At 35.6% G+C, this 57671-nt stretch carries 59 protein-coding genes, 2 pseudogenes and 1 riboswitch (1 of these 62 running past the window's edge); of the genes and pseudogenes, 8 read left to right on the top strand and 53 right to left on the bottom strand.

All coding sequences use genetic code 11. The annotated features are described in order from the left end of the window. Window positions 1-321 carry the end of an aldo/keto reductase gene (locus DVJ99_RS04475; RefSeq protein ID WP_114603312.1) on the top strand. It extends 588 nt beyond the left edge of the window, so 321 of the gene's 909 nt are visible here — the last part of the coding sequence; the start codon falls outside the window, past its left edge; its stop codon occupies window positions 319-321. Between the two features lie 106 nt (window positions 322-427). Here DVJ99_RS04475 and DVJ99_RS04470 read toward each other — a convergent pair whose 3' ends face one another. Next, window positions 428-1189, bottom strand: a complete 762-nt coding sequence (locus DVJ99_RS04470; protein ID WP_114603311.1) for an SDR family NAD(P)-dependent oxidoreductase — start codon at window positions 1187-1189, stop codon at window positions 428-430. Between the two features lie 136 nt (window positions 1190-1325). On the opposite strand from DVJ99_RS04470, the gene proC reads away from it, so the two are divergent. Next, on the top strand, window positions 1326-2135 hold the full coding sequence (proC, locus tag DVJ99_RS04465; protein WP_114603310.1) for a pyrroline-5-carboxylate reductase: 810 nt from the start codon (window positions 1326-1328) through the stop codon (window positions 2133-2135). 50 nt (window positions 2136-2185) lie between these two features. Here the strand turns inward: proC and rnz are convergent, their stop codons facing one another. After that, complete coding sequence (gene rnz, locus DVJ99_RS04460) at window positions 2186-3106, bottom strand: ribonuclease Z (protein ID WP_114603309.1); 921 nt, start codon at window positions 3104-3106, stop codon at window positions 2186-2188. A gap of 139 nt (window positions 3107-3245) precedes the next feature. Between rnz and zwf the strand changes: the two genes are divergently transcribed. Together zwf and DVJ99_RS04450 are read left to right on the top strand one after the other, a co-directional pair. Continuing rightward, window positions 3246-4730, top strand: coding sequence for a glucose-6-phosphate dehydrogenase (gene zwf, locus DVJ99_RS04455; RefSeq protein WP_114603308.1), 1485 nt, complete (start codon window positions 3246-3248; stop codon window positions 4728-4730). Between the two features lie 140 nt (window positions 4731-4870). Then, a complete protein-coding gene (locus tag DVJ99_RS04450; protein ID WP_105992728.1) occupies window positions 4871-5728 on the top strand; it encodes an AraC family transcriptional regulator in 858 nt (285 codons plus the stop codon). Between the two features lie 117 nt (window positions 5729-5845). On the opposite strand, the gene gndA is transcribed toward DVJ99_RS04450, so the two are convergent. The 21 genes and pseudogenes from gndA to DVJ99_RS04345 form a co-directional block, all read right to left on the bottom strand. Next, window positions 5846-7255 (bottom strand): NADP-dependent phosphogluconate dehydrogenase, encoded by a 1410-nt coding sequence (gene gndA / locus DVJ99_RS04445; protein ID WP_114603307.1) that lies wholly within the window; start codon window positions 7253-7255, stop codon window positions 5846-5848. Between the two features lie 80 nt (window positions 7256-7335). Next, window positions 7336-8460: pseudogene (locus tag DVJ99_RS04440) on the bottom strand (M20/M25/M40 family metallo-hydrolase). A 350-nt stretch (window positions 8461-8810) separates the two neighbouring features. Then, window positions 8811-9788: an aromatic acid exporter family protein gene (locus DVJ99_RS04435; protein ID WP_114603306.1), complete on the bottom strand. Its 978-nt coding sequence runs from the start codon at window positions 9786-9788 to the stop codon at window positions 8811-8813. A gap of 12 nt (window positions 9789-9800) precedes the next feature. Continuing rightward, window positions 9801-10238, bottom strand: a complete 438-nt coding sequence (brxB, locus tag DVJ99_RS04430) for a bacilliredoxin BrxB (protein WP_114603305.1) — start codon at window positions 10236-10238, stop codon at window positions 9801-9803. A gap of 96 nt (window positions 10239-10334) precedes the next feature. After that, window positions 10335-11627, bottom strand: a complete 1293-nt coding sequence (locus DVJ99_RS04425) for a dihydrolipoamide acetyltransferase family protein (protein ID WP_114603304.1) — start codon at window positions 11625-11627, stop codon at window positions 10335-10337. Window positions 11628-11645: 18 nt separating this feature from the next. Continuing rightward, window positions 11646-12629, bottom strand: coding sequence for an alpha-ketoacid dehydrogenase subunit beta (locus tag DVJ99_RS04420; RefSeq protein WP_114603303.1), 984 nt, complete (start codon window positions 12627-12629; stop codon window positions 11646-11648). Further along, a complete protein-coding gene (locus tag DVJ99_RS04415) occupies window positions 12629-13621 on the bottom strand; it encodes a thiamine pyrophosphate-dependent dehydrogenase E1 component subunit alpha (RefSeq protein ID WP_114603302.1) in 993 nt (330 codons plus the stop codon). Before DVJ99_RS04415 ends, DVJ99_RS04420 begins: the two co-directional genes overlap by 1 nt. 17 nt (window positions 13622-13638) lie before the next feature. Beyond that, window positions 13639-15063 (bottom strand): dihydrolipoyl dehydrogenase, encoded by a 1425-nt coding sequence (gene lpdA / locus DVJ99_RS04410; protein WP_114603301.1) that lies wholly within the window; start codon window positions 15061-15063, stop codon window positions 13639-13641. Between the two features lie 10 nt (window positions 15064-15073). After that, window positions 15074-16132, bottom strand: coding sequence for a butyrate kinase (gene buk / locus DVJ99_RS04405; RefSeq protein ID WP_114603300.1), 1059 nt, complete (start codon window positions 16130-16132; stop codon window positions 15074-15076). Between the two features lie 199 nt (window positions 16133-16331). After that, window positions 16332-17222 (bottom strand): phosphate acyltransferase, encoded by an 891-nt coding sequence (locus DVJ99_RS04400; protein WP_114603299.1) that lies wholly within the window; start codon window positions 17220-17222, stop codon window positions 16332-16334. Window positions 17223-17246: 24 nt separating this feature from the next. Further along, window positions 17247-18926, bottom strand: coding sequence for a DNA repair protein RecN (gene recN, locus DVJ99_RS04395; protein ID WP_114603298.1), 1680 nt, complete (start codon window positions 18924-18926; stop codon window positions 17247-17249). Between the two features lie 14 nt (window positions 18927-18940). Next, window positions 18941-19393, bottom strand: coding sequence for a transcriptional regulator AhrC/ArgR (ahrC, locus tag DVJ99_RS04390; RefSeq protein ID WP_105992716.1), 453 nt, complete (start codon window positions 19391-19393; stop codon window positions 18941-18943). Between the two features lie 181 nt (window positions 19394-19574). Further along, window positions 19575-20450, bottom strand: a complete 876-nt coding sequence (locus DVJ99_RS04385) for a polyprenyl synthetase family protein (RefSeq protein ID WP_114603297.1) — start codon at window positions 20448-20450, stop codon at window positions 19575-19577. Further along, window positions 20443-20676 carry an exodeoxyribonuclease VII small subunit gene (locus tag DVJ99_RS04380; protein ID WP_114603296.1) on the bottom strand — a complete coding sequence of 78 codons (234 nt, stop codon included), beginning with the start codon at window positions 20674-20676 and terminating at the stop codon, window positions 20443-20445. The genes DVJ99_RS04385 and DVJ99_RS04380 overlap by 8 nt, the downstream gene beginning before the upstream one ends. Beyond that, window positions 20666-22009 carry an exodeoxyribonuclease VII large subunit gene (gene xseA / locus DVJ99_RS04375; protein WP_114603295.1) on the bottom strand — a complete coding sequence of 448 codons (1344 nt, stop codon included), beginning with the start codon at window positions 22007-22009 and terminating at the stop codon, window positions 20666-20668. The genes DVJ99_RS04380 and xseA overlap by 11 nt, the downstream gene beginning before the upstream one ends. A 15-nt stretch (window positions 22010-22024) precedes the next feature. Further along, window positions 22025-22414: a transcription antitermination factor NusB gene (nusB, locus tag DVJ99_RS04370; RefSeq protein WP_105992713.1), complete on the bottom strand. Its 390-nt coding sequence runs from the start codon at window positions 22412-22414 to the stop codon at window positions 22025-22027. Between the two features lie 32 nt (window positions 22415-22446). Further along, the gene (locus DVJ99_RS04365) at window positions 22447-22809 is read right to left on the bottom strand and encodes an Asp23/Gls24 family envelope stress response protein (RefSeq protein WP_105992712.1); all 363 of its coding nucleotides are present in this window, start codon (window positions 22807-22809) and stop codon (window positions 22447-22449) included. Between the two features lie 21 nt (window positions 22810-22830). Further along, window positions 22831-24183: an acetyl-CoA carboxylase biotin carboxylase subunit gene (gene accC, locus DVJ99_RS04360; protein ID WP_114603294.1), complete on the bottom strand. Its 1353-nt coding sequence runs from the start codon at window positions 24181-24183 to the stop codon at window positions 22831-22833. 2 nt (window positions 24184-24185) lie between these two features. Beyond that, complete coding sequence (gene accB / locus DVJ99_RS04355) at window positions 24186-24659, bottom strand: acetyl-CoA carboxylase biotin carboxyl carrier protein (RefSeq protein ID WP_114603293.1); 474 nt, start codon at window positions 24657-24659, stop codon at window positions 24186-24188. 230 nt (window positions 24660-24889) lie between these two features. Next, the gene (efp, locus tag DVJ99_RS04350) at window positions 24890-25447 is read right to left on the bottom strand and encodes an elongation factor P (protein ID WP_105992709.1); all 558 of its coding nucleotides are present in this window, start codon (window positions 25445-25447) and stop codon (window positions 24890-24892) included. A gap of 27 nt (window positions 25448-25474) precedes the next feature. Then, the gene (locus DVJ99_RS04345) at window positions 25475-26533 is read right to left on the bottom strand and encodes a M24 family metallopeptidase (protein WP_114603292.1); all 1059 of its coding nucleotides are present in this window, start codon (window positions 26531-26533) and stop codon (window positions 25475-25477) included. A gap of 240 nt (window positions 26534-26773) precedes the next feature. On the opposite strand from DVJ99_RS04345, the gene DVJ99_RS04340 reads away from it, so the two are divergent. Next, window positions 26774-27361, top strand: a complete 588-nt coding sequence (locus DVJ99_RS04340) for a hypothetical protein (RefSeq protein ID WP_114603291.1) — start codon at window positions 26774-26776, stop codon at window positions 27359-27361. A 26-nt stretch (window positions 27362-27387) separates the two neighbouring features. Next, window positions 27388-27600 carry an SA1362 family protein gene (locus DVJ99_RS04335; RefSeq protein WP_114603290.1) on the top strand — a complete coding sequence of 71 codons (213 nt, stop codon included), beginning with the start codon at window positions 27388-27390 and terminating at the stop codon, window positions 27598-27600. A gap of 44 nt (window positions 27601-27644) precedes the next feature. Here the strand turns inward: DVJ99_RS04335 and DVJ99_RS04330 are convergent, their stop codons facing one another. Continuing rightward, window positions 27645-28475 (bottom strand): lipoate--protein ligase family protein, encoded by an 831-nt coding sequence (locus DVJ99_RS04330; RefSeq protein ID WP_114603289.1) that lies wholly within the window; start codon window positions 28473-28475, stop codon window positions 27645-27647. A 233-nt stretch (window positions 28476-28708) separates the two neighbouring features. Between DVJ99_RS04330 and DVJ99_RS04325 the strand changes: the two genes are divergently transcribed. Then, the gene (locus tag DVJ99_RS04325) at window positions 28709-29095 is read left to right on the top strand and encodes a rhodanese-like domain-containing protein (RefSeq protein ID WP_105992705.1); all 387 of its coding nucleotides are present in this window, start codon (window positions 28709-28711) and stop codon (window positions 29093-29095) included. Between the two features lie 98 nt (window positions 29096-29193). Here the strand turns inward: DVJ99_RS04325 and gcvPB are convergent, their stop codons facing one another. The 29 genes and pseudogenes from gcvPB to ccpN form a co-directional block, all read right to left on the bottom strand. After that, on the bottom strand, window positions 29194-30669 hold the full coding sequence (gene gcvPB / locus DVJ99_RS04320; RefSeq protein WP_114603288.1) for an aminomethyl-transferring glycine dehydrogenase subunit GcvPB: 1476 nt from the start codon (window positions 30667-30669) through the stop codon (window positions 29194-29196). Continuing rightward, window positions 30662-32008, bottom strand: coding sequence for an aminomethyl-transferring glycine dehydrogenase subunit GcvPA (gene gcvPA / locus DVJ99_RS04315; protein ID WP_114603287.1), 1347 nt, complete (start codon window positions 32006-32008; stop codon window positions 30662-30664). The genes gcvPB and gcvPA overlap by 8 nt, the downstream gene beginning before the upstream one ends. 21 nt (window positions 32009-32029) lie before the next feature. Then, window positions 32030-33124 (bottom strand): glycine cleavage system aminomethyltransferase GcvT, encoded by a 1095-nt coding sequence (gcvT, locus tag DVJ99_RS04310; RefSeq protein ID WP_114603286.1) that lies wholly within the window; start codon window positions 33122-33124, stop codon window positions 32030-32032. An 81-nt stretch (window positions 33125-33205) separates the two neighbouring features. Next, a riboswitch (glycine riboswitch) is annotated at window positions 33206-33325 on the bottom strand. Further along, the gene (locus DVJ99_RS04305; protein WP_114603285.1) at window positions 33322-33843 is read right to left on the bottom strand and encodes a shikimate kinase; all 522 of its coding nucleotides are present in this window, start codon (window positions 33841-33843) and stop codon (window positions 33322-33324) included. It overlaps the preceding riboswitch by 4 nt. A 164-nt stretch (window positions 33844-34007) precedes the next feature. Then, on the bottom strand, window positions 34008-34397 hold the full coding sequence (locus DVJ99_RS04300; RefSeq protein ID WP_162912143.1) for a ComGF family competence protein: 390 nt from the start codon (window positions 34395-34397) through the stop codon (window positions 34008-34010). 19 nt (window positions 34398-34416) lie between these two features. Next, window positions 34417-34737 carry a hypothetical protein gene (locus DVJ99_RS04295; protein WP_114603283.1) on the bottom strand — a complete coding sequence of 107 codons (321 nt, stop codon included), beginning with the start codon at window positions 34735-34737 and terminating at the stop codon, window positions 34417-34419. Next, on the bottom strand, window positions 34721-35146 hold the full coding sequence (gene comGD, locus DVJ99_RS04290; protein WP_114603282.1) for a competence type IV pilus minor pilin ComGD: 426 nt from the start codon (window positions 35144-35146) through the stop codon (window positions 34721-34723). Before comGD ends, DVJ99_RS04295 begins: the two co-directional genes overlap by 17 nt. Window positions 35147-35148: 2 nt before the next feature. Further along, window positions 35149-35478, bottom strand: coding sequence for a competence type IV pilus major pilin ComGC (gene comGC, locus DVJ99_RS04285; RefSeq protein WP_114603281.1), 330 nt, complete (start codon window positions 35476-35478; stop codon window positions 35149-35151). Window positions 35479-35495: 17 nt separating this feature from the next. Then, window positions 35496-36569: a competence type IV pilus assembly protein ComGB gene (gene comGB, locus DVJ99_RS04280; RefSeq protein ID WP_114603280.1), complete on the bottom strand. Its 1074-nt coding sequence runs from the start codon at window positions 36567-36569 to the stop codon at window positions 35496-35498. Further along, window positions 36541-37515, bottom strand: coding sequence for a competence type IV pilus ATPase ComGA (gene comGA / locus DVJ99_RS04275; protein WP_114603279.1), 975 nt, complete (start codon window positions 37513-37515; stop codon window positions 36541-36543). The genes comGB and comGA overlap by 29 nt, the downstream gene beginning before the upstream one ends. A gap of 58 nt (window positions 37516-37573) precedes the next feature. Beyond that, window positions 37574-38197 (bottom strand): MBL fold metallo-hydrolase, encoded by a 624-nt coding sequence (locus tag DVJ99_RS04270; RefSeq protein ID WP_114603278.1) that lies wholly within the window; start codon window positions 38195-38197, stop codon window positions 37574-37576. Continuing rightward, the gene (locus DVJ99_RS04265; protein WP_105992693.1) at window positions 38197-38526 is read right to left on the bottom strand and encodes an MTH1187 family thiamine-binding protein; all 330 of its coding nucleotides are present in this window, start codon (window positions 38524-38526) and stop codon (window positions 38197-38199) included. The genes DVJ99_RS04270 and DVJ99_RS04265 overlap by 1 nt, the downstream gene beginning before the upstream one ends. Further along, window positions 38526-39512, bottom strand: a complete 987-nt coding sequence (locus DVJ99_RS04260; protein WP_114603277.1) for an ROK family glucokinase — start codon at window positions 39510-39512, stop codon at window positions 38526-38528. The genes DVJ99_RS04265 and DVJ99_RS04260 overlap by 1 nt, the downstream gene beginning before the upstream one ends. After that, window positions 39512-39712, bottom strand: a complete 201-nt coding sequence (locus DVJ99_RS04255) for a YqgQ family protein (protein ID WP_105992691.1) — start codon at window positions 39710-39712, stop codon at window positions 39512-39514. The genes DVJ99_RS04260 and DVJ99_RS04255 overlap by 1 nt, the downstream gene beginning before the upstream one ends. Continuing rightward, window positions 39693-41153, bottom strand: coding sequence for a rhomboid family protein (locus DVJ99_RS04250; protein WP_114603276.1), 1461 nt, complete (start codon window positions 41151-41153; stop codon window positions 39693-39695). Before DVJ99_RS04250 ends, DVJ99_RS04255 begins: the two co-directional genes overlap by 20 nt. A 12-nt stretch (window positions 41154-41165) precedes the next feature. Continuing rightward, the gene (locus DVJ99_RS04245; RefSeq protein ID WP_114603275.1) at window positions 41166-41708 is read right to left on the bottom strand and encodes a 5-formyltetrahydrofolate cyclo-ligase; all 543 of its coding nucleotides are present in this window, start codon (window positions 41706-41708) and stop codon (window positions 41166-41168) included. A gap of 130 nt (window positions 41709-41838) precedes the next feature. Beyond that, window positions 41839-43899 (bottom strand): peptidoglycan D,D-transpeptidase FtsI family protein, encoded by a 2061-nt coding sequence (locus DVJ99_RS04240; protein WP_114603274.1) that lies wholly within the window; start codon window positions 43897-43899, stop codon window positions 41839-41841. Window positions 43900-44106: 207 nt separating this feature from the next. Continuing rightward, entirely contained in the window at window positions 44107-44712 is a 606-nt protein-coding gene (locus DVJ99_RS04235; RefSeq protein WP_105992687.1) for a superoxide dismutase, read from the bottom strand. A 178-nt stretch (window positions 44713-44890) separates the two neighbouring features. Continuing rightward, window positions 44891-45298, bottom strand: a complete 408-nt coding sequence (locus DVJ99_RS04230; protein ID WP_114603273.1) for a Fur family transcriptional regulator — start codon at window positions 45296-45298, stop codon at window positions 44891-44893. Beyond that, window positions 45240-46147, bottom strand: a pseudogene (locus DVJ99_RS04225) (metal ABC transporter permease). Before DVJ99_RS04225 ends, DVJ99_RS04230 begins: the two are co-directional and overlap by 59 nt. Further along, window positions 46147-46953: a metal ABC transporter ATP-binding protein gene (locus DVJ99_RS04220; RefSeq protein WP_199790638.1), complete on the bottom strand. Its 807-nt coding sequence runs from the start codon at window positions 46951-46953 to the stop codon at window positions 46147-46149. The pseudogene DVJ99_RS04225 and the gene DVJ99_RS04220 overlap by 1 nt, the downstream one beginning before the upstream one ends. A gap of 96 nt (window positions 46954-47049) precedes the next feature. Then, the gene (locus tag DVJ99_RS04215) at window positions 47050-47943 is read right to left on the bottom strand and encodes a deoxyribonuclease IV (RefSeq protein ID WP_114603271.1); all 894 of its coding nucleotides are present in this window, start codon (window positions 47941-47943) and stop codon (window positions 47050-47052) included. A gap of 16 nt (window positions 47944-47959) precedes the next feature. Beyond that, complete coding sequence (locus DVJ99_RS04210; protein ID WP_114603270.1) at window positions 47960-49300, bottom strand: DEAD/DEAH box helicase; 1341 nt, start codon at window positions 49298-49300, stop codon at window positions 47960-47962. Between the two features lie 23 nt (window positions 49301-49323). Then, window positions 49324-50418, bottom strand: coding sequence for a Nif3-like dinuclear metal center hexameric protein (locus tag DVJ99_RS04205; protein ID WP_114603269.1), 1095 nt, complete (start codon window positions 50416-50418; stop codon window positions 49324-49326). Beyond that, window positions 50418-51089 carry a tRNA (adenine(22)-N(1))-methyltransferase gene (locus DVJ99_RS04200; protein WP_114603268.1) on the bottom strand — a complete coding sequence of 224 codons (672 nt, stop codon included), beginning with the start codon at window positions 51087-51089 and terminating at the stop codon, window positions 50418-50420. Before DVJ99_RS04200 ends, DVJ99_RS04205 begins: the two co-directional genes overlap by 1 nt. Window positions 51090-51218: 129 nt before the next feature. Next, the gene (gene rpoD, locus DVJ99_RS04195) at window positions 51219-52328 is read right to left on the bottom strand and encodes an RNA polymerase sigma factor RpoD (RefSeq protein ID WP_114603267.1); all 1110 of its coding nucleotides are present in this window, start codon (window positions 52326-52328) and stop codon (window positions 51219-51221) included. A gap of 80 nt (window positions 52329-52408) precedes the next feature. Beyond that, window positions 52409-54181 carry a DNA primase gene (gene dnaG / locus DVJ99_RS04190; RefSeq protein ID WP_114603266.1) on the bottom strand — a complete coding sequence of 591 codons (1773 nt, stop codon included), beginning with the start codon at window positions 54179-54181 and terminating at the stop codon, window positions 52409-52411. Between the two features lie 115 nt (window positions 54182-54296). Further along, entirely contained in the window at window positions 54297-55121 is an 825-nt protein-coding gene (locus tag DVJ99_RS04185) for a pyruvate, water dikinase regulatory protein (RefSeq protein WP_114603265.1), read from the bottom strand. A 12-nt stretch (window positions 55122-55133) separates the two neighbouring features. Beyond that, window positions 55134-55757: a transcriptional regulator CcpN gene (gene ccpN, locus DVJ99_RS04180; protein WP_105992676.1), complete on the bottom strand. Its 624-nt coding sequence runs from the start codon at window positions 55755-55757 to the stop codon at window positions 55134-55136. 318 nt (window positions 55758-56075) lie between these two features. Between ccpN and DVJ99_RS04175 the strand changes: the two genes are divergently transcribed. After that, a complete protein-coding gene (locus DVJ99_RS04175) occupies window positions 56076-57467 on the top strand; it encodes a glycine--tRNA ligase (protein WP_114603264.1) in 1392 nt (463 codons plus the stop codon). The last annotated feature ends 204 nt before the right edge of the window (window positions 57468-57671 follow it).

The raw sequence follows: 57671 nt of genomic DNA, 5'->3' as shown, positions 1-57671 counted from the left end.
GGCCCTCTCTTTAAAGGCCTGTTAACTTCTAAAAGCAATACAGCTTTAGATCAGAAGTTTGAAGATGGTATTTTCGACTATAGTTATCAAGAACTCGGCAGTACTATTGCTTCATTAAAAGAAATTGAAAACAATATATCTGCACTCACATTCAACTATCTGCTTTCACAAGATGTATTGGGGTCTATTATTGCTGGTGCAAGCAGTGTTGAACAGCTTGAAGAAAATGTGAAGAACTATCAGACACAAGTTGATTTAAACAGATTGCATGCAGCAAGAGAGCGTGTTAAAGACCTGCATTATACAAATCATTTAAACTAAATGAACAGATAAACTAATATTTATAAAAACGGCTTATGGCAATGCTTGAAATCAAAGTTAGGGTTGATTTTTGAGCAGTAATACCATAAGCCGTTTTTATTTTTATTTATTTGCCTTTATTGCTGAAGAGCTTGGGTGCTGCTTTTTCGAAGAATCGCGGATTTACTTGATAACACTTTAATAAGTAATAGAGCCATTTAGGACGATACAGCTCTGCTTTTTTATGTGTCATTGCATGAATGACTTCTTGTGCTAGTTGGTTTGGGTCCAACATCCATTTATCAACTTGTGCAGCATATTTCAATGTAGGGTCTGCTTTTGCATGAAAAGGCGTGCGAATGGGACCTGCATTCACGACAAGCACGTGATAATTTGGATTTTCGAGCCGTAATGTATTTAATACTTGATTGAACCCTGCTTTGCTGGCTGCATAATGACCGCTGGAAGTTTGCGTTGAAAATGCGGCTAAACTGCTGATGCCCACGATATAAGGATGAGGATTGAAATAAGGCTTTAGCTGTTGCAACAGCAAGTTGAAATGTATCAAGTTGATACGATAAGTTTCTAACATTTCATTTTCAGTATGCTCTAGTATCGGCTTAAAGTAACCCAGCCCTGCACTATGAATCACACCATCTATCGGTTGCTTGAAAGCGAGCTGTTTTATATCCTCCGGCTGTGCCAAATCGCATATTTGATAATCAAGTAAATGTGTATTGGTCGGGAAATGCGTATTATAATATTTTTGCACATCTCTTATTAATAAGGTGACTTGTGCGCCCTTTTTTAACAATTGTTGTGTAATGGCATAGCCTAAGCCGCTGGTCCCTCCAGTGACGACAAAATGCTTTTTGATGAGATGTTCCATTTCTATCCTCCTAATATCTATAAATGATGTTTAAAATCGGGTAATTAAGTTAAAAGTTACATTGTTGTGCAAAATGATTGATATTGCTATGATTGGTATATCAATTATCAAAAATATAGGGAGTGCTAATCAAAATATGAAAATTGTATTTTATGGTTCAGGCAACATGGCGCATGCCATTTTCTCAGGAATCATTGCATCAAAAGTAATTGATCCAAATAATATCTATATCACAAATCGTTCAAACGAAGAAGTGTTAAAAGGTTATGCTGATGAATTAGGCGTTAACTATAGTTATGATGACGCATCTTTACTTGCGGATGCTGACTTTGTATTTTTAGGAACTAAGCCCTATGATTTTGATGCCTTAGCAGATAGAATCCGTCCATATATTGCAGACGAGAATAAGTTCATTTCAATTATGGCGGGTATCTCGATTCAGTATATCAGAAAACAATTAGAACATGATAATCCGATTGCACGTATTATGCCGAATACGAATGCGCAAGTCGGTCATTCTGTAACAGGTATCAGTTTCTCTGATAATTATGCTTCAGAAGATCGTCAGCAAGTGATTGATATTGTGCATGCATTCGGTTCAGAAATAGAAGTACAAGAAGATGCGCTGCATCAAGTGACAGCAGTGACTGGAAGCGGACCAGCGTTCTTGTATCATGTGTTTGAACAGTATGTTGAAGCGGGTGTCAAGCTAGGATTAGATAAAGAAGAAGTTGAAGAATCTATCCGTAATTTAATTATCGGCACAGGTAAAATGATAGAACGTTCTGATTTAAGTATGGAGCAATTAAGACAAAACGTGACATCTAAAGGCGGAACAACACAAGCTGGTTTAGATGCTTTATCACAACATGACATCGAAGGCATCTTTGAAGATTGCTTCAATGCTGCTGTTAAAAGAAGTAAAGAATTATCAAATGAAGACTAATGATAAAACAAATGCTGAGACATTGGGTGTATCCCCTGCCTCAGCATTTTTTATACTTCAAACGCATCAAAGTCTCGTACAAATTTAAATTTTAAATGCGGATATTGTTCTTGAAGTTCTGCATAAATCACATCTATATCTGATAAGTTATAGCGATTGCTGATATGGTTCAGCAAAGCTTGCTTAGCATTGCTGTTTTCAAGCAAGCGCAGTACTTGTGAAATATGAGTATGATGATGGCTTTCAGCTAATGAAAGGTCCCCATCGATATATGTAGCTTCATGAACGAGTACATCTACATCATTAGCAAGGATATATTCATTATCGCAAGGCATAGTATCTCCGAAGATTGCAATTTTCGGTCCGACTTTGTCCTCGCCTTTAAATTGTTTTGAATCATATACTTGGTCATTAAATGTAAATGTTTCATTATCTTTTACTTCTTGATATTGAGGACCAGGTTCCATACCGATGGCTTTCAAAGCACTGACATCTATTTTCCCTGGTGTTGTAGGTGCTTCGATTCGATAACCGAATGACGGTACGCCATGGTTAAGTGCATAAGCACTGACTGTAAATCCTTCATGATGATAGTGCAGCTGATCATCAATTTCTATGAAGGTTACCGGATAGTTTAATTTGGATAATGACGCACGCAATGTCATTTCTACGTAATTTTTGATACCTCTTGGTCCGATAATTGTTAAAGGTTTATCTTCTCCGCCTTGGAAAGAACGGCTGGTCAATAAACCTGGCAAGCCGAATATATGATCTCCATGCATATGGGAGATAAAAATATGATTGATTTTACCGAGTTTAATGGAATGGTGCAAAATTTGATGCTGTGTACCTTCACCGACATCAAAAAGCCAAATTGAATTTGAATACGGTTCTAAATTGAGCGCTATTGCTTGTGTATTGCGTTCTTTCGTTGGCAACGCCGCTCCAGTTCCCAAAAATGTAATTTCCATCATAACGCTCCTCTCTCTACACGCTAGTGTACCATATATAAAACGGCAATCACGAAGAAATTTAAGCAAATATGTGTTACAACCAGGCACCATAGTCTATAATAATAGCATATCTAATAAAGAATTGAGGTTTTGAATCTTGAGTACTAAAAGAAAGCATATACCATGTTTGATTACAATTTTTGGAGCAACAGGTGATTTAAGCCACCGTAAGCTCTTCCCTTCACTATTTCATTTATACCAACAGGATAACCTTGATGAACATGTTGCAATCATTGGTATTGGCCGTCGTGACTATTCAAATGATGAATTTCGCAATCAGGTGAAATCATCTATTCAAGCTCATGTAAAAGATACAAAACACCTTGATCAATTTATGGACCATGTATTTTACTTTAAGCATGATGTCAGTGATGAACAAAGCTATGATGATTTGCTCAAATTCAGCAACCAGCTTGATTCAGAATTCGGTTTGCAAGGCAATCGTTTATTCTATCTCGCAATGGCGCCTAACTTCTTCGGTTTAGTGACGGATTACTTAAAATCTTCAGGCCTTACTAAAACAAGAGGCTTTAAACGTTTAGTGATTGAAAAACCGTTCGGCAGTGACTTGGCATCTGCTGAGAAGTTGAATAAACAAATAAGAAAATCATTCAAAGAAAACGAAATCTATCGTATCGATCACTATCTTGGTAAAGATATGGTTCAAAATATCGAAGTGTTGCGTTTTGCGAATGCGATGTTTGAGCCATTATGGAACAATAAATACATTTCTAACATTCAAGTGACTTCATCAGAAGTATTAGGTGTTGAAGACCGCGGCGGATATTATGAATCCAGCGGTGCGTTAAAAGATATGTTCCAAAACCATATGCTTCAAATGGTCGCCTTGCTGGCGATGGAACCGCCTATCAGTTTGAATAGTGCTGATATCAGAGCGGAAAAAGTTAAAGTGTTGAAGTCGCTGCATCCGTTAGATTCTGAAGCGGTGCGTACAAACTTTGTCCGCGGCCAATATGATGCAGGAGAAATTAATGGCCAGAAAGTTAAAAGTTATCGTGAAGAAGATCGTGTCAGCGAAGACTCAATCACCCCTACTTTTGTTTCAGGAAAAGTTATGATTGATAACTTCCGCTGGGCTGGCGTACCATTCTATATCCGTACAGGTAAAAGAATGAAACGCAAATCTATTCAAGTGGTCGTTGAATTTAAAGAAGTACCAATGAACTTATACTATGAAAAAGATAAACATTTAGATTCTAACTTGCTTGTGATTAACATCCAACCTAATGAAGGGGTATCTATCCACTTAAATGCGAAGAAAAACGTACAAGGCATTGAAACTGAACCGGTACAACTTTCTTACTCTATGAGTGCACAAGATAAAATGAATACTGTTGATGCATATGAAAACTTATTATTCGACTGCCTCAAAGGCGATGCAACAAACTTTACACATTGGGAAGAGTTAAAATCAACATGGAAATATGTAGATGCCATTCAAGAAGAATGGGATCAAGTAACGCCAGATTTCCCTAACTATAAATCTGGTACGAACGGTCCGCTCAAAAGTGAATTATTACTTAGCCGTGACGGCTTCCATTGGTGGGACGATATTTACTAATAATATGTAATTTAAAGTGTTTAATGACAAGATAGTGTCGCTGTATGACGCTGTCTTGTCTTTTTTAGCCCTTTTTTATAGGAATCTGATAAAAAAATACGGTATAATATTAAACAATAGTTATTTTAGGAGTGAGCACTTTGGACGTTATCAAGCAAATACAACAGGCGATTGTTTATATCGAGGATAGGATTCTTGAGCCTTTTCATTTGCAAGATTTAAGTGATTACGTTGGTCTTTCTCCAATGCATCTAGATCAGTCCTTTAAGATGATTGTCGGCTTATCTCCTAGTGAGTATGCAGAAGCGAGAAAATTAACGAAGGCGGCAGAAGATGTCATTGTGGGTGCCTATCGTTTAGTTGATATAGCAAAGAAATATCATTATCAAGACACCAATGATTTTGCGAATGCATTCAGTGATTATCATGGAATCTCTCCTATTCAAGCTAAATTAAAACAAGATGAATTAAAAATGCAGGAACGTTTGTATTTAAGAATTTCTACAACGGATCGTCCGCCGTATACTTATCGTTTAGAAACATCAGAGGACTATGCATTAGTAGGTTATGCAAGATTTATCAATACAGAGGAATTGAGCAATCCTTTCCTTGTAGCAGACTATTTAGAAGATTTATTGCATGACGGCAGAATTAAAGAGTTGCAACGCTATAATGATGTAAGCCCTCACGAGTTGTTTATCGTGAAATGTCCTTTAGACAATGGTGCTGAAATATTTGCGGGCGTCCCAAGCGAACGTTATCCTGCGCATATGGAAAGCAGATTTTTGCCTTCAAGACAGTATGCAAAATTTAATTTGCAAGGTGAAATCGATTTTGCGGTGAATGAAGCATGGCATTATATTGAAACTAGATTACAGCTGACAATGCCTTATGAGACTGATAGCTTATATGTAGAAATTTATCCGTTTGATATCTCATTTGATGATCCATTTACTAAAATGCAGTTATGGCTGCCGATTGACCCTGATGATCAATAATTATTTATCAGATTTAAACTATTATGTGAAACGTTAATAATTCGAAATTAAACACAAGAAAAGCCGCCAATCACTGGCGGCTTTTTACATGCACGATGTGCTAATTAAAATATTGAATTATTTTTCTTCTGCCCAATGTGTATGGAAAGTACCCTCTTGGTCTTTACGTTGATAAGTGTGGGCACCGAAGTAGTCACGTTGTGCTTGAATCAAGTTAGCTGGTAAGTTCTCTGAACGATAGCTGTCGAAGTAGTTGATACTTGCAGCGAATCCTGGTGTAGGTACACCGTTTGCAACACTTTCAGCAACGACATCGCGAAGTGCTGATTGATAATTTGTAACGATATCTTTAAAGTAAGGATCTAATAATAAGTTTTGCAACTCTGGATTATTGTCGTAAGCTTCTTTGATTTTTTGTAAGAATTGTGCACGGATGATACAACCTGCTCTCCAGATCATAGCTAAATCGCCAAGCTGTAAATTCCAGTTGCGTTCTTCGCTTGCTTTACGCATTTGTGCAAAGCCTTGTGCATAAGAACAAATTTTACTCATGTATAAAGCTTTACGGATTTTTTCTAAGAATTCTTCTTTATCGCCTTCGAATTTTGGAGAAGGTCCAGTTAATTCTTTAGAAGCCGCTACACGTTCTTCTTTCATTGATGAAATGAAACGACCGAATACAGATTCAGTAATAATTGTTAAAGGTACACCTAATTCAAGTGCGTTAATAGATGTCCATTTACCTGTACCTTTTTGACCTGCTTTATCCATCACTTTTTCTACCAATGGTGAACCGTCTTCGTCTAATTTGTTGAAGATTTCACCTGTGATTTCAATTAGATAGCTTTCAAGCTCTCCAGCGTTCCAGTCTTTAAATGTTTGAGCGATTTCTGTATGAGACATGTGTAATGCATCTTTCATTAATGCATAGCTTTCTGCGATTAATTGCATGTCTGCATATTCAATACCATTGTGTACCATTTTTACATAGTGGCCAGCACCGTCTGGACCGATGTAAGTTACACATGGTGCACCATCGTCTGCTTTAGCAGCGATTGCTTCTAAAATATCAGCGACTTTATCATATGCTTCTTTTTGGCCGCCAGGCATAATTGAAGGACCTGTTAATGCGCCTACTTCACCGCCTGATACACCTGTACCGATAAAGTTGATGCCGCTTTCTGCTAATGCTTTGTTTCGGCGGATAGTATCTTCGTAGTTTGTATTACCGCCATCAATTAAAATATCGCCGTCATCTAATAATGGTAATAATCCTTCGATTGTCGCATCTGTTGCTGGACCTGCTTTTACCATTAATAAAATTTTGCGAGGACGTTCTAATGAATTTACGAACTCTTCTAAAGAATAAGTGGGGTGAATGTTCTTACCTTTAGATTCTTCGACCATTGTATCTGTTTTTTCTTTTGAACGGTTATATACAGATACTGTATAGCCACGAGATTCAATATTCCAAGCTAAGTTTTTACCCATTACGGCTAAACCGACTACACCAATTTGTTGCGTCATATTACTTACCTCTCTTTGTTAAAATTTTCTATCTTATTGTATCACAATTAGCATTTCTGCTCACATAATCAAGCTTGTAACTATGCGCTGACTAGTTCAACGATTTTTACAAGCTGTTGTGCTAATAAATTCAATGATTTGATTTCCATACGTTCTTCAGTTGTATGGATATTTTCATAACCGATACCGATAATGACCGTAGGAATACCTAAGGCATTGATGATATTCCCGTCAGAACCGCCGCCGGCAATGACTGTATTACCGCTTAAGCCTAGACTTTCAGCGCTTTCTATGGCATAGCGTGTTACTTTTGCATCTTCAGCAACTTTAAAGCCTTGGTAGCTTTTTGTAGTTTAAATATCTGCTGAACATCCGTAAGCTTTTGCGGTTTCTGTAAACACATTTTTCATATGCTCGATTTGTGCTTCGATTTTTTCATTGGAATGTGATCTTGCTTCAGCGTGTAAAGTCACTTCATCCGCAACGATATTTGTTGCTGAACCGCCAGTAAAACTGCCGATATTAGCAGTAGTTTCCTCATCTACTTGGCCTAATTTCATTTTGCTGACAGCTTTAGCAGCGATATTAATCGCACTAACCCCTTTGTTCGGCGTGCTGGCATGCGCTTTTTTACCATGGATGACCGCACTGATTTTCATTTGAGTCGGTGCACCTAATACAGTCGTACCGATTGGCGCACTTGCATCGACTGCATATCCGAATTCAGCATCCAGAAGTTTTGGATCTAAAGCTTTAGCACCTAATAATCCTGATTCTTCTCCTACTGTGATGACAAATTGAATTTGCCCATGCGGAATATTATTTTCTTGGATAACATGGATAAGCTCGAATATAGCAGCAAGACCTGCTTTGTCATCCGCGCCTAATACAGTCGTACCATCTGAATAAATGTATCCGTCATCTTTAACAATCGGTTTTACATTAATACCCGGCACTACTGTATCCATGTGGCTGGTAAAGTAGATTTTTTGGGTGTTTGATTGGTTTTCTGTCGCATCTAAGGTACAAATTAAATTATTTGCGCCTAAATCAGGTTGATCACCTGCATGGTCTTCTTCTACTTTAAGACCTAAGTCTTCAAATTTTTTCTTTAGAATCGGTTGAATTATCTCTTCGTGTCCAGTCTCTGAATCGATTTGGACTAATTCTAAAAAAGTATTAAGTAAGCGTTGTTCATTAATCATGTCATAACCCCTTTCGCATATATCTATAGTGTATATCAACAATCATATTCAGAAAACTTATATGTTTCAAAACATAGGTTAAATTCATGATATAATAATTTATAAACTGTACATTGAAAAGGCTGCCATTTTGATTTAGAATAATGTACTATATTTATTAATACTTAGAAAGCTTATGTTGGAGGAGAATAACGTGTTTAAAGGAAAAGTTTCAAAAGTAGTTATTATTGTCATGTTAATTGCTGTTATTGTAGCGTTGATTTTATCAAGTTTAGCACCATTAATGCAGTAGCATTAAAAACAGAGTATGACCTTATATTCATGAGCGAATATAAGGTCATACTCTGTTTTTATATTTCATCATATAATTTCAATGAACCAAAGTGAGATTTGATTTGCAAATAGCGTTCTAGTTCATTCACAATTTGTATTTCATTGGCTCTATTGATTAATGCCTCTTTTGATTGCGGCAACGCTTGGTCATATAAGTCTAAGTGAAGCTCATACAGCGAGTATAAACGCATTGCAGTATAATCGTTGCTGTTCACATTTTTAGCTATTTCCGCAAATAGGTTGCCTAAACGGCGCACCATCTTATCTTCAAATTTGATATTTTTAAGAAGTTGTTCGATACGTTCGATAATTTCAAGTTGTTCCTCACGCATATCAAAATAATGATAATATGAGTTTTCATTTCTGACATAATGATTTTTAACATCTCTGAACGCATACGATTTCGCCTTTTGTATCTCTTTCTCTATTTCATTTAACGGCACATTTAAGTTAAAGTCAGTGTCATAGCAAACTTTGCTGAATGAATAGAAAGTTTCAGTGAATTGCTTTTCAATTGTATGCTTATATTTCTTTAATTGTTTCTCAAGACTCGGCATTATCAAGTTCATAATAAATGCGATACCTAAGCCGACGATAAGCAGCAGTATTTCATTAATGAATAAATGCAAGTCGATGACCTTGGCATTGAAGACATGCAGCAAGATAACGCAACTTGTAATAATACCTTCTTGAACTTTCAGCATTACAGTCAGCGGTATGAAAAACAATACAATCAAACCTAAAACAATTGCACTTTGTCCTAACAAACTAAAGGCAAAAGAACCGATGATTAGTATGAGAATACAGGATACAAAACGGGAAACAATTGCTTGAAGGGAATGGACTTTCGTATGTTTTATACATAAAACAACTAAAATGGCACTTGAAGAAAAATTATCTAAACCAATTAATTTGGCAATAATAATTCCAAGTGCCATTCCCACAGCAGTTTTTATCGTTCTAAATCCTATTTTATATGGATTAAAACGCATCATCTGCCTACCCTCTTATCGCTCGTCGCAATATTTTTCGAATAGGTTTTGAAGTTGCGTAATTACATCCATGATGTCATGTCCTTCGATTTGATGACGTTCTACCATCTCAGTAATTTTACCATCTTTAATAAGTGCGAATGATGGACTTGAAGGTGCATATCCTTCAAAGTATTCTCTCGCGCGTTGTGTTGCTTCTTTATCTTGACCAGCAAATACAGAAACTAGACGATCAGGCAATTTGTCGAAATGCAATGCATGTTCTGCAGCTGGACGTGCAATACCGCCTGCACAACCGCATACTGAGTTAATCATTACAAGTGAAGTACCATCTTGTTTAAGTACTGAATCTACATCTTCTGGCGTTGTAAGCTGCTCGTAACCAGCATTTTCTATTTCTTTACGTGCTTGTTCAACTACATCGTTCATATATAAATCAAAATTTAAATCCATAATGAAATCACCTTTCAGTTCATGATAACGTTCTATTTTATTCTACTAATTAATTTAATAGAGTTCAACATGCCTGTTCGTTCATCTGAAACGTTATTAATAGATAGAAGTATGTTCAATTGTAAATTGTTCTACTCTATTTTTAATTGTATTCATAAATCGACCGGCTTGGAGACCATCTAAAATACGATGATCAATAGAAATACATAAGTTGACCATATTGCGGATTGCAATCATATCATCAATAACCACAGGTTTTTTAACAATTGATTCTACTTGCAGAATAGCTGCTTGCGGGTGATTGATAATACCCATTGAAGACACAGAGCCAAACGTACCTGTATTATTTACGGTAAATGTTCCGCCTTGCATATCAGCTTGTGTCAATTTATTATTACGTGCTTTAGTTGCTAATTCATTAATTTCACGTGCAATGCCTTTGATAGATTTTTCATCAGCATTATGAATCACAGGTGTGAATAATTTATCTTCTACTGCAACCGCAATAGAAATATTAATGGCTTTATGCACTTTGATTTCAGAACCTTGCCAGCTGCTGTTAAGCATTGGGAATTCTTTTAAAGCTTCAGCCACTGCTTTCACAAAGAATGCAAAGAATGTTAAGTTGTAACCTTCTTTTGCTTTAAATTGTGCTTTATGATGATTTCTTGTTTTCACCAAGTTTGTAGCATCAGCTTCAACCATCATCCAAGCATGCGGAATTTCAGTCACACTTTCAACCATATGTTTTGCAATGGCTTTTCGTACACCGTTGACTGGAATAGATTCTCCAGCAAGATCATCAGAAACAGTGTTTGAAGGCGCATTTTCAGGTGTTGCTGCAGTTTCTAATGCTGCAGTACTGTTTTGAACATTCGATTGCTCTAACATCAAGTCAGGGTTACTAATAACATGTTCAATATCTTTTTTAGTCACACGACCTTCAAAGCCAGTCCCTTTCACTTGTGTTAAATCTATTTGATGCTCTGATGCCAATTTGAAGACTACAGGAGAATATCTGCCGTTATTTAATGGCTGATTCTCATTTTTTGGAGCTGTCGCTTGTTGTGGTTGTTCTGCCTTTGCAGGTGCTTCTTCTTTAGCAGGTGTTTCTGATGATGTGTCATTATTTAATTCATCAGAAGCATTCGCTTCACCTTCAGCTTCAATTTCGCAAATAGGTGTCCCAACACTGATAGTTTCACCAGCTTCAACTAAGATTTTAGTAATTGTACCAGCTTCTGTAGATGGTACTTCTGCCGTTACTTTATCTGTAATGACTTCGCAAATAGGTTCATATTCTTCTATTTTGTCGCCGACTTCGACTAACCATTGTTCAATGGTACCTTCATGTACACTCTCTCCGAGTTTCGGTATTTTGATTTCCATGTCATAGGCCTCCTATAATTAAAAACGTGCTAATTCAAGCATTTTTTCTTTGATTTTATCCGGATTCATCATGAATTCATCTTCTAATGGCGGTGAAAACGGCATTGCTGGAACATCAGGACCAGCGAGACGCATAATCGGAGCATCTAAATCAAATAAGCAGTTTTCTGCGATAATCGCTGACACTTCTGACATAATGCTGCCTTCTAAATTATCTTCAGTTACTAGTAAAATCTTGCCAGTACGTTTTGCACGTTCAATAATAGTTGATTTATCTAATGGATAAACAGTACGTAAATCTACTACTTCAACATCAATGCCCTCTTCAGCTAAAACATCTGCTGCTTGCAGACTGTAATTTACACATAAGCCGTAAGTAAAGACCGTAATATCGCTGCCTTCACGTTTAACATCAGCTTTGCCGATCGGCACTGTATAATATTCTTCTGGTACTTCTTCTTTTAATAAGCGGTATGCTTTTTTGTGTTCGAAATACAAGACAGGGTCATTAGATTCTACTGATGCTAAAAGCAAACCTTTCGCATCATAAGGTGTAGAAGGAATAACAATCGTCAAACCGGGTGTCGATGCAAAAACACTTTCGATACTTTGCGAATGGTATAAGGCACCATGAATACCGCCGCCAAAAGGAGCACGGATTGTAACTGGCGCTTGCCAATCATTATTAGAACGGTAGCGCATTTTGGCTGCTTCACTCATTATTTGGTTAGTAGCTGGTAATATATATTCTGCAAATTGAATTTCAGCAATCGGACGTTTGCCTAACATAGAGGCGCCAATCGCTGTACCGACAATATTGGATTCAGCTAAAGGTGTATCAATCACACGTTCAATGCCGAATTTTTCCTGCAAGCCTAACGTAACGCCGAAAACGCCGCCTTTTTTACCTACGTCTTCGCCTAAAACAAATACATTCGGATCTTTTTCCATAGCTTGATATATAGCTTGTTGGATTGCTGATAAATAAGTAATTTTTGCCATTATTCAAGCCCTCCTTCTTCGTAAACATGCGTATATGTTTCACTTGGGTCTGGATATGGTGAAGCTTCAGCTTCTTTAGTCGCTTTGTTTACGATCGCTTTATTTTCTTTTTCTACTTCAGCAAACCATTCGTCATTTGCAATGCCTAAATCAAGCAAGTGGGCTTTGAATTTGATATTGCAATCCAATGATTTCAAACCTTCTCTGATTTCTGGACTTCTGTATTGGTCATCGTCATCAGAAGAATGTGCTGTCATACGTGTACACATCGCTTCAAGCAACGTTGAACCTTCACCGTTAAGTGCTCTTTCTCGTGCTTCGTGCATGGCTTTATACATTGCAATCGGATCATTTCCGTCAACACGTTCGCCATGAATGCCATAGCCTAATGCACGATCAGATAACTTCTCAGCCGCATACTGTAAATGAGTAGGCACTGAAATCGCATATTCATTATTTTCAATGACACAAATAAATGGTAATTTTTGAACACCGGCAAAGTTCAGTCCTTCATGAAAATCACCTTGGTTGGAAGTACCTTCGCCTAATGTTGCCATTGCAATATTAGGTTTTTTATCCATTTTAAGCGCTAATGCAGCACCGACACCTTGTAAGACTTGTGTGCCGACAGGTGAACTTTGTGATAGAATATCGACTTCTCTTTTACTGTAGTGAGAAGGCATTTGTTTACCGCCTGAATTAATATCGCCTTGTTTTCCGAAAGCAGACATCATTGTTTCAGCCGGTGTAATACCTAAATAAGTAATTAACGCTAAATCTCTGTAATAAGGGGCTGAAACATCCCCTTTTTCCATAGCGAATGCCATACCGATTTGTGCTGCTTCTTGTCCTTGACAGCTGATAACGAAAGGGATTTTTCCTGCGCGGTTTAATAGCCACATTCTTTCGTCTATTTTGCGACCCAAATCCATCCATTTATACATCTCTTTTAAATCATCTTCGGTAAGACCGGCAGATTTATAATCAATCATCTTTCTTCCTCCTTTAATTAAGCGTGGACAGAGCGTTGTGCTGCTTTTAGTCCTGCTTCCATCAATACTTCAGATAATGAAGGATGTGCATGTGTTGTGAGACCTAATTCTAAAGTAGAACCATTCATAAATTGGAGCAGTGCTGCTTCATTAATTAATTCTGTAACATGCGGTCCAATCATACTTAGGCCTAAAACAGTATCTGTTTCTTGATCTACGACAAGTTCGCAGAATCCGTCTTGTTGTTCAGCATCTTCAATCACAGCTTTGCCGATAGCTTTAAACGGTACTTTAAAACTGCGTGCTTTTTTATAATCAGCTGCTTTTGCCTGATCGATATTCATCCCGATTGAAGCAATCTCTGGATAAGTATAAATACATTTTGGAATCGCATTATAATCAACAGGGATAACTGTATCATCAAACATCGCTTCAACAGCAGTAGTACCTTCTTTAGAACCTGCGTGTGCAAGTTGTAATTTGCCAATACAATCGCCTGCCGCATAGATGTGTTGTTCTTGTGTTTGCTGCTGTTCATTCACTTCAATGAAGCCTTTTTCATCCAACTTGATTTTCGTATTATTCAAACCGATATCATCAGTGTTCGGTTTACGGCCGACAGCAAGCAATATTTTATCAACAGTTAAAGACTCATTTTCCAATTCTATGCTTGCTGAGTCTTCATTGATAGTGATATTCTCTTCTGACAGCTGAACATTTTCATATATACTTACACCTCTATTTTCAAGATGCTTTTTCAGTGTCATAGTAACAGTTTTGTTTTCATTCGGTAAAATACGCTCGCCTGCTTCAATAACTGTTACTTTCGTACCGAAGTCATTCAGTAATGAAGCAAACTCCATACCGATGACACCGCCTCCGATAATTGCAACCGACTCAGGCAGTTCTGTCATTTTCAAGATATCATTGCTTGATAACACAACATTATGGTCGAATGGTAAAAATGGTAACTCTGCAGGTCTCGATCCTGTTGCAATTAATACATAATCATTTGGAATTAATTCTGAATTGCCATCTGCATATTCTACAGAAATAGTACCAGGTTGCGGTGAGAATATTGATGAACCTAATATTCTTCCTGTTCCGTTATAAATATCTATATGATTATGCTGCATCAGATGTTTGACGCCTGTATGCATTTGCGCAACAATTTCATCTTTTCGTTCATATACTTTTTCGTAATTCAATTGGAATTGAGCTGTATCAACACCATACAAGGCCGCATTTTTAACAGTATGTAATACTTCAGCTGACTTAAGCAATGCTTTTGTCGGAATACATCCTTTATGCAGACATGTGCCTCCCAGTAATTGATTTTCAACAATTGCGACTTTCTTTCCAAGCTGTGAAGCACGAATTCCTGCTACATAACCCGCAGTTCCACCGCCAAGAATGACTAAATCATATTGTTCTTCTGCCATAATTGAACTCCTAACTATATTGTTTTACTGATTCTTGTAGATTTACAGTTTCATATACCCTATTTGCAAGCGACTCCATTTCCAATTCACCTGGATAAACTGTGACAGGTGCAATCCAATTGGTATATTCAGCAATTTTATTGGTAATCAAACTGCTGTATGCAATACCGCCTGTCAAAATGATTTGATCTGTTCGACCTTTGAAAATGACAGCTCTTTCACCGATTGCTTTAGCAATTTGGTATATCATTGTATCTAATATTAAACGCACTTCTGAATCCTGCTCATAACGTTTAACAAGGGCTTGGATGTTATTTGTTTCATATAAACTCATAATTCCAGCTTGTTTGCTGATAAAGTGATTTAATTCCTCAGGCGAAAAATGATGTGTATGACCAAATTGATAGAGCAGATCATTTGGTATACTGCCAGCCCTTTCTGGACTCAAGGGTCCTTCACCGTACAAGCCTTCATTGACATCTGCAACTTTCCCTTGCAAGTGTGCACCAATCGTTATGCCGCCTCCCATATGTGCAACAATAACATTGACTTCATCATACTTTTTATTTTGAGATTGCGCAAATTTGCGCGCAACAGCTTTTTGATTCAACGCATGAAATACACTTCTGCGATGAATGCCTTTAATCCCCGTCATTCTAGCAATATCGACGAGTTCATCAACGACAACCGGATCAACAATATAAACAGGCACATCTAAAGTATGACCTAAATTATAACCGATAATACCGCTTAAATTAGAGGCATGGACACCATATTTAAAGTGTCTTAAATCATCATACATTGCTTTGTTTACAGCATAAGTTCCTCCGGCAATCGGTTTCAGCAAACCGCCTCGGCAAGCAATGGCATCGATACTGTTTAAGCCTGGCGTTGAAGCTTCGATAAATGCTTTAATAGCTTCAATTCTATAAGGCTCTTGCTCTAACAACGGCTTTTGTGTAATTGTGATATCGTGTTGTATAGTTTCTATAGCATCACAATGTTTATTTGTAAAGAAAGCAATTTTAGATGATGTGCTCCCTAAGTTGATAACAAGAATATTGGTCATAAGTTCCACCTGCTTTGATTTGAATCTTCGATGTTGAATACTTGTTGTTTTCTAAAAACTACCCTTTATATTTTACCTTATTCAAGTAATATTTTTAAAGTAATCTTAATAGGAAAGTACTAACTTGTTACTAACTTTGAGTTAATTTTCATGAAAAAAAGTTCTCCTCCCAATTTGAAGAAGAACTAAAACGCTTTATTTATTTAAGTGTGTGCAATGCTAAAATAGCTGAATTCACTTTATTTTGTACTGAATCTGCTCTTGAAGTCAGTACAATCGGAAATTTAGACCCTAAAATTAAATTCGCTGTTTGTGCATTTGCAAAATAAGTAAACGCTTTATATAAAGCATTGCCTACATCAATGTGCGGTACAATCAGTGCATCAATATCTCCAGCAATATCAGAATCGATATTTTTCTCGATAGCACTCTCTTTATCAATGGCATTATCAAATGCGAACGGGCCATCTACTTTTAGATAATCATCTTCTTTAAAATGTGCTGCAATTTCAGCAGCATCAATAGAAGATGGGATTTTAGAAGTTGGATGTTCTACTGATGATAACAAACCGACATTAAGTGAAGCATAACCGATTTTTTTAGCGAAAATCTCTATGTTTTCAATCATTTGAATACGCTCATCGATACTTGGGTGAACATTTAAAGCTACGTCGCTCAGTATCAGCATTTTGTGATAAGAAGGAATATCAAAACATGCCACATGATTTAAGAAATGCTGCTTGTCCATGAATGACTTATTCTTCAGCACAAAAGATAAAATCTCAGATGAAGTGATGTCGCCTTTCATCAAAACATGAGTTACTTGCTGATTTAAATCATCTGCACACTTTTGAAATACATCTTCCCGCTCTTGAAACGTTCTTAAATGAATACGGTTTAAAAACGCACCATCAATATTAAAAGAGCGAATTAATTCTGTCGGATCTTTTACACCATATAGTGTGACGTGACAATTAGTTTGTTCTAAAATCTCAATAATTGATGCAATCGTCTTTTCATCATTTGCGAACAAGACACCGATATTACCTTCTAATGCATTAGCGTTTGAAATTAATGCTTCAAATTGCATAGCTTGATTCCTCCCATTTTATGTTCACTGCGCACCATGATTTTGTTCTATCATTTCTTTCGCATTTTCTCTGGTTAATTGTGTAACATTGGCACCTGAAATCATTCTGGCTACTTCATCAATGCGATTTTCACCTGTCAATTCTTCAACACTTGTTGTTGTTCTGTCTTCTTGTGATGCTTTGCTGATTAATAAGTGATGATCGCTCATAGACGCAACTTGCGGCAAGTGAGAAATACAAATAACCTGAATATACTTAGAAATGTCTCGCATTTTTTCAGCCATTTTTTGTGCCGCAATACCAGAAACGCCTGAGTCTACCTCATCAAATAAAATTGCTGTTTGTCCTCTGGATTTCACAAAGATGCTTTTTAACGCCAGCATGATACGAGATAATTCGCCGCCTGAAGCGATTTTAGCTAAACTTTTAAGCGGTTCGCCTTTATTCGGGCTGATAAGAATTTCTATTTTTTCAATACCCTCTGCACTAGGTTCTTCTAACGGTTTGAATGAAATTTCTAAATTTGCATCTTTCATTTGGAGATTTTGAATCTCATCAACTATGTGGTCTCTTAATTCTCTTGCGACCAAGCGTCTTTCTTTAGAAAGTGCTTTACCCTCTTCAAGCAGTTGCGTATGCAATTGAGAAATTTCATCTTTTAGATTTGCAGTGCTTTGTTCATAGTTCTCGATTTTATTAATCTCATCGTTCAGTTTTTCTTGATACTGCATCAATTGGCTGATATCTTTACCATATTTACGTTTTAAATTGTTAAGCAGGTTCATACGTGATTCGAGTTCATTTAAATATTGTTCATCAAATTCCGTATTGGATAGTTCATCATACAATTCGTGTTTGGCATCTTCCAAAGTATAATAAAATTGATCGACTTGTTCTTTTAATGCTGTGAACTTTTTAGGAATAATTTCATCAATACTTTGAAGCTGTTGGCTTAATTCATATAAACGGTCTGGAATGGCTTGTTCATCTGTTAAAGTTACGTGCGCTGCATTAAGCGCTAAGCTTAAATTTTCTGAATTCTGAATACGTTTTATATCTGCTTCTAACTGTTCGATTTCTCCTTCTTGAAGGTTGGCTTCAGCTAACTCTTCAGCTTGGAATTTCATCAAGTCTAATCTTTGAAGCAATGCTTGGTCAGCAGATTCTAATTCATCTAATTCATGTGTCTTAGCTTTATAATTTTGATACGTCGTCTGGTATTGATTAAGCACCGACTCGTATTTGCCATCTGCATATGAATCCACTAATTGCAGATGATATTTTTGTTTTAACAAAGATTGTGTTTCATGTTGTCCGTGAATATCTAGCAATTCTTGCATAATCAGACGCAAATCATGCAAAGTAACAGTTTGGTTATTCACTTTGCATAGACTCTTGCCTGAACTGAATATTTCTCTCTTAACGATCAGGAAATCTTCATCCGCATCAATTTCTAATGTCTTAAGCGTCTCAATGACTGCTGGATTGTTATCAATATCGAAAATTCCTTCAATCGTTGCTTTCTTTTCGCCATGACGAACAAAGTCTGAAGATGCACGCATACCTATTAATTGTCCGATTGCATCTATGATGATAGATTTACCTGCACCAGTCTCCCCGCTTAAAACGGTTAGCCCATCGCCAAAATTAATTTCTAATTCATCAATGATAGCAAACTGTTTAATTGTTAATGTTTGTAACATGGCTCATCGCTTCCTTATAACAGATTAAAAATACGTGTCTTAATTTCATTTGCTGATGCTTCATCATGACAAATGAGTAAGCATGTATCATCACCGCAAATTGTACCGAGTACTTCGTCCCAGTCGATTTGGTCTAAAATAGCACCGATAGATTGTGCGTTGCCGGGTAAAGTTTTAAGTACTAATAAGTTGCCTGTTCCTTCTATATTGACGAAAGAATCCATCAAATAACGTCCTAATTTTTCAAGCGGATGATATTTTCTGTCGTTTGGCAAACTGTAAATATATTGTCCTGTCGGAGCAGGTACTTTGATTAATTGCAACTCTTTAATATCTCTTGATACTGTTGCTTGTGTTACATTTAAATCGAATTGGTTCAAACGTTTTACTAATTCATCTTGAGTTTCAACCTGTTCAGTAGATATGATTTCTCTGATTTTTATATGTCTTACTGATTTTTTAGCCACTACTTTCACACCTCAAATTACGAATATTTATACAATCATAGTATCACATGTTTAAAGAAATTGCTTTGATTTTCTTTAAATTACTATGCAATAAAAATGAATAGCATGCATAATTATAAAATATTGTAAATAGAAATAAGCTAAGCTTAAATGGGAAAATTTAAGGCTCAGCTTATTTTGTTTAGTGATCTCTTTTATAAAATAACTGTGTTAATTTTTCTAATTCAGTTGTATCATATTGCTTTGCAGCAAGCTGTTTTAGGCATTTTTCAGCTTCATCTACATGATACTGCAAGCGTTGTTCAGTGTTTTTTAGACCTAATAATGTAACATAAGTACTTTTATGATTTTTTTCATCACTGCCTACTGGTTTGCCGAGCTTTTCAGCATCACCGTAAACATCTAATAAATCATCTTTGATTTGGAAAATCAAACCAAGATGACCGCTGTAAGTATCTAATATTTGAGAGACATCAGCGTCTGTTTTAGCAATCGTCGCTGCAGCATTAATCGCAAAAGATAATAAAGCACCTGTTTTTTCACGATGGATATGCTGTAAAGTCTCTAAATCAATCTTTTTATTTTCGCTTTCCATATCTAATGTTTGTCCGCCGACCATGCCTAGGTGGCCGCTTGCATCAGATAGTTGTGCGACTAATGTTATTCGAGTTTCAGCATCAATAGATGTGTCTTTACTAATTAAATTGAATGCTTTCGTAAGTAAAGCATCACCTGCTAATAATGCTTTCCAATCACCATATACTTTATGATTCGTTAATTTTCCACGGCGATAGTCGTCATTGTCCATTGAAGGCAGATCATCATGAATGAGTGAATAAGTATGAACCATTTCTAATGCTAATGCTGTTTGTACACCTTTATCATAAGAATGGTCAGCATTCAACATTTTCAAAGTTTCTAATAAAAGGACAGGACGAATACGTTTACCGCCTGCTTCTAAAGAATAACGCATACTTTCTTCTAAGTTTGTTCCGAGCGGAGAATCAGGTATCATTTTTAATAATTGATTATTAATCATTTCTATCATATTATTCATCATCACTTTCAGCTGAAACTTCAGTTTCTTCTCCCTCATCATTCTTCATGAGTTCATTCACTTTTTTCTCAGCATTTTTTAACGTTTCGTCGCAAGCTGCTGAAAGTTTCATGCCTCTTTGATAAAGATTTAAAGCATCTTCTAAAGAGACAGCTTCATTATCCAATTTTCTAACAATGCCTTCTAACTCTTCCATCATATTTTCGAAACTCTGATTATTGCTCATCTTTATTACACCTAACTTTCTTAACTATCGCATCAACTTCGCCGTCTTTCATCGTTAAGCTGATATTATCATTAGTTTTTAATGCTTGTGTACTTGTAATCACTTGATCATCTTTATTAACAATCGTATATCCGCGCAGCATAGTATTTGTCGGGCTCAGATTGTTTAAACTTTCTAAGCGCTGCGCTAAATTAGATTTAGCATTATGAAGAATATTTTGAATTGCTTTATTCATCGCATCGTCTAATTGTGTTTTATATGTTTTTGATTGTTGCGCCAATTGCTGTAAATCTCTGATGTTAATACGGTTATTCAGCAAATCTAAGCGTTGACGCAGACTTGTCAGCTGATTGTTCATACTGATATTAAGTTGACGTTCTAAATCATCACGTCTTTGTATCTGTTGATCATACAATAAAGAAGGTTGTTTAAACTTATAGTATGAAGCTACATGTTCTAAGTGCTTTTTCTTATTGTTGATTAATTGCACAATATGGCGTGACAGATTCAACTCCATCTGTTTGATATATTGGCTTAACTCCACTTGGTCTGGTGTAGCTATAACTGCAGCTTGTGTCGGTGTAGCAGCTCTCACATCTGCCACAAAATCGCTGAGTGTAAAGTCTGTTTCATGGCCTACAGCTGATATAACAGGTGTTTTAGTATTGAAGATGGCTCTGACAACTTCTTCTTCGTTAAAGTTCCATAAATCTTCAATTGAACCGCCGCCGCGGCCTAAAATAATTACATCAGCCCCTAATGTATCCGCATATTCTAATTTTTCAACGATATCCTTTTTAGCCTGTTCCCCTTGTACTAATGTGCTGATTTGAATTTGTTCAACAAGCGGGAAACGACTGTTAATTGTAGAATGGATATCTCTGATAGCTGCACCGGTACTGGCAGTTAAGACAGCTATTTTCTTAGGAAACTTAGGAATCGGTTTTTTATGTTCCATATTGAATAAGCCTTGTTTTGTCAGATCCTTTTTCAATGCTTCTAAACGCTGATACAAATTACCTACACCATCTAAATGCATTTTATTTACATAGATTTGATAATTGCCTCGACGTTCATAAACAGAAACACGTGCCTCAATCAAGACTTCATCTCCCTCTTTTGGAGAAAAGTCTAATTTGCTTGCTTGTGCTTTGAACATCATCGCATTGACGACACTGTTATTATCTTTAAGATTAAAATATAAGTGTCCGCTGCTGTGCTTTTTAAAGTTCGACAATTCGCCTTTTAACAACACAGATTGCAAATGCGGATCTTGATCAAATTTATATTTAATATATTTGGTTAAGGCTGTAACACTTAAATAATCGGACATTCTTATCACTCTATCCTATTGATTTAAATTACTCAACACGCCGTTAATAAAGCGATAGTGATCATCGTCGCTGAATTGTTTCGCAAGCTCGACTGCTTCATTGATGACCACTTTTGGCGGTGTATCGCTATGCTTAAGTTCAAAAGCTGCTATTCTTAGAATAATGCGATCGGTTTTTAATAATCGAGATACTTTCCAGTCTTTAAGGTTTTCTTGAATTTGTTCATCTAGTACGCTTTCATGGTCTTTAACGCCTGAAACCAGCCAATGAATAAAATCAAATTCCAAGTCTGGATAATCATCTTTAATAAAGTTAATGGCTTCGTCTATAGATAAATCTGTATTTTTCATTTCAAGTTGGAAAAGTGCTTGAAATGCTTGGCTTCTTGATTCTTTACGACTCATTTAGAGTTGCTCCTTTTTTATCTTATTTCTTATTACTTTTCAACCTCGATATGTGTAATATGAACGTTGACTTGTTTAGGAACTATAGTTGTCATGTTGCTGAGTGAATTGAAAATTGTCTCTTGAATTTTCAATGCAGTTTTAGAAATGTTTATACCATATTTAAACTCACAGAATACATCTATATAAATTCCATCTTCTTTTGTATCTAATTTGATACCCTTAGTCAGATTTTTTCGGTTCAGTTTTTCTGGAGATGCATTTTTTAATTCGGCAAAGTGTCCAGCAAGCCCTTCAATTTCAGATGTTGCAATGCTTGCAATTGAAATTAAGACTTCAGGTGAAATTTCAATTCTTCCTAGCTGTGAATGTGTATTTTCTGATACCTTAACCATATAATAGCCTCCTAATCAAAGTTAGTCTTCATTCATAATGTTATTTTGTTCTAAGAACTTGGTGCTGTATTGTCCGCTGTTGAAAATATCATTTTCCAATAGACGGATATGGAAAGGAATAGTTGTATCAATACCAAGTACTAAAAACTCGCTTAATGCTCGTAAGCCGGCCATGATTGTTTGTTCACGTGTAGGTTCATGCACAATCAGTTTAGCAACCATAGAATCATAGTAAGGCGGAATTGTATAGTTTGTATAGCAAGCAGATTCGATACGAACGCCAAAGCCGCCAGGTGCTAAATATTGTGTGATTTTACCAGGTGATGGCATGAAGTTTTTATAAGGGTTTTCCGCATTAATACGAAATTCCATAGCATGACCATTGATATTTATATCTTCTTGCTTAAACGGCAAGGGTTCTCCCATTGCTACTTGAAGTTGAAGTTTAACTAAATCAACACCTGTGACCATTTCAGTAACTGGGTGCTCAACTTGGATTCTTGTGTTCATTTCCATGAAGTAATACTCATCTGTATCTAAATCATAGATATATTCAATCGTTCCGGCATTTTCATAATTTACAGCTTTAGCCGCTCTGATTGATGCTTGCCCCATTTCATGACGTTTTTCTTCTGTTAGAATCGGAGAAGGTGCTTCTTCGACAAGTTTCTGCATTCTTCTTTGAATCGTACAGTCGCGTTCCCCTAGTTGTATAACGTTGCCATACTGATCCCCGATAATTTGAAATTCGATGTGACGGAAATTTTCTATGAATTTCTCTAAATATAGTCCGCCATTGCCGAATGCTGTTTCAGCCTCTTGTTGTGTCATTTTATATCCGTTTTCTAATTCTTTCTCATCACGTGCGACACGAATCCCTTTACCGCCGCCGCCGGCAGTAGCTTTGATAATAACTGGATATCCGATTTCCTCAGCTGTTTTCTTAGCATCTTCAATTGATTCTACAAGTCCGTCGCTGCCTGGTACGACCGGTACATTCGCATTAATCATTTCATCTTTTGCGACGTCTTTAATTCCCATTTTTTGAATAGACTCATAGCTTGGTCCGACAAACTTAAGTTGGCAAGCTTCGCATAATTCCGCAAAATCACCGTTTTCGGCTAAAAAGCCGTATCCAGGATGCACTGCATCACAACCTGTTGAAGTTGCGATAGATAAAATGTTTGGAATGTTTAAATAAGAATCCTTAGATTGTGTAGGACCTACACAGTATGCTTCATCAGCAATTTGAGTATGTAATGCGTCTTTATCCCCTTCAGAATAAATTGCTACTGTGTGCAATCCTAAATCCTTACATGCTCTAATGATTCGAACCGCGATTTCTCCGCGGTTGGCGATTAATACCTTTTTCATAATTATTTCACCTTGAACAACGGTTGGCCATACTCTACCATTTGTCCGTCTTCAACTAAGATTTCAGTAATTTCCCCAGATACTTCAGCTTGAATTTCATTAAATAATTTCATCGCTTCTAATATACATACTGTAGAATCATTTGAAACTGTGTCCCCAACTTTGACATATGCTTCTTCTTCTGGTGATGGCGATTTATAGAAAGTTCCCACCATAGGTGCATTAATTGTTTTGCCTTGATCCGCATCTGAATTAGCAGCAGCTGATGTTTCGCTGGCAGCTGATTCATTTTGAACAGGTGCAGGTGCAGCTGTTTGTTGTGGGAAAGCTTGCTGCGAAATCTGAGGTGTAATAATTTCTCTTTCTTTTTCTTTCTTCAAATTAATGATACTTCCCTTATTGTCCTCTATATTAATTTCAGTAAGATTTGAATTATCTAGTATTTCGATTAATTCCTTGATTTCTTTAAAATTCATAGTACTGCTCCTTCAGATTGTTTTTACTCTTCTTGTATATTTTACTTGAGTGAAATTATCAATTCAAGCATATCACTGCAACTTTAACTAAGTATATCGGTATGAAAATGACGATTAAATAAAAGAAGCCCTTTTCTTAAACCTCCCCAACGTGATAAAACCAATGTTTCATTTAGAAACCATTTAATTTCTGTTGTTGAGTTAGGATATAAGAAAAGGGTGATAAATTATTAAGCTCTTGAAACGTAGCTGCCGTCGCTAGTGTTGATAACTAGGACATCTCCTTCGTTTACGAATAGAGGTACGTTAAGTGTGTAGCCTGTTTCGACAGTAGCAGATTTAGTGGCACCAGTTGCTGTATCACCTTTAATACCTGGCTCAGTTTCTGTAACTGCAAGCTCAACTGTTTTCGGAAGTTCAACACCGATTGTTTCGCCTTCATAAGTTTGGATTTGTACTTCCATGTTTGCTTTTAAGTATTTTAATTCATCTTCTAAATAATCTCCAGATAGTTCTGTTTGTTCGAAAGTTTGGTTGTCCATGAATACGTGTGAATCGCCATCCGCATATAAATATTGCATACGGTGGTTTTCAATCATAGCTTGTTCAACTTTTTCACCAGCACGGAATGTTTTCTCTTGAATCGCACCAGTTCTTAAATTTCTTAATTTAGAACGAACGAACGCAGAACCTTTTCCGGGTTTTACGTGTTGGAAATCAATAACTTTCCAAATACCATTATCTACAGATATTGTTAAACCTGTTTTAAAATCATTAACCGAAATCATCCAGTTTCCTCCTCATATAGGCTTTCATTATAAAATAATAAGGTCTTTTGTGCATTTAGTAAAGACTTCATTGCCATTTTCTGTAATTAGAATGTCATCTTCAATTCTGATGCCGCCTAGTCCTTCTATATAGATACCCGGTTCTACCGTCACGCAATTATTTGGTGTTAATACATAGTCGGATTGTTTGGCTAACATAGGTTGTTCATGGATTTCTAAGCCGATACCATGGCCTGTAGAATGACCGAAGTTGTCGCCGTATCCATAGCTTGCGATGATATCTCGTGCAATAGCGTCAGCTTCTTTTCCAGTCATGCCTGCTTTGATTTGATCTACTGCAGCTTGTTGTGCTTCCAAAACGATATTGTAAGCTTCTACAAGTTTCGGATCAGGTTGGCCGATTGCAAAAGTACGTGTGATATCTGAGACATATCCATTATAATATGCTCCGAAGTCCAATGTGATAAGGTCGCCCTCTTCAATGACTTTATCACTTGCTACACCATGAGGGAGCGCACCTCTATAACCAGAAGCTACAATCGTATCGAAAGATGGACCGCTGGCACCTAAACGAAGCATTTTGCTTTCTAGTTCAGCTTTTAATTCTTGTTCTGTCATGCCTGCTTTTGCGATAGTTAGAATATATTCATAAGTTTCATCTACGATTTGTGCAGCTTTTTGGATTGTGTCGATTTCATATTGTTCTTTGACTGCTCTGATATCCTCAATAGCGTTGCCGATACTTTGATATTCGACGTTAGAATCATTAAGTTGTTGGAAAGTATCGTAACTTACAATATGGCCTTCAAACCCTGCTTTTTTAACATTAAGTTTATCCAATACAGTTTTAACTTCTTCTACAAGCCCAGCAGAACGATTTACAATTTCAAAATCAGATGCTTGTTGTGTGGCTTGATCAATATAACGGAAGTCCGTAATCAGAATGTTTTCTTTCGGTGTGATAACTAATGCACCGCTTGTACCAGTAAAGCCTGACAAATAGCGGCGGTTGTAATCTGATAATACAACCAATGCATCTAGATTGTTTTGAGATAAAAGTTCAATTACTTTTTCATTTTTTGACATTTGTATTCCTCCTATGTAAATTCATTTAGGTAGTTAATTTGGAGATTAACAAAATCATTCATTTACGTATAAACAAAGTTTATCACAAAGATACCGGAACTATAAGGTTTTATACTTGATTACACGCTTTATTGAGATGAAAATTAAAAAGTAATAGGCATGAAACGGTATTATAAGAATACCAGTTCTAAATATGGTAAAATAATGCTATATTATTTGCTTATGAATTAGGAGAAGGTTATGAAAAAAGTATTTTTGACTATTTTTAGTGCTGCACTGCTTTTATCAGGTTGCGGCAGTCAGAATTTGGGACCATTAGAAAAGAAAACAACTAAATTACGTGATGAAAATCATCAACTAAAATTAGACAATCAAGAGTTGGAACAGAAAATCAGTGATTTAAAAAACAAAGAAAAACAATTAGGTGCAGATAAAAAGAATACAAAAGCAGCAGCAGAGAATAATTCAAAAACTAAGAACGCACATGCGACATCTGCATATTATCAGCAAGTTACGGACACTCTGAAGGATTATCATAAAATCGAAGGCGATGTTCATAAAAATAAGCGTAAAGAAGCAGTAGTCAGCAAATTGGATAAAATCGTAACTGACATACAAAGTGCGCATGATAAGTATAAACTTGAACGTGAAAGCAGCAACTTGTCTGATAAAGATAAATCTGATGACAAGAACATCGAAACACTGAACAAAGATCTCGTTAAAGCATTTAAAAATATCAGAGATGGTTATTCTGCAAAAGACAGTAAGAAATTAAAACAAGGACAACAAGAACTGTCACAAGTTAAGATTAGTAATTCTAATTCGTAAAGCATAGTACATTGAAAGGTGAAAATATGCGTAAAGGACTATTTTATATTATTTTATTTATAGCGTTAATCGGTTTGATTTTGAATTTAGACGCTATGTTATTTTCTTTAGTAAGAACTATCATTAGTTTAGCAATCATCGCAGCAATTGCTTATTTGATTTACTTCTTTTTCTTCTTAACAAAGGATCAAAGAAAGTATAAAATTGCTAAATGGAAATATAGAAGACGTAATAAGTAAATTTAAAGCCCCTGAACAATAGATTTTTTGTTCAGGGGTTCATTTTATTTGCGGTAAGTCCATTCTTCAGATTTATATTTTTCCGCAAGTTCATCAATTTCTTGTTTTTGTTTTTCGTTAAGATCTAAAGGTTTGAAGTTGATATTCAATCCTTTTTGGAAGCCTTTTTCAAAAGCAGTTTCCATTTCTTCTAATGTGACTGTTTTATCTGAAATGTCATTGATTGCTACTGCTTTATCGATAAATGCTTGTTTCATTTTGTCTTTTAAGCGGTCGTTTTTAAAGATAAACATATCAAACAAATCATCAATATCTATATCTTTCAAAATGGAACCATGCTGCAAGATAACACCTTTTTGTCTTGTTTGTGCACTGCCGGCAATTTTTCTGCCTTCTACTACTAATTCATACCAACTCGGAGCATCGAAACAAACTGAACTTCTAGGCTGTTTTAATTTTTCTCTTTCTTCTTTGCTTCTCGGTACCGCAAAGTAAGCATCAAAGCCTAAAAGTTTAAACCCTTCTAATAATCCTTGAGAGATGACTCTGTATGCCTCTGTAACGGTGTTAGGCATGTTCGGATGAGATTCTGGTACAATCACACTATAAGTAAGTTCTTTGTCATGCAACACGCCTCTGCCGCCTGTTTGGCGACGTACAAGGCCATAACCTTTTTCTTTCACTTTCTCTATATCAATTTCCTTTTTAAGTCTTTGGAAATAACCGATAGAAAGTGTAGCAGGATCCCAAGTATAAAATCTGATTACAGGATCAATTTCCCCTCTTGAAACAAAATTTAATAACGCTTCGTCCATTGCCATATTATAGAATGGATCATGACTGCCTGAATTAATAAAATTCCATGTTTCTGTCAATTTTAAAATCTCCAATCACCTTAGAATTACTCGTATGTATGTATAGTACCATACTACAGAGTATATTTGATTCAAATTAATTTGCTAAATGAAAACTTTCGATACCTTCAATCTCTTTTATTTATGAATATCTTAATAAAAGACAAACTCCTTTCAAATTTGAGAAAAACTTTTTGATAATTGAATGAAACAGTCTTATAATTGTAGTATCGGTAAAAATAGGAGGAAGCATGATGAATAGCTTTTGGATAATCATTTTAGCTGTTTTAGTTATTATTGCTTTATATATGTTAGTCCAATTTTTCATCAATCGAAGAGCTGTGACAGAATTGAACCAAGATGAGTTCCACAAAGGTCTGCGCAAAGCTCAAGTTATTGATGTACGTGAAAAAGTTGACTATGACTACGGTCACATCATCGGTGCCAGAAACATTCCAATGACACTATTTAGTCAACGATTTAAAGGTCTTAGAAAGGACCAGCCTATTTATTTATGTGATGCGAACGGAGTAGCAAGCTACAGAGCAGCACGTATTTTAAGAAAAAATGGATATAGAGATATTTATATGCTTAAAGGCGGTTACAAAAAATGGACCGGAAAAGTTAAAGCAAAAAAATAGCATCAATCAAAAATAGCGGCGATGACGTAAAGTCATTGCCGTATTTTTATATGAAAAATCCTCCGCTATCAAATAACGGAGGATTCTCTATTTATAGATTAAAGTTTTTCTTCATGCAAGTTTTCGAATTTTAATACCGGATGTCTTGCTGCTTTTGTTTCGTCAAGTCTGTCGATAACAGTACTGTGAGGTGCTTCAAGTACTTTATCCGGATCTTCTTTCGCTTCATTAGCAATTTGAATTAAAGCGTCGCAGAAGTGATCTAATGTTTCTTTAGATTCTGTTTCTGTCGGCTCAATCATCATGCCTTCTTCAACGTTAAGCGGGAAGTAAATTGTAGGCGGATGTACGCCGAAGTCTAATAGACGTTTCGCCATATCTAACGTACGGACACCGTCTTTCTTCTGTTTAGATCCGCTTAATACGAATTCGTGTTTACAGTATTGAGAATATGGAATTTCGAATGCATCTTTAAGACGTGCTTTAATGTAGTTGGCATTAAGCACAGCTGCTTCAGATACTTCTTTAAGACCAACATTACCCATAGTTCTGATATACGTGTAAGCACGTAGGTAGATACCGAAGTTACCATAGAATGGTTTAACACGGCCGATAGAGTTTTCAATATCATTATCATATTTATAAGTGTCTCCATCTTTAACTACCATTGGTTTTGGCAAGAAGCTTGCTAGTTCTTTCTTAACTCCAACAGGACCTGAACCAGGACCACCGCCGCCGTGCGGACCAGTGAATGTTTTGTGTAAGTTTAAGTGAACTGCGTCAAAGCCCATGTCGCCAGGTCTTACTTTATCCATAATAGCGTTTAAGTTAGCGCCATCATAGTATAGTAAACCACCGGCATCATGAACAATTTTACCGATTTCCATGATATTGTGTTCGAAAATACCAAGTGTGTTCGGGTTTGTTAACATGATTGCTGCTGTGTTTTCGTTAACAAGACCTTTCAAGTCTTCTACGTCGACTTCTCCGTTTTCGTTTGATTTTACAGTTACTGATTTGAAACCAGCAAAAGCAGCTGACGCTGGGTTAGTACCATGCGCTGAGTCAGGTACGATTACTTCGTTACGGTGACCTTCGCCGTTTTTCTCATGATAAGCTTTGAAAATCATAAGTGCTGTCCATTCACCATGTGCACCTGCAGCTGGTTGCAACGTAACTTCGTCCATACCAGTAATTTCTTTAAGTTCTTCTTGTAAACTATGGATGATTTCAAGAGAACCTTGGATTTCTGATTCTGGTTGTAATGGATGTGCTTCCGCAAATCCAGGAATACGAGCAACTTTCTCGTTGATTTTAGGGTTGTACTTCATAGTACAAGAACCTAAAGGATAGAATCCTGTATCTACACCGAAGTTTTTATTAGATAACTCAGTATAGTGTCTTACTAAGTCTAACTCTGCAACTTCAGGGAATTCTGCTTTATTTTTACGGATGAATTTATCATCTAAAATATCTTTAATCTCAATATTGTCAATCTCTTTTTCTGGAAGAGAATATGCGTATCTTCCTGCTCTTGAACGTTCGAAAATTAATGGACTTGATTTACTAACCATTAATCTCACCCACTTTCTCAACAAAAGTATCTATTTCGGCTTTTGTTCTTAATTCAGTTACTGCAACTAACATTGCTTGTCCTAAATCGTCGTTTACTTCAGATAAGTCGAAACCGCCGATAATGCCTTCATCTAATAATTTTTCGTTAACTTCTTTAACAGGTTTATTCAACTTGATAACGAATTCGTTATAAGATGTACCTGGTAATACTTCTACGCCTGCTTTTTCAAATGATTGCTTAGCATAGTTAGCTTTTTCAAAGTTTTGTTCAGCAATATCTTGAATACCTTGTTTACCAAGCGCTGACATTGCGATAGATGAAGCTAGTGCATTTAATGCTTGGTTTGAACAGATGTTTGATGTTGCTTTATCACGACGGATATGCTGCTCACGTGCTTGTAAAGTTAATACGAAACCGCGGTTGCCGTGATCATCGTTTGTTTGACCGACTAAGCGACCTGGGATTTTACGCATTAATTTTTTAGTAGTAGCAAAGTATCCGCAATGCGGTCCGCCGAATTGGCTAGGGATACCGAATGGTTGTGTATCACCTACAACGATATCTGCACCGAATTCACCTGGAGGTGTTAACAAGCCAAGTGAAAGTGGGTTTGCATAGACGATGAATAACGTCTTTTTGCTCTTAATAAATGATTGGATTTTTTCTAAGTCTTCAATAGAACCATAGAAGTTTGGATATTGAACAGCAACTGCAGCTGTATCTTCATCAACAGCAGCTTCTAATTTTTCTAAATCAGTGATTGTGCCGTCTAAGTCTACTTCTACGATTTCATAGTCGTTTCTTACTTTAGAATAAGTGTGAAGTACTTGAAGTGCTTGATAATGCAAGCCTTTAGATACTACGATTTTATTCTTTTTAGATTGACTGAATGCTAAAATACATGCTTCAGCAAATGCTGTAATTCCATCGTACATAGAAGAGTTTGCTACATCCATACCAGTTAATTCACAAATTAATGTTTGGAATTCAAAGATAGCTTGAAGTTCACCTTGTGAAATTTCTGGTTGGTACGGCGTATAAGCTGTATAGAACTCTGAACGTGAAATCATAGCATCTACAACAGCTGGAGTATAATGGTCATAAACCCCTGCACCTAAGAAAGAAGTATGATCTTCTTTAGTTGTATTTTTGTTAGCAATTCTGCTTAAACGTTTGAATAGAGAAGTTTCATCTTCTCCGCTTGGAATATCAAGTTCTCTATCTAATAAAATTTCTTTTGGCACATCTCCGAATAATTCTTCAATTGAGCTTGCACCAATTGTCTCTAACATTTCTTTTTTATCTTTTTCAGTTAATGGTATATAACGATGACTCACCACTGCCACCCCTTCATTAAATTATTTACTGATTTGATTTTTCTTAACGATTTTAGCTTTAACTTGACGTTTTCTTACTTGTACGATGACTTCTTTACCCATTTCGAATTCATCGCGGTCAATCATAGCTAATGCAATTCCTTTTCCAGTAGCTGGAGATTGTGTACCTGAAGTAACTTGCCCTATTTTGTTACCATCTAAATCTAGTACATCATAACCAGTTCTTGGAATACCTTTTTCAATCATTTCTAAACCAACTGATCTTACTTTAGAACCATTTTCTTTTTGGTCTTTCAATACTTCTTTACCAATGAAATCAGCTTCGATTAATGGTTTAGCTGCAAAAGCAATGCCGCCTTCATATGGTGTAATATCTTCAGATAAATCTTGACCATGTAAAGGAAGACCAGCTTCTAAACGTAATGTGTCACGTGCACCAAGGCCTGCAGGTTTCAATTCTTCATTTTCTAAAAGGCCGTCCCAAATTGCTACAACGTCTTTTGAGTCGCAGTAAATTTCGAAACCGTCTTCACCTGTGTAACCTGATTGTGACAAGATTACATTTTTACCAAAGATTTTGACATCTTTTTTAAATTCGAATGGTTTCATTTCAGAAACATCAACGTCTACTAAGCTAGCAACATAGTCGCGTGCTTTTGGACCTTGGACAGCAAGTTGTCCGTATTGATCAGAAACATTTTCTACTGATACATCAAATTTATCTGAATGAGACTTAATCCATTCATAGTCTTTATCAGTGTTAGCTGCGTTAACCACTAATAAGAACTTATTATCATCTAATTTATAAGTGATTAAGTCGTCAATGATACCGCCTTTTTCATTACAAAGTGCAGTATATTGGGCTTTGCTATCAGTTAACTGATCTGTATCATTAGAAAGCACATATTGAATGAATTCTGAAGCGTCTTTTCCTTCAATTAAAATTTCGCCCATGTGGCTGACATCAAAGATTCCCATAACTTCCCTAACTGCGTTATGTTCTTCTTTGATACTTGAAAATTGAACAGGCATAGCCCATCCGCCGAATTCAACAATTTTAGCATCGCTTTCTAGGAAACGATCGTATAATGGTGTCTTTTTTAAATCATTTGACATCTTGCAACCCCCTATATGTGATTAAATATTAAAAACAGGATAGCAAACTAAATTGCCACCCTGTAGTTACCTTCAGGAACGCGTCCCAGTATTATCCTTTTGCCTGAGAGATTCGATATGAAATCTTGCACCTTCGGCGATGAATTAATCTTACTTTCTTCTCAGAAAGTGAAATCATTCATTCTCTCCAATACTGGTCATTCGCAATTTAAAATGTTCATCAATTCTTGATGTAGTAAATCTAAGTCCTTGTTTGTATCCATTCTGCTGAATGCGATTTCATTATATCGTGAAACCCTTGATAAATACAACCTTTTTAATTCGGCGAATGCTTTATTTGCCGCATTAGGTCGATTAGCATCATTTTTAATTCTATCAAAAATTAGATTAATGTCTGTATCTAACCAAATAACATTTTTGCATTTTGATAATAATTCCAGAGATTCCGGTCGTTCAATGATGCCGCCTCCAGTAGAAATTATATCATATTGCTCAATTGATTCCTGTAAATATTGAGTTTCAAGCTCTCTGAATCCAGACTCGCCTTGTGAGGCAAATATTTCTGGTATCGTTTGATTGGTACGCTGTTCAATCAAATGATCTAAGTCGACAAAGCTGCTGTTGGTCTGGTTTGCAGTATATTGGCCTAGGGTTGTCTTTCCAGTGCCCATAAATCCTATGAATATTAACGGCACTTTATCTTCTAGATTGAATTTCATATTTATCATCCTTCTCAACTAATTGCTCTAGCTGTTGTTCATAGTTAACGTTAAGGTTGTTCAGTGTCTTTAATTTTAAGCTATATTGATAACTATAGGAAGTAATTATGATGATAAATACCATAAATATCATTGAAATAAACGGCAGCATGTACCCTTTAGATTTAGAGGATAAGAACTTTATAATACTTTTCTCGGTTTTCGACAAGTGTTAATTCCACCTTAATATATTGATTGTTAATCTTTGTGAACTTGCAGCTGCTGATATTTCCGATTAATGTTACATTTCCACGCTGATTGATATTTTTATACAGCTTATGATTATTGAATATATAGTAAATTTGTTTATCTCTTTTATCAATTTTCATCCGCTTTTTTTCAACGTTTATTTCATTGATTGGAACGCCATTCAGTTCACGAGTGATATCTTGTGCAAAAAATTCGTAATTGATAAGGGACGTATCATTGATTTGTACATTCAATTTTTGAATGGCTTGAAATAACGGTGGAATCAGACTCATCGTTAATGAAAAGATAAATAATGAAAACATCATTTCAATAAAAGTAAAAGCCTTAATTTTTCTTTTGCTTAATATCAAAACAATAGCGATTGTGTGTTGTATTGCTTTGAATACATAATTTTTGATTAATGTTAGTAATTTCATAGTGTTCAATTTGGATGCCTTGGTTGATTTCCTCTCTGTTAAAATGATTGATTACCGTAATTAAAGTACGATACATATCTGCTTTATCGATTTCTTTTTGGTAATACGCATGCTGGTTGATTAGGATCGGCAAGAAAATAAGTAAAATAGTGGTTATTAAAGAAAAGGAAGTCAATGCATCCAATAAAAATGAAGCACGCAGTGTTGAACATTTAATTTTGTTTTTCAATACGCAGACTTCCTTTCTCAATATGGAAAATGAAACGAAATAATGTATTGTTAATACGAATATAAACGGAGCCAAAACGATTAAACTCACCATCAGAATCAATAATGACATTATCCATATTTCTGTTATTTTCAATAATGCCATTCGCTATTTTGATATACTTGGCTTGATGGTCAGTATTGACGACTTTAATTTGATTGCTGCCTCTATTAAAAATCAACATAAAGCTGCTATGATCTTTGATAGCTTGTGATTTTAAATATGTGATTTGAGCAGCTAAATTTTTAGCAGATAATTCATTTTCGACACTGCTTAGATGATTCGCACTTTGCACCTTAAGAGTTAAGAAAGTCAAAATACTTATCATTGCAAGCACTAGCAATGTTTCTAGCATAGTAAATGCTTTCATGGCTATTCATTAACTTTAGCTTCGCCATCACTGATAGATATTGTCTTGCCGGATTTGCATGTTTTTTGTCCTTCTTTTAAGAAACCTTCACTTACAAGCTCATCGATGGATGATGGCGCTCTGTTTTTATTCAAACTGAATGCTTCAATTTGGCTATTCACCATTTTTTGTTGTGCTTCGCATCCTGTATCTTGCACATGTTTAGATTGTTTTGCGATATTTGGAATGATTAAAATTAATAGGACGCTTATAACTAAAAGGACTAACAACATTTCCAGTAATGTAAAAGCTTTAAAATGACGCTGTTTTAATTTTGATAATAATTTTTTCATAGAAACCGCCTTTTCTTTTATTTAATAGATTGAAGCATGTCAAACATTGGAAGCATGATAACTAAATAAAGTGAGATAATCAGAAATCCAAGCAGTAAAAATATCACTGGCTGAATGACTTTAATTTGCTTATTCATTTGATTTTCGATTTGACTGAGTAGGATTTCTGTATAAATAGAGAGCTCTATATCTGTTTTGCCGCTCTTTTCTCCTTGTTCGATAAATTGGATCAACTCAGTTTGAAAACAGCCGACAGAAGCAAGTATTTCTGGCAGTTTCATGCCCTCTGCTATCTTTTTAATCATCGTTTCTCCAAGGTATTTTAAAAATAAATCGATATTTTGTTCTGTATAAATTAAAGAGATCTGCCGAAGCACAATACCATTTCTATAAAACAAAGCTAATTCATTGGTAATTTGGTAGGTTTTGAATAATTTATAGTAGGTGTTGATAAGCGGAAGTCTAGAAATAAATTTAATTTTTTGAGGGATGCTCAATTTCTTGATGTATTGGTGGATTATAATAGTTAAACAGCCAACACTTCCTGAAAATGTTAGAAATATATGAGGAAAGTGCTGAATGATGAAATTGAGAGATTTTAAAAGCGGGGATAGTTGAATATCCATTGTCGTATAGATTTGTTGGAACTCCGGCAAGATAAAATAATTGATACCGAACAACATACACATAAATATACCGATTAAGATAAGAGGATATTGAATTGTTTTAATAAAACGCTGCTTAGCTTCTGCTTTTCGTTTTAAGAAAGCGTGGGACTCAGTCAGGTTCTCTGATAACCTGCCGAATCTTTCCGCAAAATAAATCTGAGTTACAATCGTTTGGGGATAGTTCAAAAAGGATAGAATTCGGTGACAGTTTTCACCGTTTCTTAAGAGGTTCAGAATAGTCTCAGCTGTGTTCTTTTGTTTATATTTTATATGCATATTTAAAAAAGAGAATGCTTCTAAAAGTGTAAACCCATGATTAAGTAAAATATTAAGCCTGAACAATAAAATCAACTGATCTTTTTCTGTAAGCAGCTTTTTCTTTTTCAAATTGTAATTAAGTATAGCGTTTAAATACTTCCTCACAGATAACCCCCTCTTTATTCATACGACAAAGTACTTTACTTAACTTGATAAAACTTTTAGGCATTGTATGATTGTTTTTGAAAAAGTACTGGATATCAGATTGATACATGGTTTCATATGCTAATTCTCGAAAACCCGATTGATTAGTTACTAAGCGTTGATTAGAAATGAGCGCTATTGCTTGCTGTGCTTCTTGGGGTGTAATTCCCATTTCCAGTAATCTGAGCAATGCGCCTTCACAATCATTTGCGTGTAATGTTGAAAGTACTAAATGACCGCTTAATGAAGCTTGTATGACACATTTTGCAATATGTGCATCTCTGATTTCACCGATTAAGATGATGTCTGGATCACATCTTAAAATGGCTTTAAACGAGTTTTCATAATTGATGCCCGCTTTTTCATTAACAGAAATCTGTGTAATGCCAGAAATACGTTTTTCAACTGGATCTTCAACAGTAATAATATTAAGGTTCAAGGTCTCTTTCGCAAAAGTCACCATTTCATACATCATTGTGCTTTTACCTGATCCGGTTGGTCCTGTAAAAAGAATCAGTCCTTGCTTCTTATTCATCAAGTGATGAAAGTGTTTAGGTCCTTCGCTCTCATATTCATTAGTGAAATATTGCGGTGAGACCCTGATAACGCAGCTTTCCACCCCTAATGAAAGTGGCAATGTCGAAACTCTTAAATTGTATAGTGTTTTGAGTCTGAATGTTGTTTGGCCGCTTTGTGCTTGATGGTAAGTCGATACATCTAACCCTGATAGAAATTTCATAAAATTAAGCAGTCGTTTATAAGTAGCAGTTTCAATCATTTCATAATCAGATAAGATATCATTCACTCTGAATTTGATTGTTACTGCACTTTCTATCGGAATAAAATGAATGTCTGAAACACGATGTGAGATTGCATCCGTTAAAATTTTCTCAAACAATTTTTTCATAAAAAATCACCTCCTACATAGATAAACGCAGGAGGTGATTCATTTACTCTATTAAATTTTAGCCATGTAAAAATGGATTTAATTGTTCGTCTTCAACTGTTGTAGATGGACCATGTCCAGGGTATAGCGGAAGATCATCTTGAATCGTAAAGATTTTATCTTGAATTGAATCCACAAGCGTTTCGTAATCTCCACGATATAAATCTGTACGCCCGATACCATTGTTGAATAAAGTATCTCCTACAACCGCAAATTCATCAAACACGTATGTCAAGCTGCCTGGTGAATGTCCTGGCGTATGCATTACTTTTACGTTAAAGCCTTCAATTGTATGTTCACCCTCATCTAAAGCAGTTGGTTGTGCTTTGCTTACAACTGGTTTTAATCCATATTGGCTGAACTTTTGCGAACCGTTTTTCTCAGGTTCTGTAAGAAAGTCGAATTCTTCTTTGTGTAAATACACGGGAACATTATATTTCTCAAGAACTTCATCTAATGCACCGATATGGTCGAAATGTGCATGTGTTAGAATAATTGCTTTCAAAGGCTTATCAATGGATTCAAGCTTTGAAATGATTTGATGACCATCACTTGATGGATCGACTAGCAATACGCCGTCTTGACCTTCAATAAAGTACGTATTTGTATCCGCAATTCCTAAAGCTAAAGATGAAATATTCATTATTGCTCACCACGTTTTTTGTCTAATTGTTTTTGAACAGAGACCAATTTATCGTTCATCTTTCTAGACTTGTCACGACGGTCATCTATTCTTATATTTGTACATACCCTTTCAATGCCTTCATCAAAAGGTAATTCATGAATCGCTTGTACCACTGTGAATAAATCTTTTAATTCGCCTTCTATCAGTGTGTTCATTGGTGTAAGTTGATAATCAATCAATCCCTGTTCTTTATATTCTTCTAATTTTGTTTGGATATCAGCGATATATTTACTCACGCTAGGTCCTTCTGTACCTACCGGAATCACAACTACATCTACAATTGCCACTATTCAACACGCTCCTCATCAATAACATATGTTTTAATTAATCCTGCAGCACCTGTGATACCTGCATCATTGCCTAATTGTGCTTTAACAATTTCAGTACCGTTTTGTGCTGGTGTAAATGTTAGGTTTCTGTATTCTGTTTTGATATTTTCAATTAAAATATCGCCAGCATCAGACATACCTCCACCTAAAATAATATATTTTGGATTGCTCATGACACTGATAATACTGCAGGCATAAGCAATGTAATTAGCGACACGTTCTGTAATGAATAAGCAGAATAAATCACCTTGTTTGGATGCATCGAAAACGTCTTTCGCTGTTACTCTATCTTCTTTTATCAATTCTAAGATTGAGGATTTAATTGTAAGTTTCGGATGGTAGAATTTTACTAGATTCACAACACCTGTCGCAGACGCTACAGTTTCTAAACATCCATACTTGCCGCAGTTACATGCGAAACGTTGATCAAAGTCTACTCTGAAATGACCGATTTCAGCACCAGAACCATTATGACCATGCACAAGTTTGCCGTTTGAGATAATACCTCCGCCGACACCAGTTCCTAATGTAATCGCAACAACATCGTCAGCATCATGACCAGCACCTTTGTGTTTTTCGCCTAATGCAGCTGCGTTGGCATCATTATCGACGAAGATAGGGAAATTCACGAATTGCGATAGAATTTCTCTAACATTTACATCACCTGGCCAGTTAAGGTTGACTGCACCGTGAACAACACCTGTTTCGAAGTCTACTGGGCCTGGCACACCAACACCGAATCCTATAACATCTTCCATTTTTAATTCCAACTCGTTCATTTTTTGTACAAACGAACTATAAATTGATTTTAATAGTACTACACCTGTAGTATCACTAATATCAGTTTGAATCGACCACTTTGTAATTCTTTCAAGATCTTTGTCGAAAATTCCTAGTTTACATGTTGTTCCACCGACATCGGCTGCCAATATTAAATTTCTCATTACTTATTCATCCTTCTTTGATTGATAATTAAAATACATTTGATAAATGCATCCTTTGAGATAAGTTGATACTCATAAAGTTCTCTTATTTCTTGTTCCATCATTTCATACATGTCGCTTTTATTCTTAAAGTAAACTATAAACCCAAATTGTTTAAGTAATTGTTGAACATCATAAAAACTATCTATTTTTCGATTCATTTTGTTTTTCCAACTCTTTTTTTAAATACTTATATTTTTCATTATCAGGTTCGGATTTCACTGCTTTTTTAATGTGTCGTAATGCAGATTTATCGTCACCTAATGAACGATTTGCAATTGCAAGTTCATAATTCAGTATACCGGATTCAGGGTAATGTTTTAATCCGCGCTCCCATGTTGAAATACCTTCAGCTTTTGAGTCCTTAGTAGCTTTGAGCAAGCCGCTGAGGTAATAAGTTTCATCATCAGCATACCCTTTATCCATTGTATGCTTGATAAGTGCTTCAGCTTTATTATAATTACCATTGCTCATCTCATCACTTATTAATTTATCATAAATGTTATCTTCCTTAATAGTGAATGTTCTTATTAACAGAATCAAAAGCAGTAATATTGCTGTACCTAATAAAATCCAAAACAGTTTACGATCACGATTGAAATAGTAACCGATAAATGTTGCTAATGCGCCGCCGACAAATCCGCCAATATGTGCATAAATGTTCACGTTAGCCATAAACAATGAAACCACGGTTAAGATGGCTAAAACAAAAATCAGCTGCATCAGCATTTTAGAAGTATATGTTTTGCTGATATACATTATCGCAAATAAACTGCCGATTAAACCGAATATTGCTCCGCTTGCACCTACTGAGATAGAGTTGGTATCTATTGCTAAAGAAACAATATTGCCGAAAATCCCTGAAATAAAGTAAATACCCAGCATTTTCCAGTGACCGACGATGGCTTCTACTAATTTACCAAAGATAAAGAGCGAAAGCATATTCATTAATATGTGTTCAAAATTAAAATGTATAAACATGGAAGTGATGAGTCGATAAACCTCTCCATGTACCACATTGAAATGAACTAATCCGCCCCAATCTAGTAAACTTCTGCTCGAAAATGCATTTACAATCAAGAACATAAACAACCATACAATTATATTAATTGCAATCAGTGAATATGTAACAGGCGCAAATTTCATCATGTATTTTTCTAAAGGATTATTGCTGTGCAAACGCCGCTTGTAATAAAGCGATGTTTTCTCGTTATCTCTGGTATAGAGTTTTGTTAATAATGGATTCGGCAACACTTTCAGTAATTCTTTTTGGTTCCGAATAACATTAAAGCGCATACGTATCGGATGTATTTCACTGAGGTTTTCATAGGTGAACATTTTCTCTGTTAGATAATTGAAAGTTACATCTTGAGGTTTAAAACCTGTATATGCAGCAATCTCTTCTTGATGTTCTAATACTCTGCTTTTATCAAAACGAAGTTCTTGTGTACTGCTTACACCTGTTTTGATAATTACTAACTTTTTCTTGTTTTTATTGGACAACCAAACTTCTGTTTCATTTTCATTTGTATGTGCAATTTGGTAGTTCAAATACTTTACATAAAAATATATTAATTTCCAAAATTGTTTTTCTATATTCATGGTGCCTCCAATTTATCTAGTTTCAGCAATGATAAGTCGATCTACGACTTCATCATGTGCTTCTTCTGTAAATGAATCGTTCATTTGTACATCATAAACCAAACTTAATGTTTGAGTTCGATGACGGCTTAAGAATTTATCGAAATAACCGCCGCCGTATCCGATTCTATATCCATCATGATTAAAAACGACGCCAGGTACAACGAGTAGATCCAAGTCGTTTGTTTTTTCTGTGTCTGCATCTACATATTGGATGCCTTTTTCATCTGTTTTCAGTTGTGAAAAATCAGTTAGATTTTGAAAAGTCATTGACTTGTTCTGATAATCGGTAGCGGGCACAAATGCTTTTTTATCTTGGCGTATAATTTCTTCTATGATCGGCTTTGTATTCACTTCATGATCCATAGAAAGTACGATACCGATGGTTTGTGCTGCTTTAAATTCATCTGTATTAAAAAGCTGATCAGCTAACCATTGGTCTGCTTTCTCTTTATTTTGATTATCAATTGACTGCATTTTTTGCAATGTTGATTTCCTTAATTCAGATTTCTTCATAGTTACACCCCGATTTGTCTATATAGTGATATGTTTATTATAACGTTTCTATATTGAAGTGTCATTAGACCCGTATGTTGTTTGCTAATGAAAATGCCGACGACCTAAATTGCAGGCCATCGGCATTATTTTATGATTTAGATGATTTCTTTTCTTTTTCGAAATAATAATTAATAATATCTCTGCCTAAGTCTCCGCCTTGCAACCAAGGTTCAGGGACAGGCTGGTTCGTATACACAATTGAAAATGCTAGCTTAGGATTATCTTTTGGTGCGTAACCCACATAAGTAGAGTTAACTCTTGGCTTACCGTCTTGGAACACTTCGGCAGTACCTGTTTTCCCAGCAGATGGAACAACGGTATTATGGAAACTTTGGTAACCTGTACCTGGTTCCTTATTAAATGCCATATCAAACCCTTTTTGGACTTGTTTGATTTCATCAGGTGAGTTATTCAGACGATTTAAGACATTGCCGCGAATTTTGTGTTTAACTGGTCCTAATGTATCTTTGTCAGTCGCTTTTCTGATTTCTAAGCCGACATGCGGTGTGATTCTATAACCATTATTAGCAATGGTAGACACATATTGTGATAATTGCATCGGTGAATACGTATCATATTGTCCGATTGCAAGATCTAAATAGTTACCGCTGTTAGTGTTCAGTTTTTCAATTTGCCCTGCTACTTCATTAGGAAGATCGATACCGGTTTTAACACCTAAACCAACTTGATTTAGACCTTTTCTCAATTTTTGACCCGCATCAGTAATATCTGTTGGAAGTCCCATATTGAAATGGTATGGATCTTTAGCAAGTTTCAATGCAGTTTTGAACATATAAACGTTTGATGAATGCATTAACGCTTCTTTATCGTTGATATCAACTTTACCGTTTTGGTTAAAGTAAGAACGTTTAGTGAGTCCGCCTTGGAAATGCAACGGTTCATCTATCATATGTTCTCCAACATGTATTGCTTTATTTTGATAACCAGTAAGCAAAGTACCGCCTTTAACTGATGAACCTACAGTATATTGCGATGTGAAGTTGCCGATAGTGTAATCAGTTAATTCGCCGTTTGGTTTAATCTGCTTGCCGGCCATAGCTAAAATATCTCCGTTATTAGGGTCTTGAACAACAACTAATGCATTGTCCATGTTTTTAGCGCCTTCGCCTCTTAATTTAGTGATTTGCTTTTCTAAAGCTTCTTCTACTTTTTTCTGCAAATCAATATCGATTGAAAGCACTAAATCATCCCCGCGGGAACCAGGATTAATGACTTCAGTATCTGTAATTTCTCCAGATTTATCAGTTGTGTATTTCATTTCTTTCTTTTTGCCTCGAAGAATACTTTCATACTGATATTCTAAGTAAGATTTTCCTACACGATCATTTCTAGAATAGCCTCTAGAAAGATAATCATCTGTTAATTCTTTAGGAATACCTTCTTCTGAGGTAGACACACTACCGAATAAATCTCTCAGCAAATCACCATAAGGATATTTGCGATCCCAATCCATAGAAGTATTGACACCAGGAAGCTTGGACAGCTGTTGAGAAACTGAAGCATATTCTTTATCGCTGACATCATCTTTCTTAATCGTTTGAGGGTTCAATGTTGAACCTGACATCATTTCACGATAAATCGCTAGAACTTGTAAATCTTTATCAGATAATTCATCAAGTTGTTTACCTTTGATTTTATTGTGTAATTCTTCGTCGTATTGTTCTTGTGTGATTTCCCCGTTACTCAGCATCTTATCTTCTTTTTTCATTAAATCTTCAGCTTTTTTAGGGTGTAATTGAATCCAAAAGTCTTGTTTATCTCTTTTGGTAATTCGATCAGTCTTCATATCTATTAATTTAGATAAACGTTCAGCTACTTTTAATATATCTTTTTGCGAAGTCTTTCTACCTCTTGTATATGTAATAGACTTTTTAGAAGCATTATCAACAAGAATTTTTCCGTTACGGTCTAAAATTCTTCCTCTAGGCACAGATTCATTGACCGTAATATTTTCATCATTTTTAATGAGCTGCTTATAGTGAGAACCTTGTGCGATTTGTAAGTAACCCAACCTTAAAACAATGATTAAAAATACTACAACTACGAGACCGAAGAAAAATCCAATCCTTTTATCCATAAGATTTCTAGTTTTTTCATCATTCGTTTTTTCCTTTATTCTTTTTAACAATACAACCTACCTCAATTCAACAGTTCTCTAAACAAATGATATATGAAAACGGAACTTTTTTCTATAATTTGCATAGAAATCACAGTATAAATTTAAGAATTTAATAAAAGCCGTTGCAAGGATTCTATGTAAAATCAAAAAGCAGCAATTGGCATTGACCAATTGCTGCTAAAGTTGATATTCAACGTATCATGTTATAACTCGAACTTATTTAGTTGCTGCGTTATATAATTCGTCAACTTTTTCCCAGTTTACAACGTTCCAGAATGCATTGATATAGTCTGGACGTTTGTTTTGATATTTAAGGTAATAAGCATGTTCCCAAACATCTAAACCAAGGATAGGAGTTTTGCCTTCAGTTACTGGGTTGTCTTGGTTTGCTGTAGTAACGATTTCTAATTTACCGTCTTTATCTACTACTAACCAAGCCCATCCTGAACCAAATTGTCCAGCAGCTTTTTTAGCAAATTCATCTTTGAATTCGTCTAAAGAACCCCATTGTTCTTTAATTTTATCAACTACTGTACCTTTCTCTTCAGAGTTAGGTGTAAGAATTTGCCAGAATAATGAGTGGTTTAAGTGACCGCCGCCATTATTACGTACTGCAGTTTGAATGTCAGATGGTACACTATCTAAATTAGCAACAATTTCTTCGATTGATTTGTTTTCTAAATCAGTACCTTCGATTGCTGCGTTTAATTTTGTAACATAAGTGTTATGGTGTTTGTCATGGTGAATTTCCATAGTTTCTTTATCGATGTGTGGTTCCAATGCATCAAACTCATATGGTAAATTTGGTAATTCAAAAGCCATAAATAATCATCCTCCTAAATTGTTTTCAACACTACTATATCAATTCGTTAGATACCTTACAATTTTTCTGCTTATAAGAAAATGTAAAATCTAGAATATGACTGTTTCCTCTATATCTATATCCTGAAGAAGATTATTTAAACATATTGAGTTGGTATATTTATTAATTTTAAATTCATTATTGACATTTTTCGCATACACCATAAACTTCGAGTTTGTGTGTATGGATCAGCACGTTAGGAAGTTGTGCTTTAATAGCATCCATCGGACAATAATCAATCACTTTAGTATCTCCGCAAACTTCGCAAATAAAGTGATGGTGATGATGGTGTGTACATGCGATTCTGAATTTCATTTCCCCATCCAACTCAGTGTTTTCGATAATGCCTAAATCTTTAAACAAATATAAATTTCTATAGATTGTATCAAAAGAAATACCAGGGAATGCCGCATCCATTCTTTGTTGAATCGTTTTTGCACTTACATACTTATCTTCTTTAACAAAAATATCGATAATCATTTTTCGTTTATCTGTATATTTGTGACCTTCGTCTTTTAATAATTTTATAGCATCTGTTGTATTCATTTAACTTACTCCTTTTTTAAATCTAGAGCGCATATATTGAATAGCCATAACGATTACTAATAGTAATACTAATAATACTACGATGACACCGCCTGGAGATAAATTTAGGTAAAATGCGATTACTAATCCGCCGATGACTGCAATTTCTCCAATGATAATGCTATAGAGAATAAGCTGCTTGAATCCTTTTGTTATTCTCATTGCAATGGCTACTGGAAGAGTCATAAGTGCACTTACAAGTAAAATTCCGACTACTCTCATTGATGCAGAAATTACCATTGCTACAATAATGATAAATAAGAATTGTATCCATCTAGGAACGCCGATCACCTTACTATATTCTTCATCGAACGATAAAATAAAGAGTTCTTTATAAAATAGTAGAATGAACAATGTAACAATGACTGCAATAGTCAGCACTGTTACCATATCGCTTAATGAAACGGCACTGATTGAACCGAATAATAATCCAACTAATTCTTGGTTGAATCCATCTGCTAAAGAAATAAATATTGCACTTAAACCTATACCTGCGCTCATAATAATAGGTATAGCAATTTCTTGATAATTTTGATAAGACGTTCTTAACTTTTCAATTAATAAAGCACCAATGACTGCGAAAGCGATACCGCCCCACATCGGATTAGCATACATAAATATCGGAGACAGAGTTGCTAAGAACATTTCAAATGAGATACCGCCTAATGTTACGTGGCTTAAAGCATCGGCAATCAGCGATAAACGTCTGACAACTATGAATGCACCGATAAATGGTGCGATAAATCCGATTAAAATCCCGCTTATTAAAGAGTATCTCATAAAATCAAAATTCATTAATGCTTCAATCATTAGTTACAGCACTCCCTTTCATGTTGATGATCCACGAATTTTACAGGATAGCCGTATATTTTTGAAATTTCTACTTGATCTAATGATTTGAATTCTTGTGCCGGTCCGTGGAAGTGCAAATGTTTATTGAGACAAGCTACTTTAGTAGCAGTATCAACAACTACACCGATATCATGTGTTACTAAAATAATTGTAACACCTTCTTGTTTCAACTGTTCTAACGTGTTGTAGAATTCATTTACATGCTTAGCATCAATACCGTTTGTCGGTTCATCTAATATTAAAACAGATGGATCGGATATGAGTGCTCTTGCAATTAAAACACGTTGCTGCTGTCCCCCTGATAATTCTGCGATGTTCTTATTGAGCAAGTATTCAATGTTTAATCTTTTAAGGATGCTTTTCACTTTATCAACATCTTTTCTGTTAAACCATTGAAAGAGTCGTTTTTGTTTCGTTAATCCACTAAGTACTACTTCTTTTACACTTGCTGGAAATCCTGAATTAAATGCTTTTGCTTTTTGAGAAACATAGCTGATTTTTAATTCGGATACCTTGCGCTGATACTTAATGCCATCAATAAACATTTCTCCACTTTGCATCGGCAGCAAGCCTAGCATTAATTTTAAAATTGTGGACTTCCCTGCTCCATTGGGTCCCACGATAGCTAAGAAATCGCCTTTGTAAATCTTTATATTAATATTTTCGAGTACTTGTTTTGTACCAAAAGAGTAATTGATATTTTTCAATTCAAAAACTGGGGTAGACATATCTTCACCTCGTAATAAATATAACCTTATCTTCATATTATGTAAATTGTAATGCTTACGATTAAGAATATAACAAAAAATTAAAAGACAAAGCTGACTTTGTCTTTTAATCGCACCGCATTACACTCGGTGTTAGGATTCATTCATGATAATTTGTTTTAAATCTGGGTTGAATGTTTGATTTTCAAGCATTTCAATTTCATACTTATACGGCGGCTTTTTATTTTTCTTATCTTCGCCGACAAATGGTGTTTCTAATATTTTAGGAATGTTTTCAAAGACCTCGTGATGCACGATATAATTTAATGCATCAAAGCCGATATGACCAAAACCAATGTTTTCGTGACGGTCTTTATGTGCGCCTACTTCATTTTTACTATCATTTACATGCAAGACTTTGATACGATCTAATCCGATGATTTTATCGAATTCTTCTAATACCCCATCAAAGTCGTGTTTGACATCATAACCTGCGTCATGCGTATGACAAGTATCAAAACAAATAGAAAGGCGTTCATTGTGATTAACACCATCAATAATCTGAGCAAGCTCTTCAAACGTTCTGCCTACTTCAGAACCTTTGCCTGCCATAGTTTCTAGAGCGATACGTACATCATTTTCATTTGTGAGTACTTCGTTCAAGCCTTCGATAATTCTTTTAATACCAGCTTCAGAACCAGCTCCTACATGAGAGCCTGGATGCAACACGATATCTTTTGCACCGATTGCTTCTGTACGCTCAATCTCTTTTTGTAAAAACTCAACACCTAACTCAAAGACATGCGGTTTTTGAGTATTAGCGATGTTAATAATGTAAGGTGCATGTACAACAATATTAGACAGTCCGTATTGTTTCATTGCCTCTTTTCCAGCTTCGATATTCAATTCTGAAATAGGTTTTCTTCTCGTGTTTTGAGGTGCACCTGTATAAATCATAAACGTTTTTTCATTTAATCTATGTGCTTCTTCAGCAGAACCTAATAACATTTTCTTACCATTCATCGGTACGTGAGACCCTATTAACAATCTTTCCACCTATCCTTTACTTGTTTTTACGCTGCTCTCTATTTTTGCGTTTGCTGTATTGTTTACGTTCTTGACGTTTTGCTTGCTCAAGTTCTCTTTTGAACTTTTTCTTATAACCTGGTTTAACTTTTTTCTTGTTGCCGCGTCTGATTTTCTGTTTGACTTGTGTAGTCAAGTGATCATCTTTATTTTGTCTTGTTTTACGCGTATTGTGTGCTTTGATTTCAACTAACTCGCCGTTTTTGATATCGACATCTTTAAAGTGATAGCCTTTTTTCTCGATTTCTGCGATTAAATCCTCTTCATCAGGTGTATAAAGTGTAAATGCTTCGCCTTTATACTGTCCTCTGCCTGTACGGCCCACACGGTGTGTGAAGAAATCAATATCTTTAGGCACATCATAGTTAATAACATGACTGACACCTTCAATATCAATACCGCGAGAAGCTAAATCGCTGGCGATCACAAATTGGAAGTCTAAATTACGAATACGTTTCATTTGCTGTTTTCTTTCACGCGGACTTAATCCGCCATGAATCATACCGATTTTCAGACCATCAGCGGTTAACGCTTCTGCAAGTTCATCCGCATTTTCTCGGCTATTACAGAAAATCAGGCAAAGATATGGATTAACAATATCAATCAAAGCTTTTGTTTTATCTAGTTTTGACGCACCTTTTGTCGGGATTAAATAGAAGTCGATGTTTTTCTTGTTTTGTGTTTTGCTATCAACTTCGATTAATTCAGGCTGGTTCAAGTATTTATTTAAGAAAGGATGTAATGACTTCGGAATCGTCGCACTGAACACTGCAATATGCGCACTTTCATCCAAGCGTGCTGCAATATGGTCTACGTCCTCAATTAAACCTAAATCAATCATTAAATCTGCTTCATCAACAACGAGGTAATGTGCAAGATGTGCATGCAAAGTGCCATCTTTAGATAAGTCATTAATTCTAGTAGGTGTACCGATAACGAGTTGCGGTTGAATATTACAGCGCTGTTTATCTCTTTCGAAATCTGTACCGCCGATAAATAATGATACTTTCACATCATCTTTAAATTGAGCAAGATGCTGTGCAGCATTAAATAGCTGTTGCGCCAATTCTCTTGTCGGTGCTACTACAATTGCTTGCGGCTCTTGCACCGTTATGTCGATGCCTTCCATAAGCGGTAATAGGAATGCATGTGATTTACCAGTACCAGTTTGAGACTGACCGATAATGTTGTTCCCTTTCAAAATTTTAGGTATTACTCTTTGTTGGATTTCAGTTGGCTGATTAAAATTCAAGTCTTTTACAGCGTCAATTAATTGTGAACTAAGCTCAAATTGGTTAAACGGATGTTCTACGGCCATTAAAATCCCTCCTTTTCTTTGATTTATACATAATTAAACGGATCAGTATTTAAATGTGATGCTTCGATATTGTCAACTTTGCCTTCTAGCCATTGTTCCAGCAATGCTTTTAATCCATCTCTCATCACATATTCACTATAATGATTAATATCAATTAAATGATAACCATCGATTTCTGCATCTAAGGCATCGTGGTGTTTAATATCTCCTGTAATAAAGACATCTGCACCTTTTTGGTGTGCGTATTGTTCATAACCGATACCAGAACCGCCAATCACAGCAGCTTTTGAAATTAATGCATTAGGATTGCCTGTGAATCTGACACTTGGGATATCCAATTGTGTTTTAATAGCTGAAGCTAATGCTTTTAATGTAGTTTGTTCAGGTAAGTCGCCAATCATACCCAAACCTCGGTTCAATGATTTTGTTAAAGGTATAAAATCATATACAGGTGTCTCATATGGATGCAGTGCATTGATGAAATATTCTGCTTTAGCGCGTTCGTTATTCTGAATCATAAATTCAACTTTGACTTCTTCTACCGTCTCAATTTCATTAAGTTGTCCAATATGAGGGTTAGCACCATCTACAGGTTTAAATTGTCCATCTCCTTTAGTTGAGAAGAAGCAATATTCATAATCTCCCTCAGAAGCAAACCCTTGGTCATTCATTTTATCTTTAAACTCAACTACATTTTCCTCAGGGATAAACACTTGAACTTTATAATAGCTTTCTGTTTGGGGTTCTAAGATTTCTGCATTTTTAATACCGATTCGTTTTGAAAGCATTGCGTTGACACCATATTGGTATACATCTAAATTTGTGTGCAGTGCTATCAGTTGAATATTGTTCTGAATTAAACGTCGGATGATTGTACCATAACCGCCTTCGTTAATATTTTTAACACCTTTAAAGATAAGCGGATGGTGTGCAATAATTGTATTAATATTTTTTTCAATCGCTTCATCTACTACATCAAATGTGCAGTCCAATGCTGTTAAAATGCCATTGACTTCTTGATTGGTATCTCCGATTAATAAACCTACATTATCCCATGATTCCGCAGAAGCAAAAGGTACATGCTGGTTAATAATAGAAAGTAATTCTGAAGTTTTCATTATAACACCTCTTGAATGAGTTTAATTTCACGATCAATTTGTTCTAAGCGGTCTTTATGTTTATATTTATCTAAATGCTTTTTGATATTCTCTAAAGCATCTAATTCTCGTTGCCAATGTTTTGTAAATACTGCAGTTTTATTCTCCAATAGTTTCGGGCCGAACTTCAATGCATATTCATCCATCGATTGTGGTCCATATTCAGCAATCACAATTTCATAAATATGCCCTTTTTCTTCCATAATTTCTTCTTCAACAATATGATAATCTAATTGCATTAATGTTTTTCTTAAAGCTGATGTTTGAATATTGCTTTGCAAAGCTAAGCGCGGATGGTTACCAAGCTTTTCACTGCCTTTATCTAAAATATCAGCGATTAACGGACCGCCCATTCCGCAAATTGTTATCGTGTCGATATCATTATTTATTTCTAATACATTTAATCCATTACCAAGTTTAACATCAATTACTTTTTCCATGCCATATTTTTTAACATTCTCTTGCGCGGCTTGAAATGGACCTTTAACAACTTCTCCGGCTATTGCAGAAGCGCATAATGCGTTTTGTATAGCGTATATCGGCAAATAGGCATGGTCTGAACCGATATCAGCTAATGTACTGCCTGTGATATATTTACTTACTGCTGTTAATCTTTGGTTTAATACAATCATGTTTGTACCTCTCTAACATAAAAAGCGAGACAACAAGCAATAAATTCGATTGACTGTAGGTGAATTCCATACTTCCTAGCCTTCGTCAGCCAAACATTTTCAGCTTATTGTCTCGCTATTTTCACTTAATTAGTCCATAAAGTCTTTAAGGAGTTTGCTACGGCTTGGATGTCTTAACTTTCTAAGCGCTTTAGCTTCGATTTGACGAATACGTTCTCTTGTAACACCAAAGACTTTACCTACTTCTTCGAGTGTTCTTGTACGTCCGTCATCAAGACCGAAACGTAATCTTAATACATTTTCTTCACGGTCAGTTAATGTATCTAATACATCTTCTAATTGTTCTTTTAATAACTCATAAGCTGCATGGTCAGAAGGACTTTGTACTTCTTGGTCTTCAATGAAGTCGCCTAAGTGGCTGTCGTCTTCTTCGCCAATCGGTGTTTCTAATGACACAGGCTCTTGAGCTATTTTTAAGATTTCACGTACTTTTTCAGGCGGTAAGTCCATCTCTTCCCCGATTTCTTCAGGTGCTGGGTCACGACCTAAGTCTTGAAGCAATTGACGTTGAACACGGATTAATTTATTAATTGTTTCAACCATATGCACCGGAATTCTGATTGTACGAGCTTGGTCGGCAATAGCACGTGTGATGGCTTGACGAATCCACCATGTCGCATAAGTAGAGAATTTGAACCCTTTGCTGAAGTCGAATTTCTCTACTGCTTTGATTAAGCCCATATTACCTTCTTGAATAAGGTCTAAGAATAACATTCCGCGACCTACATATCTTTTGGCAATACTTACAACTAAACGTAAGTTGGCTTCTGCTAAGCGTGCTTTTGCAACTTCATCGCCTTGCTCGATTCTTTTCGCAAGTTCGATTTCCTCTTGTGCATTTAAAAGGTCTACTCTTCCGATTTCTTTTAAATACATGCGGACCGGATCATTAATTTTAACACCTGGAGGGGCACTTAAATCGTTAGGATTCAATTTTTCGTCTGTATCAGAACTATCCTTTTCGTTAACTAGGTTGATATCATTATCATTTAATTGATCAAAGAATTCGTCCATTTGATCTGAATCCATATCGAAATTCTGAAGTTTTTCAGCAATTTCTTCATGGCTTAAATGACCTTCTTTTTTCCCTTTTTCTAATAATTGTTTTTTTACATCTTCCAAAGTTAATGTCGGATCGATGGTTTGTTTTTTAACTACTTTTACTTGGTTTTCAGACATAAAAAGGCCTCCCAAAATTAATATACGCACACAACACGTTAACCTAGGTCAACGCTATTAATGATTCTTATAGTTTTATTTTAATTCATTCGTTTTTGATTTAATGCTACAATCTTTTGCAAATAATATTTTTGCAATTCTTTGTCGCCGATTCTTGTAGCTTCACGCAATTTTTCATTGAGTGATTCAGCTGATTCATTATTGCGGCTGTTAATAATGATTTGAATATATTCATCAAGCTCATGTTCATAGGGATTGTTGTTAAGTAAGAGATTGTCTAACGCTATTAATGTTTCACGATCTGTTTCCCCATCGCTATACAATAATGCAGTGCTTAAGTCATAATATTCGTTCTCAGTATAATAGTCATGCAAAATATTAAATATACGCTTAAATTGTTGGTTTGTAAAGTCATCTGCTTCGACTTGTTTACTATATTCAAGAAATACGTCTTTATTGAACATAAAATGTTTTAATAATTTACGCTCTGCATCTTCTTGTTTAGTGAATTTCTGCTGCTTAAATACAGGCGGAGCAGACGGCACTTGTTGAAATGTTTGATGATTATGCTTTACCACTTCATTATTTAGACTATCAAAACTAACTTTAAACAATTCAGAAACGCCTTGCAATACTTTTTTCTGTAAAATCCCTGACGGCATTAAAGAAATATCATCTGTTATTTCTTTTAAATATTTTTCGTAAGCCATATCATTATGTGCAATTTCATCTTTAAATAAGTTGACCTTATACAAGACAAATGCACGTTTTTCATGGTCGATATATTTATTGAATGCATCTTCCCCGTATTTAGTAATATACTCATCCGGATCCATTTTAGATGGCAGCTGAATGACAAAGACATTGAGTCCTTGTTCAAGTAATTGCTGACCTGTTTTCAAAGTTGCTTCTTGTCCGGCAAAGTCGCCGTCAAACAGCAATGTCACATTAGATGTAAGCTTTTTAATAAATGCAATGTGCTCTTGAGAAATTTGAGTTCCCATACTCGCAACAACTTGTTTAACCCCTGCACTATCAGCTTTGATGACATCCATGAAACCTTCGAGCAAAATAAGTTCGTTCTTTTGTCTAATTACTCTTCTTGCTTTATCGATGTTATACAATAATTTGCGTTTTTGGAAAATAGGTGTTTCAGGACTATTCAAGTATTTAGGTTCTTGGTTTTTATATGTTCGTCCTGAGTAGCCTACTGTTCTGCCTTGCGCATTTTGTAAAGGAAACATGATTCTATCTCTAAATCGGTCATAATAACTGAAGTTTTCTTCATTCCGAGAAAGTAAGCCAGCTTCATACGCTAACTCAATATCATATCCTTTCTTTTGTAAAAAATCATGACAAAAATGAGAGTTGTCAGGCGCAAAACCGATTTTTCTATCTCTTAAAAGCTGTTCTGAAAATCCTCTTGATTTCAAATATTCAAGCGGCTTCTCGCCTTCTACAGTTTTCATTAAGACATAATGATAATATTCTTGCATGAGTTCATGCATTTTAATCATCATTAAATCATCTGAAGCAATCTGGTTTTGTTCATTTGAATTGCCGACATCTACTTTTATATTTACCCGTTCCCCAAGCTCTTTAACAGCCTCGACAAACGAAATGCCTTCGATTTCTTGTGTGAACTGGAAGACGTTGCCGCCTTTTTTACAACCGAAGCAATGGCAGATCTGCTTATCTTCAGAAACAGTAAATGAAGGTGTTTTTTCATCATGAAAAGGACACAAACCGATATAATTGCGTCCCCTTTTTTCTAATTTCACATATTCACTTACAAGATCCAGAATATCTGTTTTGTCTTTTATTTCATTTATTACTGATTGCTCTATTCGCACACTAACCACCTATATACATTAGTCATACTATTATATCATTTTCTATAAAAATTAAAAGTTATTCGCTCATTTTTAAAAAATACGCTGATAGTGCAGTATCAGCGTATTCGGCAGTTTATTTATTCATATTGTTTTGTTCAATGATATACATGATGTCATTAGCTGTTTCTTCGATAGCTTTGTCAGAAACATCAATGACAGGACAGCCGATTTTTTCAACCACCTTATCGAAGTAGTCGAGCTCTTCTTGGATACGTTGGCCTGTGGCATATCTTGCAGAATCGCCTAATCCTAATTGTTTTAAACGTTCTTTTCTAATAATATTCAGCTTTTCTTCACTGATTTTTAAAGCAATACATTTTTTAGGATCGACTTCAAACAAAGCTTCTGGAGGATTAATCTCCGGAACAATCGGTATGTTCATCACTTTATAACGTTTGTGTGCTAAAAATTGCGATAAAGGTGTTTTGGAAGTACGAGAAATACCAATTAATATTATATCTGCTTTTGGCAATCCTTTAGGGTCTTTGCCATCATCATATTTAACCGCAAATTCAATCGCTTCTATTTTCTTGAAATATGCTTCATCAAGTTTATGGACAATGCCAGGTTCATAATAAGGTTTTTCATCGATTTCTTCAGTTAAAATGTTCATTAGCGGTCCCATAATATCAACATGCTTGATTTCATGCTCCGCAAGTTGATTTTCCATATATTCTTTAATATCGGGTTTGACTAATGTGAAGACTACAATATTCAGTTCATTCTCTTTTGCGACTTCAATGACTTCACCCACATTTTCATTGGTTTCAATATATGGATAACGTACGACTTCACTTTGAAATCTTTTGGAATTAAATTGAGAAACACAAGCTTTTGCAACTTGTTCGGCTGTTTCTCCTACCGAATCAGATGCAATTATTATTTTTATCTTTTGCATGAAATCCTTCTCCTACTCATCAAAAATTGATACAAATAGCTTTGTAATCGTAGTTTTTGAAATACGTCCAATTACTTCTAACTTACCATTCTCTTTACCACGAACGATTGGTAAAGAATCAATTTCTTTTTCTATCATAAGCTGTGCAGCTAATACGACTAAGTCGTTTTCTAGGACGTGTGTTAAATTCGGCATTCTTGTCATAATGACGCTGACTGGCATAGTATGTATATCTTCACCAATCATAGATGCTCTGAGTAAGTCTTTTCTTGAACACACACCAATAAAATCATTATTGCTGTTGACTATAAATAATGTACTCACATCCTCAAGGAATATGGTACAAATTGCTTCGTAAACAGAAATGTCGCCTTTTAAAATAATCGGTAATGATTGATAGTCCTTAACAACATATTGGCGCAGTTTTTCTGTTAATAATTGATTTGTTGTCTTACCAGAATAAAAGTAACCTACTCTAGGTCTAGCTTCGAGAAACCCAGACATTGTTAAAATTGCTAAGTCAGGTCTTAACGTCGCTCTCGTTAAACTTAGTTGTTCGGCAATCTTCTCCCCAGTAATCGGCCCGTTATGCTTCACTATTTCTATAATCTCGCTTTGCCTGTTACTCAGTTCTATATGTCTTCACCCCTTCACACTTACAATTCATATTATAACTGTAATCGAATTGCTCTACAAATGTATATAAACACTTGCCTTTAATTTTGTGATGCATTAGAATTAAATTTGAAGCGAGTTAAGGATGGTGCGAGCTTAACAATAAAATTGGCCTAAAAACTTATATAAACTAAGCGAGTGTCTTCACTAATTTGGGTGGAACCGCGGGTTATTTTTATGATTATGAATTATGAAATATTAAACTCGTCCCAAGATTTCGGAATTTATTTTCCGTTATCTTGGGACGAGTTTTTTATTATTAAAGAGGAGTGTTTTTTTATGGCAAAAGATATGGATTCAGTAGTACAACTGGCTAAACACAGAGGTTTTGTATTCCCAGGCAGTGAAATTTATGGTGGTTTATCAAACACTTGGGACTATGGTCCATTAGGTGTTGAATTAAAAAATAATATTAAACGTGCTTGGTGGAAAAAATTCATTTCACAATCACCATACAACGTAGGTTTAGATGCTGCGATCTTGATGAACCCTAGAACTTGGGAAGCATCAGGTCACTTAGGCAACTTCAACGATCCGATGATCGATAACAAAGACAGTAAAATTCGTTACCGTGCAGATAAATTAATCGAAGATTATATGCAAAATGAAAAAGGCGACGAAAACTTTATCGCAGACGGTTTAAGCTTTGATGAAATGAAACGCATTATCGATGAAGAAGGCATCAAAGATCCTGTAAGCGGTACTGCAAACTGGACAGATATCCGTCAATTCAACTTAATGTTCAAAACTTTCCAAGGTGTAACTGAAGACTCAACTAACGAAATCTTCCTACGTCCGGAAACTGCACAAGGTATCTTTGTAAACTACAAAAACGTACAACGTTCTATGCGTAAAAAATTACCATTCGGTATCGGTCAAATCGGTAAATCATTCCGTAACGAAATCACACCGGGTAACTTCATTTTCAGAACACGTGAATTCGAACAAATGGAATTAGAATTCTTCTGTAAACCTGGTGAAGAAATCGAATGGCAAAATTACTGGAAAACATTTGCGGAAAAATGGTTATTAGACCTTGGTCTTCAAAATGAAAACCTTCGTTTAAGAGACCATGATGAAGATGAATTATCTCACTATTCAAATGCGACAACTGATATTGAATATAAATTCCCATTCGGTTGGGGCGAACTTTGGGGTATCGCAAGCCGTACAGATTACGACTTGAAACAACATAGTGAGTATTCAGGAGATGACTTTAAATATCATGATCCTGAAACAAACGAAAAATTCATCCCATATTGTATTGAACCATCACTTGGTGCTGACCGTGTTACATTAGCATTCTTATGCGATGCTTATGACCGTGAAGGTGTTGAAGGCAGTAAAGATGAACGTACTGTATTACACTTCCACCCTGCCCTAGCACCATACAAAGCAGCTATTTTACCATTAAGCAAAAAATTATCTGAGGAAGCTATTAAAGTTTACGAACAATTAAGCGAAGACTTTACAGTAGACTTTGATGAATCTCAATCAATCGGTAAACGTTACCGTCGTCAAGATGAAATCGGTACACCTTACTGTATTACATTTGACTTCGATTCATTAGAAGACAAACAAGTTACTGTTCGTGAACGTGACACTATGGAACAAGTCCGTATGCCTATCTCAGAATTAAATGATTTCTTAGCTGAAAAAGTTAAATTCTAATTGTATCTATAGACTAAAACAAGCGTATCGCTGATTTGTGAACTGCTCCCTGTCAAGTAGACAGGAAAAAACAAAAAATAATTTATTGGTAATCTGATAAACAAATTTTAAGTTACTGTACAAATGAGTTGATAAATCTCGTTTGTACAGTTTTTTTATTCTCCTAGCGCACTATCGTTTGCTTGATCTGGTAAAAAAAGTGGT

It is taken from the genome of Staphylococcus sp. EZ-P03, from assembly GCF_003344575.1.
GTDB classification, from domain to species: Bacteria; Bacillota; Bacilli; order Staphylococcales; family Staphylococcaceae; genus Staphylococcus; species Staphylococcus simulans_B.
Note: the sequence above shows the minus strand (reverse complement) of the source record. Positions and strands in the feature narration are given on the sequence as shown.

What these genes read in the sequence shown, in the direction of transcription:
- DVJ99_RS04470 (WP_114603311.1), bottom strand. Translation starts at nt 1,189, where the DNA reads ATGGAACATCTCATCAAAAAGCATTTTGTCGTCACTGGAGGGACCAGC.
- proC (WP_114603310.1), top strand. Translation starts at nt 1,326, where the DNA reads ATGAAAATTGTATTTTATGGTTCAGGCAACATGGCGCATGCCATTTTC.
- rnz (WP_114603309.1), bottom strand. Translation starts at nt 3,106, where the DNA reads ATGGAAATTACATTTTTGGGAACTGGAGCGGCGTTGCCAACGAAAGAA.
- gndA (WP_114603307.1), bottom strand. Translation starts at nt 7,255, where the DNA reads ATGACGCAACAAATTGGTGTAGTCGGTTTAGCCGTAATGGGTAAAAAC.
- DVJ99_RS04435 (WP_114603306.1), bottom strand. Translation starts at nt 9,788, where the DNA reads ATGATGCGTTTTAATCCATATAAAATAGGATTTAGAACGATAAAAACT.
- brxB (WP_114603305.1), bottom strand. Translation starts at nt 10,238, where the DNA reads ATGGATTTAAATTTTGATTTATATATGAACGATGTAGTTGAACAAGCA.
- DVJ99_RS04425 (WP_114603304.1), bottom strand. Translation starts at nt 11,627, where the DNA reads ATGGAAATCAAAATACCGAAACTCGGAGAGAGTGTACATGAAGGTACC.
- DVJ99_RS04420 (WP_114603303.1), bottom strand. Translation starts at nt 12,629, where the DNA reads ATGGCAAAAATTACTTATTTATCAGCAATCCAACAAGCTATATATCAA.
- DVJ99_RS04415 (WP_114603302.1), bottom strand. Translation starts at nt 13,621, where the DNA reads ATGATTGATTATAAATCTGCCGGTCTTACCGAAGATGATTTAAAAGAG.
- lpdA (WP_114603301.1), bottom strand. Translation starts at nt 15,063, where the DNA reads ATGGCAGAAGAACAATATGATTTAGTCATTCTTGGCGGTGGAACTGCG.
- buk (WP_114603300.1), bottom strand. Translation starts at nt 16,132, where the DNA reads ATGACCAATATTCTTGTTATCAACTTAGGGAGCACATCATCTAAAATT.
- DVJ99_RS04400 (WP_114603299.1), bottom strand. Translation starts at nt 17,222, where the DNA reads ATGCAATTTGAAGCATTAATTTCAAACGCTAATGCATTAGAAGGTAAT.
- recN (WP_114603298.1), bottom strand. Translation starts at nt 18,926, where the DNA reads ATGTTACAAACATTAACAATTAAACAGTTTGCTATCATTGATGAATTA.
- DVJ99_RS04385 (WP_114603297.1), bottom strand. Translation starts at nt 20,450, where the DNA reads ATGAATAATATGATAGAAATGATTAATAATCAATTATTAAAAATGATA.
- DVJ99_RS04380 (WP_114603296.1), bottom strand. Translation starts at nt 20,676, where the DNA reads ATGAGCAATAATCAGAGTTTCGAAAATATGATGGAAGAGTTAGAAGGC.
- xseA (WP_114603295.1), bottom strand. Translation starts at nt 22,009, where the DNA reads ATGTCCGATTATTTAAGTGTTACAGCCTTAACCAAATATATTAAATAT.
- nusB (WP_105992713.1), bottom strand. Translation starts at nt 22,414, where the DNA reads ATGAGTCGTAAAGAATCAAGAAGCCAAGCATTTCAAGCACTTTTCCAA.
- DVJ99_RS04365 (WP_105992712.1), bottom strand. Translation starts at nt 22,809, where the DNA reads ATGGTTAAGGTATCAGAAAATACACATTCACAGCTAGGAAGAATTGAA.
- accC (WP_114603294.1), bottom strand. Translation starts at nt 24,183, where the DNA reads ATGAAAAAGGTATTAATCGCCAACCGCGGAGAAATCGCGGTTCGAATC.
- accB (WP_114603293.1), bottom strand. Translation starts at nt 24,659, where the DNA reads ATGAATTTTAAAGAAATCAAGGAATTAATCGAAATACTAGATAATTCA.
- efp (WP_105992709.1), bottom strand. Translation starts at nt 25,447, where the DNA reads ATGATTTCGGTTAATGATTTTAAAACAGGTTTAACAATATCTGTAGAT.
- DVJ99_RS04345 (WP_114603292.1), bottom strand. Translation starts at nt 26,533, where the DNA reads ATGTCAAAAAATGAAAAAGTAATTGAACTTTTATCTCAAAACAATCTA.
- DVJ99_RS04340 (WP_114603291.1), top strand. Translation starts at nt 26,774, where the DNA reads ATGAAAAAAGTATTTTTGACTATTTTTAGTGCTGCACTGCTTTTATCA.
- DVJ99_RS04335 (WP_114603290.1), top strand. Translation starts at nt 27,388, where the DNA reads ATGCGTAAAGGACTATTTTATATTATTTTATTTATAGCGTTAATCGGT.
- DVJ99_RS04325 (WP_105992705.1), top strand. Translation starts at nt 28,709, where the DNA reads ATGAATAGCTTTTGGATAATCATTTTAGCTGTTTTAGTTATTATTGCT.
- gcvPB (WP_114603288.1), bottom strand. Translation starts at nt 30,669, where the DNA reads ATGGTTAGTAAATCAAGTCCATTAATTTTCGAACGTTCAAGAGCAGGA.
- gcvT (WP_114603286.1), bottom strand. Translation starts at nt 33,124, where the DNA reads ATGTCAAATGATTTAAAAAAGACACCATTATACGATCGTTTCCTAGAA.
- DVJ99_RS04305 (WP_114603285.1), bottom strand. Translation starts at nt 33,843, where the DNA reads ATGAAATTCAATCTAGAAGATAAAGTGCCGTTAATATTCATAGGATTT.
- DVJ99_RS04300 (WP_162912143.1), bottom strand. Translation starts at nt 34,397, where the DNA reads ATGATGTTTTCATTATTTATCTTTTCATTAACGATGAGTCTGATTCCA.
- comGD (WP_114603282.1), bottom strand. Translation starts at nt 35,146, where the DNA reads ATGAAAGCATTTACTATGCTAGAAACATTGCTAGTGCTTGCAATGATA.
- comGC (WP_114603281.1), bottom strand. Translation starts at nt 35,478, where the DNA reads ATGAAAAAATTATTATCAAAATTAAAACAGCGTCATTTTAAAGCTTTT.
- comGA (WP_114603279.1), bottom strand. Translation starts at nt 37,515, where the DNA reads ATGAAAAAATTGTTTGAGAAAATTTTAACGGATGCAATCTCACATCGT.
- DVJ99_RS04270 (WP_114603278.1), bottom strand. Translation starts at nt 38,197, where the DNA reads ATGAATATTTCATCTTTAGCTTTAGGAATTGCGGATACAAATACGTAC.
- DVJ99_RS04260 (WP_114603277.1), bottom strand. Translation starts at nt 39,512, where the DNA reads ATGAGAAATTTAATATTGGCAGCCGATGTCGGTGGAACAACATGTAAA.
- DVJ99_RS04255 (WP_105992691.1), bottom strand. Translation starts at nt 39,712, where the DNA reads ATGAATCGAAAAATAGATAGTTTTTATGATGTTCAACAATTACTTAAA.
- DVJ99_RS04250 (WP_114603276.1), bottom strand. Translation starts at nt 41,153, where the DNA reads ATGAATATAGAAAAACAATTTTGGAAATTAATATATTTTTATGTAAAG.
- DVJ99_RS04245 (WP_114603275.1), bottom strand. Translation starts at nt 41,708, where the DNA reads ATGAAGAAATCTGAATTAAGGAAATCAACATTGCAAAAAATGCAGTCA.
- DVJ99_RS04235 (WP_105992687.1), bottom strand. Translation starts at nt 44,712, where the DNA reads ATGGCTTTTGAATTACCAAATTTACCATATGAGTTTGATGCATTGGAA.
- DVJ99_RS04230 (WP_114603273.1), bottom strand. Translation starts at nt 45,298, where the DNA reads ATGAATACAACAGATGCTATAAAATTATTAAAAGACGAAGGTCACAAA.
- DVJ99_RS04220 (WP_199790638.1), bottom strand. Translation starts at nt 46,953, where the DNA reads ATGAAGATAAGGTTATATTTATTACGAGGTGAAGATATGTCTACCCCA.
- DVJ99_RS04210 (WP_114603270.1), bottom strand. Translation starts at nt 49,300, where the DNA reads ATGGCCGTAGAACATCCGTTTAACCAATTTGAGCTTAGTTCACAATTA.
- DVJ99_RS04205 (WP_114603269.1), bottom strand. Translation starts at nt 50,418, where the DNA reads ATGAAAACTTCAGAATTACTTTCTATTATTAACCAGCATGTACCTTTT.
- DVJ99_RS04200 (WP_114603268.1), bottom strand. Translation starts at nt 51,089, where the DNA reads ATGATTGTATTAAACCAAAGATTAACAGCAGTAAGTAAATATATCACA.
- rpoD (WP_114603267.1), bottom strand. Translation starts at nt 52,328, where the DNA reads ATGTCTGAAAACCAAGTAAAAGTAGTTAAAAAACAAACCATCGATCCG.
- DVJ99_RS04185 (WP_114603265.1), bottom strand. Translation starts at nt 55,121, where the DNA reads ATGCAAAAGATAAAAATAATAATTGCATCTGATTCGGTAGGAGAAACA.
- DVJ99_RS04175 (WP_114603264.1), top strand. Translation starts at nt 56,076, where the DNA reads ATGGCAAAAGATATGGATTCAGTAGTACAACTGGCTAAACACAGAGGT.